At 69.9% G+C, this 54,164-nt stretch carries 54 protein-coding genes, 9 tRNA genes and 1 other RNA gene (2 of these 64 only partly in view); 39 read left to right on the forward strand and 25 right to left on the reverse strand.

Features of this window, described 5'->3' with window-relative positions:
- Positions 1–209, forward strand: the final stretch of a protein-coding gene (locus JHB91_RS00265) for a TraB/GumN family protein (RefSeq protein WP_233398485.1). It extends 757 nt beyond the left edge of the window; 209 of the gene's 966 nt are visible here — the last part of the coding sequence; its start codon lies beyond the left edge, outside the window; it ends in the stop codon at positions 207–209.
- A gap of 15 nt (positions 210–224) precedes the next feature.
- Here the strand turns inward: JHB91_RS00265 and dxs are convergent, their stop codons facing one another.
- From dxs to JHB91_RS00290, 5 genes are all read right to left on the reverse strand, one after another.
- A complete protein-coding gene (dxs, locus tag JHB91_RS00270) occupies positions 225–2,138 on the reverse strand; it encodes a 1-deoxy-D-xylulose-5-phosphate synthase (protein ID WP_199470763.1) in 1,914 nt (637 codons plus the stop codon).
- Positions 2,139–2,207: 69 nt separating this feature from the next.
- The gene (locus tag JHB91_RS00275) at positions 2,208–3,356 is read right to left on the reverse strand and encodes a hypothetical protein (RefSeq protein WP_199470764.1); all 1,149 of its coding nucleotides are present in this window, start codon (positions 3,354–3,356) and stop codon (positions 2,208–2,210) included.
- A gap of 157 nt (positions 3,357–3,513) precedes the next feature.
- Positions 3,514–4,170: an HNH endonuclease gene (locus tag JHB91_RS00280; RefSeq protein ID WP_199373123.1), complete on the reverse strand. Its 657-nt coding sequence runs from the start codon at positions 4,168–4,170 to the stop codon at positions 3,514–3,516.
- An 81-nt stretch (positions 4,171–4,251) separates the two neighbouring features.
- The gene (locus JHB91_RS00285; RefSeq protein ID WP_199373122.1) at positions 4,252–6,042 is read right to left on the reverse strand and encodes an acyl-CoA dehydrogenase C-terminal domain-containing protein; all 1,791 of its coding nucleotides are present in this window, start codon (positions 6,040–6,042) and stop codon (positions 4,252–4,254) included.
- 55 nt (positions 6,043–6,097) lie between these two features.
- A complete protein-coding gene (locus JHB91_RS00290) occupies positions 6,098–6,574 on the reverse strand; it encodes an LEA type 2 family protein (RefSeq protein ID WP_199470765.1) in 477 nt (158 codons plus the stop codon).
- Positions 6,575–6,732: 158 nt separating this feature from the next.
- Here JHB91_RS00290 and JHB91_RS00295 point away from each other — a divergent pair, with 158 nt between their 5' ends.
- Entirely contained in the window at positions 6,733–7,368 is a 636-nt protein-coding gene (locus tag JHB91_RS00295) for a hypothetical protein (protein ID WP_199470766.1), read from the forward strand.
- A gap of 45 nt (positions 7,369–7,413) precedes the next feature.
- On the opposite strand, the gene JHB91_RS00300 is transcribed toward JHB91_RS00295, so the two are convergent.
- The 5 genes from JHB91_RS00300 to JHB91_RS00320 form a co-directional block, all read right to left on the reverse strand.
- Complete coding sequence (locus tag JHB91_RS00300; RefSeq protein WP_199470767.1) at positions 7,414–8,949, reverse strand: Ppx/GppA phosphatase family protein; 1,536 nt, start codon at positions 8,947–8,949, stop codon at positions 7,414–7,416.
- Entirely contained in the window at positions 8,946–11,051 is a 2,106-nt protein-coding gene (gene ppk1, locus JHB91_RS00305; protein WP_199373268.1) for a polyphosphate kinase 1, read from the reverse strand. The genes JHB91_RS00300 and ppk1 overlap by 4 nt, the downstream gene beginning before the upstream one ends.
- Positions 11,052–11,103: 52 nt before the next feature.
- On the reverse strand, positions 11,104–12,453 hold the full coding sequence (gene phoR, locus JHB91_RS00310; protein ID WP_199470768.1) for a phosphate regulon sensor histidine kinase PhoR: 1,350 nt from the start codon (positions 12,451–12,453) through the stop codon (positions 11,104–11,106).
- 9 nt (positions 12,454–12,462) lie between these two features.
- Positions 12,463–13,152: a phosphate regulon transcriptional regulator PhoB gene (phoB, locus tag JHB91_RS00315; RefSeq protein WP_199373117.1), complete on the reverse strand. Its 690-nt coding sequence runs from the start codon at positions 13,150–13,152 to the stop codon at positions 12,463–12,465.
- A 97-nt stretch (positions 13,153–13,249) separates the two neighbouring features.
- A complete protein-coding gene (locus JHB91_RS00320) occupies positions 13,250–14,833 on the reverse strand; it encodes a M48 family metalloprotease (RefSeq protein ID WP_199470769.1) in 1,584 nt (527 codons plus the stop codon).
- Positions 14,834–15,024: 191 nt separating this feature from the next.
- Between JHB91_RS00320 and grxC the strand changes: the two genes are divergently transcribed.
- From grxC to JHB91_RS00340, 4 genes are all read left to right on the forward strand, one after another.
- The gene (gene grxC, locus JHB91_RS00325; protein WP_199373267.1) at positions 15,025–15,318 is read left to right on the forward strand and encodes a glutaredoxin 3; all 294 of its coding nucleotides are present in this window, start codon (positions 15,025–15,027) and stop codon (positions 15,316–15,318) included.
- 56 nt (positions 15,319–15,374) lie between these two features.
- Positions 15,375–15,707: a carboxymuconolactone decarboxylase family protein gene (locus JHB91_RS00330; protein ID WP_233398554.1), complete on the forward strand. Its 333-nt coding sequence runs from the start codon at positions 15,375–15,377 to the stop codon at positions 15,705–15,707.
- A 133-nt stretch (positions 15,708–15,840) separates the two neighbouring features.
- Positions 15,841–16,851, forward strand: coding sequence for an isocitrate dehydrogenase (locus JHB91_RS00335; protein ID WP_199470771.1), 1,011 nt, complete (start codon positions 15,841–15,843; stop codon positions 16,849–16,851).
- A 135-nt stretch (positions 16,852–16,986) separates the two neighbouring features.
- Positions 16,987–18,321: a Na+/H+ antiporter NhaC family protein gene (locus JHB91_RS00340; RefSeq protein WP_199470772.1), complete on the forward strand. Its 1,335-nt coding sequence runs from the start codon at positions 16,987–16,989 to the stop codon at positions 18,319–18,321.
- A 57-nt stretch (positions 18,322–18,378) separates the two neighbouring features.
- Here the strand turns inward: JHB91_RS00340 and JHB91_RS00345 are convergent, their stop codons facing one another.
- On the reverse strand, positions 18,379–19,140 hold the full coding sequence (locus JHB91_RS00345; protein ID WP_199373112.1) for a Bax inhibitor-1/YccA family protein: 762 nt from the start codon (positions 19,138–19,140) through the stop codon (positions 18,379–18,381).
- A gap of 171 nt (positions 19,141–19,311) precedes the next feature.
- Here JHB91_RS00345 and JHB91_RS00350 point away from each other — a divergent pair.
- The 13 genes from JHB91_RS00350 to JHB91_RS00410 all read left to right on the forward strand — a co-directional run bounded on the left by JHB91_RS00350 (position 19,312) and on the right by JHB91_RS00410 (position 28,965).
- Positions 19,312–19,388: transfer RNA gene (locus JHB91_RS00350), tRNA-Pro, on the forward strand.
- Between the two features lie 47 nt (positions 19,389–19,435).
- Positions 19,436–19,512: transfer RNA gene (locus tag JHB91_RS00355), tRNA-Arg, on the forward strand.
- A 123-nt stretch (positions 19,513–19,635) separates the two neighbouring features.
- Positions 19,636–19,712: transfer RNA gene (locus tag JHB91_RS00360), tRNA-His, on the forward strand.
- Between the two features lie 62 nt (positions 19,713–19,774).
- Positions 19,775–19,850: transfer RNA gene (locus tag JHB91_RS00365), tRNA-Lys, on the forward strand.
- Positions 19,851–19,915: 65 nt separating this feature from the next.
- A tRNA-Leu gene (locus JHB91_RS00370) sits at positions 19,916–20,000 on the forward strand.
- 155 nt (positions 20,001–20,155) lie between these two features.
- Positions 20,156–21,451, forward strand: a complete 1,296-nt coding sequence (gene tig / locus JHB91_RS00375) for a trigger factor (protein ID WP_199470773.1) — start codon at positions 20,156–20,158, stop codon at positions 21,449–21,451.
- Positions 21,452–21,476: 25 nt separating this feature from the next.
- Positions 21,477–22,103 carry an ATP-dependent Clp endopeptidase proteolytic subunit ClpP gene (clpP, locus tag JHB91_RS00380; protein ID WP_182820443.1) on the forward strand — a complete coding sequence of 209 codons (627 nt, stop codon included), beginning with the start codon at positions 21,477–21,479 and terminating at the stop codon, positions 22,101–22,103.
- A 125-nt stretch (positions 22,104–22,228) separates the two neighbouring features.
- Positions 22,229–23,518, forward strand: a complete 1,290-nt coding sequence (gene clpX, locus JHB91_RS00385; protein ID WP_199373110.1) for an ATP-dependent Clp protease ATP-binding subunit ClpX — start codon at positions 22,229–22,231, stop codon at positions 23,516–23,518.
- A gap of 245 nt (positions 23,519–23,763) precedes the next feature.
- Positions 23,764–26,190, forward strand: a complete 2,427-nt coding sequence (gene lon, locus JHB91_RS00390) for an endopeptidase La (protein WP_199373109.1) — start codon at positions 23,764–23,766, stop codon at positions 26,188–26,190.
- 151 nt (positions 26,191–26,341) lie between these two features.
- On the forward strand, positions 26,342–26,668 hold the full coding sequence (locus JHB91_RS00395; protein WP_199373108.1) for an HU family DNA-binding protein: 327 nt from the start codon (positions 26,342–26,344) through the stop codon (positions 26,666–26,668).
- Between the two features lie 11 nt (positions 26,669–26,679).
- Positions 26,680–26,754, forward strand: a tRNA-Val gene (locus tag JHB91_RS00400).
- Between the two features lie 32 nt (positions 26,755–26,786).
- Positions 26,787–26,863 (forward strand) — tRNA-Asp (locus JHB91_RS00405).
- Positions 26,864–26,985: 122 nt separating this feature from the next.
- Complete coding sequence (locus JHB91_RS00410) at positions 26,986–28,965, forward strand: peptidyl-prolyl cis-trans isomerase (protein ID WP_199470774.1); 1,980 nt, start codon at positions 26,986–26,988, stop codon at positions 28,963–28,965.
- A gap of 80 nt (positions 28,966–29,045) precedes the next feature.
- Here the strand turns inward: JHB91_RS00410 and JHB91_RS00415 are convergent, their stop codons facing one another.
- The 3 genes from JHB91_RS00415 to gloB are packed head-to-tail and all read right to left on the reverse strand — an operon-like array spanning position 29,046 to position 31,612.
- Positions 29,046–29,852, reverse strand: coding sequence for an enoyl-ACP reductase (locus tag JHB91_RS00415; protein WP_199373106.1), 807 nt, complete (start codon positions 29,850–29,852; stop codon positions 29,046–29,048).
- A 33-nt stretch (positions 29,853–29,885) separates the two neighbouring features.
- On the reverse strand, positions 29,886–30,848 hold the full coding sequence (locus JHB91_RS00420; protein ID WP_199470775.1) for a lytic transglycosylase domain-containing protein: 963 nt from the start codon (positions 30,846–30,848) through the stop codon (positions 29,886–29,888).
- On the reverse strand, positions 30,845–31,612 hold the full coding sequence (gene gloB, locus JHB91_RS00425) for a hydroxyacylglutathione hydrolase (RefSeq protein ID WP_199470776.1): 768 nt from the start codon (positions 31,610–31,612) through the stop codon (positions 30,845–30,847). The genes JHB91_RS00420 and gloB overlap by 4 nt, the downstream gene beginning before the upstream one ends.
- 42 nt (positions 31,613–31,654) lie before the next feature.
- Between gloB and JHB91_RS00430 the strand changes: the two genes are divergently transcribed.
- The 3 genes from JHB91_RS00430 to dnaQ are packed head-to-tail and all read left to right on the forward strand — an operon-like array spanning position 31,655 to position 33,532.
- Entirely contained in the window at positions 31,655–32,308 is a 654-nt protein-coding gene (locus JHB91_RS00430; protein ID WP_199470777.1) for a hypothetical protein, read from the forward strand.
- Positions 32,305–32,763 (forward strand): ribonuclease HI, encoded by a 459-nt coding sequence (rnhA, locus tag JHB91_RS00435; RefSeq protein ID WP_199470778.1) that lies wholly within the window; start codon positions 32,305–32,307, stop codon positions 32,761–32,763. The genes JHB91_RS00430 and rnhA overlap by 4 nt, the downstream gene beginning before the upstream one ends.
- 37 nt (positions 32,764–32,800) lie before the next feature.
- Positions 32,801–33,532 carry a DNA polymerase III subunit epsilon gene (gene dnaQ, locus JHB91_RS00440; protein WP_199470779.1) on the forward strand — a complete coding sequence of 244 codons (732 nt, stop codon included), beginning with the start codon at positions 32,801–32,803 and terminating at the stop codon, positions 33,530–33,532.
- Positions 33,533–33,548: 16 nt separating this feature from the next.
- On the opposite strand, the gene JHB91_RS00445 is transcribed toward dnaQ, so the two are convergent.
- Positions 33,549–34,253, reverse strand: coding sequence for a protein phosphatase 2C domain-containing protein (locus tag JHB91_RS00445; RefSeq protein WP_182820453.1), 705 nt, complete (start codon positions 34,251–34,253; stop codon positions 33,549–33,551).
- A gap of 227 nt (positions 34,254–34,480) precedes the next feature.
- Positions 34,481–34,571, reverse strand: a tRNA-Ser gene (locus tag JHB91_RS00450).
- A 106-nt stretch (positions 34,572–34,677) separates the two neighbouring features.
- On the opposite strand from JHB91_RS00450, the gene JHB91_RS00455 reads away from it, so the two are divergent.
- Positions 34,678–35,085: a DUF6165 family protein gene (locus tag JHB91_RS00455; protein WP_199373100.1), complete on the forward strand. Its 408-nt coding sequence runs from the start codon at positions 34,678–34,680 to the stop codon at positions 35,083–35,085.
- Here the strand turns inward: JHB91_RS00455 and JHB91_RS00460 are convergent.
- A complete protein-coding gene (locus JHB91_RS00460; protein ID WP_233398486.1) occupies positions 35,061–36,137 on the reverse strand; it encodes a glycosyltransferase family 9 protein in 1,077 nt (358 codons plus the stop codon). The two genes, JHB91_RS00455 and JHB91_RS00460, sit on opposite strands and share 25 nt — an antisense overlap.
- 18 nt (positions 36,138–36,155) lie before the next feature.
- On the opposite strand from JHB91_RS00460, the gene JHB91_RS00465 reads away from it, so the two are divergent.
- Genes JHB91_RS00465 through JHB91_RS00490 form a run of 6 tightly spaced genes read left to right on the forward strand, consistent with a single transcriptional unit; the run spans position 36,156 to position 39,881 of the window.
- Positions 36,156–36,917, forward strand: coding sequence for a 3-deoxy-D-manno-octulosonic acid kinase (locus tag JHB91_RS00465; protein ID WP_199470780.1), 762 nt, complete (start codon positions 36,156–36,158; stop codon positions 36,915–36,917).
- Complete coding sequence (locus JHB91_RS00470) at positions 36,917–37,675, forward strand: MBL fold metallo-hydrolase (protein ID WP_199373098.1); 759 nt, start codon at positions 36,917–36,919, stop codon at positions 37,673–37,675. The genes JHB91_RS00465 and JHB91_RS00470 overlap by 1 nt, the downstream gene beginning before the upstream one ends.
- The gene (gene moaA, locus JHB91_RS00475) at positions 37,672–38,706 is read left to right on the forward strand and encodes a GTP 3',8-cyclase MoaA (protein WP_199470781.1); all 1,035 of its coding nucleotides are present in this window, start codon (positions 37,672–37,674) and stop codon (positions 38,704–38,706) included. The genes JHB91_RS00470 and moaA overlap by 4 nt, the downstream gene beginning before the upstream one ends.
- Before the next feature lies 1 nt (position 38,707).
- Positions 38,708–39,214 carry a cyclic pyranopterin monophosphate synthase MoaC gene (gene moaC / locus JHB91_RS00480; RefSeq protein WP_199470782.1) on the forward strand — a complete coding sequence of 169 codons (507 nt, stop codon included), beginning with the start codon at positions 38,708–38,710 and terminating at the stop codon, positions 39,212–39,214.
- Positions 39,211–39,456 carry a MoaD/ThiS family protein gene (locus tag JHB91_RS00485; protein WP_199472598.1) on the forward strand — a complete coding sequence of 82 codons (246 nt, stop codon included), beginning with the start codon at positions 39,211–39,213 and terminating at the stop codon, positions 39,454–39,456. The genes moaC and JHB91_RS00485 overlap by 4 nt, the downstream gene beginning before the upstream one ends.
- Positions 39,453–39,881 carry a molybdenum cofactor biosynthesis protein MoaE gene (locus JHB91_RS00490; protein ID WP_199470783.1) on the forward strand — a complete coding sequence of 143 codons (429 nt, stop codon included), beginning with the start codon at positions 39,453–39,455 and terminating at the stop codon, positions 39,879–39,881. The genes JHB91_RS00485 and JHB91_RS00490 overlap by 4 nt, the downstream gene beginning before the upstream one ends.
- Before the next feature lie 8 nt (positions 39,882–39,889).
- On the opposite strand, the gene ffs is transcribed toward JHB91_RS00490, so the two are convergent.
- Together ffs and JHB91_RS00500 are read right to left on the reverse strand one after the other, a co-directional pair.
- Positions 39,890–39,986, reverse strand: an RNA gene (ffs, locus tag JHB91_RS00495) — signal recognition particle sRNA small type.
- A gap of 52 nt (positions 39,987–40,038) precedes the next feature.
- Positions 40,039–40,131 (reverse strand) — tRNA-Ser (locus JHB91_RS00500).
- A gap of 143 nt (positions 40,132–40,274) precedes the next feature.
- On the opposite strand from JHB91_RS00500, the gene dnaX reads away from it, so the two are divergent.
- From dnaX to JHB91_RS00520, 4 genes are all read left to right on the forward strand, one after another.
- Positions 40,275–42,074, forward strand: coding sequence for a DNA polymerase III subunit gamma/tau (gene dnaX / locus JHB91_RS00505; protein ID WP_199470784.1), 1,800 nt, complete (start codon positions 40,275–40,277; stop codon positions 42,072–42,074).
- A 1-nt stretch (position 42,075) separates the two neighbouring features.
- Positions 42,076–42,396, forward strand: a complete 321-nt coding sequence (locus tag JHB91_RS00510; protein WP_199373093.1) for a YbaB/EbfC family nucleoid-associated protein — start codon at positions 42,076–42,078, stop codon at positions 42,394–42,396.
- A 34-nt stretch (positions 42,397–42,430) separates the two neighbouring features.
- Positions 42,431–43,027, forward strand: coding sequence for a recombination mediator RecR (gene recR / locus JHB91_RS00515; protein ID WP_199470785.1), 597 nt, complete (start codon positions 42,431–42,433; stop codon positions 43,025–43,027).
- Between the two features lie 63 nt (positions 43,028–43,090).
- Positions 43,091–43,438 (forward strand): histidine triad nucleotide-binding protein, encoded by a 348-nt coding sequence (locus tag JHB91_RS00520; RefSeq protein ID WP_199373091.1) that lies wholly within the window; start codon positions 43,091–43,093, stop codon positions 43,436–43,438.
- A gap of 27 nt (positions 43,439–43,465) precedes the next feature.
- On the opposite strand, the gene JHB91_RS00525 is transcribed toward JHB91_RS00520, so the two are convergent.
- The 4 genes from JHB91_RS00525 to JHB91_RS00540 are packed head-to-tail and all read right to left on the reverse strand — an operon-like array spanning position 43,466 to position 47,844.
- Positions 43,466–43,951 carry a Slp family lipoprotein gene (locus JHB91_RS00525; RefSeq protein WP_199373090.1) on the reverse strand — a complete coding sequence of 162 codons (486 nt, stop codon included), beginning with the start codon at positions 43,949–43,951 and terminating at the stop codon, positions 43,466–43,468.
- Between the two features lie 41 nt (positions 43,952–43,992).
- A complete protein-coding gene (locus JHB91_RS00530; RefSeq protein ID WP_233398487.1) occupies positions 43,993–45,939 on the reverse strand; it encodes a DUF3488 and transglutaminase-like domain-containing protein in 1,947 nt (648 codons plus the stop codon).
- Positions 45,932–46,915 carry a DUF58 domain-containing protein gene (locus JHB91_RS00535; protein WP_199470787.1) on the reverse strand — a complete coding sequence of 328 codons (984 nt, stop codon included), beginning with the start codon at positions 46,913–46,915 and terminating at the stop codon, positions 45,932–45,934. The genes JHB91_RS00530 and JHB91_RS00535 overlap by 8 nt, the downstream gene beginning before the upstream one ends.
- A 2-nt stretch (positions 46,916–46,917) precedes the next feature.
- Positions 46,918–47,844 (reverse strand): AAA family ATPase, encoded by a 927-nt coding sequence (locus JHB91_RS00540; protein ID WP_199470788.1) that lies wholly within the window; start codon positions 47,842–47,844, stop codon positions 46,918–46,920.
- Between the two features lie 73 nt (positions 47,845–47,917).
- Between JHB91_RS00540 and JHB91_RS00545 the strand changes: the two genes are divergently transcribed.
- On the forward strand, positions 47,918–49,765 hold the full coding sequence (locus tag JHB91_RS00545; protein ID WP_199470789.1) for a glycosyltransferase family 39 protein: 1,848 nt from the start codon (positions 47,918–47,920) through the stop codon (positions 49,763–49,765).
- Positions 49,766–49,811: 46 nt separating this feature from the next.
- Here the strand turns inward: JHB91_RS00545 and JHB91_RS00550 are convergent, their stop codons facing one another.
- Positions 49,812–50,384, reverse strand: a complete 573-nt coding sequence (locus tag JHB91_RS00550) for a Maf family nucleotide pyrophosphatase (RefSeq protein WP_199470790.1) — start codon at positions 50,382–50,384, stop codon at positions 49,812–49,814.
- Between the two features lie 5 nt (positions 50,385–50,389).
- Complete coding sequence (locus JHB91_RS00555; protein ID WP_199373085.1) at positions 50,390–50,752, reverse strand: hypothetical protein; 363 nt, start codon at positions 50,750–50,752, stop codon at positions 50,390–50,392.
- A gap of 134 nt (positions 50,753–50,886) precedes the next feature.
- On the opposite strand from JHB91_RS00555, the gene JHB91_RS00560 reads away from it, so the two are divergent.
- From JHB91_RS00560 to fabG, 5 genes are all read left to right on the forward strand, one after another.
- Positions 50,887–51,405, forward strand: a complete 519-nt coding sequence (locus JHB91_RS00560; protein ID WP_199373084.1) for a YceD family protein — start codon at positions 50,887–50,889, stop codon at positions 51,403–51,405.
- Between the two features lie 27 nt (positions 51,406–51,432).
- Positions 51,433–51,627, forward strand: coding sequence for a 50S ribosomal protein L32 (gene rpmF, locus JHB91_RS00565; RefSeq protein ID WP_199373083.1), 195 nt, complete (start codon positions 51,433–51,435; stop codon positions 51,625–51,627).
- Between the two features lie 107 nt (positions 51,628–51,734).
- Entirely contained in the window at positions 51,735–52,745 is a 1,011-nt protein-coding gene (locus JHB91_RS00570; RefSeq protein ID WP_199373082.1) for a beta-ketoacyl-ACP synthase III, read from the forward strand.
- Positions 52,746–52,928: 183 nt separating this feature from the next.
- Positions 52,929–53,879 carry an ACP S-malonyltransferase gene (gene fabD, locus JHB91_RS00575; protein WP_199373081.1) on the forward strand — a complete coding sequence of 317 codons (951 nt, stop codon included), beginning with the start codon at positions 52,929–52,931 and terminating at the stop codon, positions 53,877–53,879.
- Positions 53,880–54,007: 128 nt separating this feature from the next.
- Positions 54,008–54,164 carry the start of a 3-oxoacyl-ACP reductase FabG gene (fabG, locus tag JHB91_RS00580; RefSeq protein ID WP_199470791.1) on the forward strand. It continues 587 nt past the right edge of the window, so only the first 157 of its 744 coding nucleotides appear in the window; the start codon lies at positions 54,008–54,010; its stop codon lies beyond the right edge, outside the window.

The raw sequence follows: 54,164 nt of genomic DNA on the forward strand, positions 1-54,164 counted from the left end.
CGGAGGCGTTGACGACCAGCGCGATCGCCCGGCGGCTGGGATTCGACGACCTGCGCGCGCGCGCCGACGCTGCGTGGCTGGCCAACGTCGACAAGGCGCTGGCCGACAACGCGGTGAGCTTCGCCGTGCTGCCGATGTCGCAACTCATGGCGGATGACGGCCTGCTGGCGCAGCTGCGCGCACGCGGCTACGACGTCCAGGCGCCCTGAGTCCCGCCGCGGCGGTCAGCCCGCGGCGGTGCGCGCCGCAGACGCGGGCAGCGCGACCTGCGGCCAGCGCGAAAGGACAGCGGCGCGGATGCCGGCGGCATCGATTCCGGCCTCGGCCAGCAGGTCCTCGCGGCTGGCGTGGTGCTGGAAGGCATCGGGCAGGCCGAGGTGCAGGACCGGCAGCAGCACGTTTTCGGCCGCCAGCAGCTCGGAGACCGCGGAGCCCGCGCCGCCCATGACCACGTTGTCTTCGATGGTGACAAAGCCTTCGTGGCTCGCCGCCAGCTGCAGCATCAGCCCGCGGTCGAGCGGCTTGATGAAGCGCATGTTGACGACGGTGAGATCGAGTTCGGCGGCGATCGCTTCGGCCGCCGGCACCGTGGCGCCGAACGCGAGCAGGGCGACGCGCGTGCCGGTGCGGCGGAGCTCGGCCTTGCCGATCGGCAGCGTGTCGAGATCGCTGCCGGCGGCGACGCCGGTCCCGCTGCCGCGCGGATAGCGCACCGCCGCGGGGCCGCGATGGCGGAAGCCTGTGGACAGCATCTGCCGGCACTCGTGTTCGTCGGCGGGCGCCATCACCACCATGTTGGGCACGCAGCGCAGGTAGCTGAGGTCGAGGTTGCCGGCGTGGGTGGCGCCATCGGGGCCGACCACGCCGCCACGGTCGATCGCGAACAGCACGTCGAGGTCCTGCACGGCGACGTCGTGCACCAGCTGGTCATAGCCGCGCTGCAGGAACGTCGAGTAGATCGCGACGACCGGCTTCGCGCCTTCGCAGGCCATGCCGGCCGCCAACGTGACCGCGTGCTGCTCGGCGATGGCGACATCGAAGTAGCGCGCCGGATACTCCTTGCTGAAACGCACCAGGCCGGAGCCTTCGCGCATGGCGGGGGTGATCGCCATCAACGTGTCGTCGGCTGCCGCCATGTCGCACAGCCAGTCGCCGAAGATGTCGGTATACGTGGGCTTCTTGACCGCGCCGGGCTTGGACACCAGGCCCTGGTCGGGATCGAACGGCGACACCGCGTGATAGCCGATCTGGTCACCCTCGGCACGCTCGTAGCCCTTGCCCTTGGTGGTGATGACGTGCAGCAGCTGCGGGCCCTTCAGGCCGCGCACCACCTTCAGCGCCGAGACCAGCGCCTTGATGTCGTTGCCATCGATCGGGCCGGTGTAATGGAAGCCCATCTCCTCGAACAGCGTGGACGGAACGAACATGCCCTTCCAGTGTTCTTCCCAGCGGCGCACGAACTTCGCCGGCGCGCCGCGCTTGTCGCCGAGCAGCTTCTTGCCGCCCTCGCGCAGCGCGTTGAGCGTCTGGCTGCCGGTGGCGCGGCCGAGCATCTTGGTCAGTCCGCCGACGTTCTCGCTGATCGACATGCGGTTGTCGTTGAGCACCACCAGCAGGTTGGGCTCGGGGTCCATGCCGCCGGCGTGGTTGAGCGCCTCGTAGGCCATGCCCGCGGTCATCGCGCCATCGCCGATCACCGCGACCACCTTGCGCTCGTCGCCGGCGCGCGCGGACGCGATCGCCATGCCCAGCGCGGCCGAGATGCTGGTCGAGGAGTGGCCGACGCCGAAGGTGTCGTACTCGCTTTCCTCGCGCTTGGGGAACGGCGCCACGCCGTCCTTCTGCTTCACGGTGTGGATGCTGTCGCGGCGGCCGGTCAGGATCTTGTGCGGATAGGCCTGGTGGCCGACGTCCCAGACGATGCGGTCGCGCGGCGTGTCGTAGAGGTAGTGCAGGGCGGTGGTCAGTTCGACCACGCCAAGGCCGGCGCCGAAGTGGCCGCCGCTCTTGCCGACTGATTCAATGAGGTAGGCGCGCAGCTCGTCCGCGATCGCGGGCAGCTCGGCCTCGTCGAATTCGCGCAGACGCGCCGGGTTGTCGATGCGCGCGAGGCGCGGATGGCGGGTGGAGTCGATCATCCGCATATTGTAAGACGGCCGGGAGCCGCGGGGCGTGGTGGCCGCCGCAGCCGCATCCCGGCCCCGTGTTCAGCGATTGCGCAGGCGGCCCAGCAGGCCCCCCGAGCGTGCCTTCTCCGGCTCTTCGATGACCGGCGGTGCCTCCGCCACGGCCTCGGCGTAGCCGGTGGCCAGGTTGGCATTGATGAAGTCGGCAACGTCGGCGCCAGGGATGCCGCTGGCTTCCGCGATCTCGGCGACGGTCGCGGGCCCCTTCATCATCGCGGTGGCGATGCGGAAGTGGCGCGGATATTCGCGCTCGGTCTGCGGCCACTTGGTCAGCGCATAACGGCCGGCCGGGTCATGGCCGGGCAGCAGCGCACCGCCGCCCGCGAGCAGGCCACCCAGCCAGCGCAGGCGTGCCAGCGGCTGCTGTGCGCCGGCACCGGCGGTCTCGCGCGCCCAGGTGGCGGCGTCGACCGGGGCGAAGTCCGACGCTTCGAGCGCGCCCTGGAAATAGCCGGCGAGCGGATTCAACGGCGTCGGACCGTGCCAGCTGTCGTTGTCGGCATCGATGAACAGGGTCGGGCCGGAGGCGCTGCGGAAGCACACGCGGCCGGACAGCGCACCGGGACGCAGCCATGCGGCGAAGTCGTCCGGTACAGGTGCAGCGATTTCGACGGCTTCCTCGACTTCCTCGACTTCCTCGACGCTGGTGGCTGCGACGCCGGGCGAGGCGGTGCTTGCGGGACCATCTCGCAGTTCGGCTACTGGATCCGGCTCGGCGACCTCCGCGGCTGCCGCAACGGGAACGGCAGTTTTCACCACGACCGTTGCGGCGGGGGAGTCGCCCTCGGCAGCGCTGGTCGTGGTGGGCGCGTCTTCGACAGTGGTCGCAGCGGTTGCCGCCGGCGCGGCAGCGAGGTCGACACCTACGCTGCGCGCGACATCGGCGAGCAGCTGCGCGACCTGGGCGCCATCGAATGGTCGACCAAGCCGGAACTCGGTCTGGGTGCGCGGCGCGGACGTCAGTCCGATCACGTGGCGTCCGGCGGCATGCAGGCGCAGCCAGCTCATCGGCCCGTACATGCTGTCCATGTCGACCACGACGTGGTCGGCATCTGCTTCAGGGACGAGGCGCCACGCGCCGCCGAGGCGTGCGTTGCCATCATCGAACGCGGCCTTGAGCGCGGTTTCCGTGGCCGGGTCCATGCCGGTCAGGCCGAGGGTCAGCGACATGGGTGAACACTCCGGAAACAATGAGCGGCGAGTGTCCGGGAGCGTGCCAGCTGCGTCAACGCGCGCGCTGCGGCAGTTGCGGCTGCTGTGCGTCACCTGGCGCGGATGTTTGGTGACCGTGGTCGCGCTTGCGCGGCGTTGCGCGCCCGAATGCGGGTCAGTGGCGGGGTTGTTTCGGCAACTGGCTCTTCAGGAACGCCATCTGGTCGGCAAGGATGTTGCGATTCGAGAGGATCAGGTGCTCGATCCAGCTTGGCCGGTACGGCACCGCGAGCAGCGGCATGGACGCCTGCTGCGGCGTGCGCCCGCCCTTGCGCGAATTGCAGTGGAAACAGGCGGTGACCACGTTTTCCCAGGCGTCCTCGCCTCCCTGCGAAAGCGGATGCACGTGGTCGCGGGTCAGGTGGCGGTGCGCGACGTCGCGCCCGCAGTACAGGCACAGGTGCTGGTCGCGCGCGAACAGCGCGGTGTTGGTCAGCGCCGGGGTCGGATTGAGCGCGCGCGAGCGTGCCTGGCTGCGCGCGGCGACGATCGGATGAAGTTGCACCAGGCTGCGCAGGCCGGTGGCGCGGCAGGTGCCGCCGCGCACCGCAAGACAGGGATCACCGAGCGTCCAGGCCACGGCGCCGCGGACGTACAGGCAGGTCGCGTCCTGCCAGCTCATCCAGTCGAGCGCGCGGCCGTGGGCATCGAGGGACAGCAGGCGCACGCGATCAAGCGCATGTCGGCCGGCGCCTTCCGGCGGGCCGACGGCGGCCGGCGGGGCGGGGCCCATGCCGCGGACGAGGCGAAGATTCGCTCTGTCGGGTTCCATGGGAACAACAGCTTATACGCTCCCCGTTACCGCTTGTGTAGCGCCGCCGGAGCAGGCCGGCGGCGGGGCGGCAGACGCCGGTCAGGCGTCGAACGCGTCGGCGTCGAGCGTCATCAGCGATGCGGCGCCGGAGGCCATCGCCTCGGCGTGCGCAAGGGTGCGCGGCAGGATGCGCGCGAAGTAGAAGCGGGCGGTCTCGCGCTTGGCGTCCTTGAACGCCTGGGTACGCGACGAGTCGCGCGCGGCGGCGCTGGCGCGCAGCCACCAGTAGGCCAGCACCACGTAGCCGGAATAGAACAGGTAGTCGTGGCTGGCCGCGCCGAGCTCTTCCGGATTGGCGGCAGCGCGCTGCAGCACGTTCCTCGTCAGCACGCTCCACTCCGCTGCCTTGGCGCGCAGGATGGCGACATCGGCCCCGAGGTCCGCATCGTCGGCATGGGCGGCGCAGAACGCTTCCACTTCCGCCAGGAACAGCTTCAGGCCGGCGCCCTGCGAGGACGCGGTCTTGCGCCCGATCAGGTCCATCGCCTGGATGCCGGTGGTGCCCTCGTACAGGGTGGTGATGCGCGCGTCGCGCGCCAGCTGCTCCATGCCGTGTTCGACGATGTAGCCGTGGCCGCCGAAGCACTGCAGCGCGTTGTAGGTGTTCTCGATGCCCCATTCGGTCTGGCAGGCCTTGGAGATCGGCGTGAGGAAGCCGACCAGGGTCTCGGCGCGCGCGCGCTCGTCTGGATCGCTGGAGTGCGAGGCGATGTCGAGCAGGCTGGCCGCCTGCAGCGCGAGCATCCGGCTGCCTTCCACCAGCGACTTGATTGACAGCAGCATGCGCCGCACGTCGGGGTGGACGATGATCGGGTCGGCGGGCTTGTCGGGGAACTTCGCCCCGGACAGCGAGCGCGACTGCAGGCGTTCGCGGGCGTAGCGCAGTGCGTTCTGGTACGCGCGTTCCGACAGCCCCAGGCCCTGCAGGCCCACGCCGATGCGCGCGGAGTTCATCATCGTGAACATGGCCTTGAGGCCGCCGTGCTTTTCGCCGACCAGATAAGCCTCGGCGCCGTCGAAGTTCATGACGCAGGTGGCCGAACCCTTGATGCCCATCTTGTGCTCGATCGACCCGCAGCGCAGCGCGTTGCGTTCGCCGATGCTGCCGTCGCGGCCGACCTTGAGCTTGGGCGCCACGAACAGCGAGATGCCCTTGGGGCCGGGCGGCGCGTCCGGCAGCCGCGCCAGCACCAGGTGCACGATGTTGTCGGTGAAGTCGTGCTCGCCGGCGGTGATGAAGATCTTCGTGCCGTGGATGGCATAGGCGCCGTCAGCGGTGGGCTCCGCGCGCGTGCGCAGCAGGCCAAGGTCGGTGCCGCAGTGCGGCTCGGTGAGGCACATGGTGCCGGTCCAGCTGCCCTCGACCAGCGGCTTCAGGAACACCTCGCGCTGCCAGTCCTCGCCGTGCCGCTCGAGCGCCATCACCGCGCCGTGCGACAGCAGCGGGAAATTGCCCCAGGCGAGGTTGGCGGCGTTGATCATTTCGTTGACCGACAGCCCCAGCATGTGCGGCATGCCCTGTCCGCCGAAGGCCGGGTCGGCGGTCAGGCCGGGCCAGCCGGCGTCGATGAACTGCGCATACGCGGCCTTGAAGCCGTCCGGCGTGGTGACATCGCCCGTCGTCGGGTCGTGGTGGCAGCCCTGCTGGTCGCCGACCGCGTTGAGCGGCGCGAGCACGCTGCCGGTGAAGCGCGCGGCTTCCTCGAGCACCGCATCCACCACATCGGCGCTGGCGTCGTGGAATCCGAGGCGCGCGAACAGCGCCTGCGCGTTGAACACGTCGTTGAGCACGAAACGGACGTCGTCGATCGGGGCCTGGTAGTTGCTCATGGTGTCGCGCGGTGTCCTGGTTCTGGGTGGAGTGCGTGGTGCGGGGCGCGGATGGTCAGCGCAGCACGCCGGGCAGGCCGGGCATCGGGCTCAGCGCGCTCTTGCGGAGAATCCTGTAGCTGCGGGATGAACCGCGATCGGCCGGGGCGGCATCGATGCTGCCCTCCAACGCGTAGTCGACGCCACGGCGCGAGGCCAGGGCGTCGGCGAGGAACATCCGCGCGCCGGCGTCGGGACGCATCTTGATGGTGACCACATCGGCTGACTCCGGCCCGATGGTGAGCGCCGGTTGGTGGAGCAGTTGGCCAGCGGCCTGATCGCCGATGCGGACGTCGAGGGTGACGGTGTCGAAGCGCATCGGGACGCTGCTGTAATTCTGCAGCCGCAGGTCGAGCGACCAGTTGCCATCGGCTGCCACGGTGAGCTGCTGGATGCTGGCGGCGGGCTCGGACACCCTGCGCACGGGCCCGCCCGAGCAGGCCGACAGCAGGACGCACGCCAGTGCCAGTGTCACGAGGACGCGATGCACCATTCCCTGCTCCTGTGTTGGGTGGCGTGAGCATAGCATCGGGGCGATACGGTCGCGGATGGTGCGCGCGGCACGCCTCGGTTGGCGGGAACCATCGCCGTCTTGCGTTTAAAGTGGGCGGCATGCCACGGCCATGACGGCCCTGGATTACAGGAGCAGCAATGAGCGTCGAGCCGAGCAAGAAGGGTTTCAGGGAGCGCCTGCCGTGGACGATCGCCGCGATCGCGGTGGTCGCGCTGGTGGCCAACCTGGTGTGGGGCCAGAAAGACCGCGGCAGGCCCGACGACGACGCGATCGCCCAGCTCACCGAGCGCATGGCCGCGCTTGAAACCGGTGGTGCGGAACGGGCACCGCGCCGCGCGGCGCAACGCGTGCCGGGCGAGCGGCTGGACGCAGGCGCTGATGGCGACCAGGGCAGCGCATTGGGACGCACGCAATCGCCGGAAGAGGCGGCGGCGGACCGTGAGCGCCAACTGCGCGAACTCGAGGCGCAGTTCGCGCGCGACGTCGCCGATCCGGTGACCGGCCCGAAGACCGAAAGCCTCCTGGTGAAGACCATTTCCGGTGAAACCATGGCCGGGACCGGCCTGACGCCAACCAACGTCGACATCGCCTGCAAGAAGGACAGCTGCCGCATCGTGGGCAGCTTCGACCGCATGGGCGATGCGCAGGACTGGGGTCTGTTCTACATCACCGCCGCCGGCGGCAGCGTGCTGTCGCAGACGCAGATGGTGTTCGTGCCCAAGCCGGACGGCAGGACCGAAGTGCGCATCTATTCGGCCCGCGCGAAGGGTTGACCGGCGCGCCAGACGGCGGCGCGCCAGACGGCGGCGCGCCGGGCGTCAGCCCAGCCGGAACACGATCCCGAGGGCGCCGATCTCGCCCGGCTCGCCGTCCAGGTCCGCCTGCAGCAGCGGACGTTCGCCGAGCCAGCGCGGCGGGAGCTGCAGCGACAGCATGTTGCCTTCTGCCACGACGCGCAGGTCGGGGATGTCGGCTTCCTCGTGGCCGCGGTGCAGCAGGACCGCCACCCGCAGGAGGATCGCCAGGCGGCGCGCCTCCGGCAGCAGCCGGTCGGGCAGCGCTTCGAAGGCGGACTTCGGAACCTTGCGCCGGTGCGTACGCACCAGCGCGGCAAGGAACTGCTGCTCCTGGCGCGAGAAACCGGCGATGTCGGAGTACTCGACCACGTAGGCGCCGTGCACCTGGTACTGGCTGTGCGCGATGGAGAGGCCGAGCTCATGCAGCTGGGCGGCCCAGTTCAACATCAGGCGGTCGTCGGGCGACAGCGACCACGCCGCCGCGACCTGCTCGAACAGCGCCAGCGCGGTGGCCGCGACGCGGGCACCCTGGGCCTGGTCGATGCCGTAGCGCAGCACCAGCGCCGCGATCGACGCCTCGCGCGGATCGGCATCGCCGGCGCGCCCCAGCATGTCGTGCAGCACGCCTTCGCGCAGCGCGGCCTTGCTGACCATCATCCGCTGCAGCCCGAGCGTGTCGAACGCAGCCTCCAGGGCGAGCAGTCCGCCGGCGATGATGGGACGGCGGTCCGCCGACAGTGACGGCAGGTCGATGTCGTCGATGTGCTCCGCGCGCAGCAGCCGCTCGCGCACGGTGGCGAGGGCCTCGGCGGTGATCGCACCCTTGGTGAGCTTCATGGTCGCGCAGATTTCGCCGATCGCCTTGTTGGTGCCCGAGGTGCCGATCGCTTCGTGCCAGCCGAGGCTGCGGTAGGCGCTCGCGAACTGCTGGAACTCGGCGGACACCTCGATCAGCGCATCGCGCCATTTGCGCCGCGACAGCCGGCCGTTGGCGAAAAAGCGGCGGGTGGTCGCGATGGACCCGACCTGCACGCTCTCGCGTTCGATGGTGGCGAAGCCGCGGCCGATGATGCATTCGGTCGAACCACCGCCGACGTCGATCACCAGCCGGCGCTGGTCGTTTTTCGGCGGTTGCGCATGCGCGACGCCGAGGTAAACCAGGCGTGCCTCCTCGCGGCCGGACACGACTTCGATCGCGTGGCCGAGCGCGGTCTCGGCCGGCATCAGGAACGCCTGCGGCGCGGCGAGCCGGCGCACGGTATTGGTGGCGATGGCGCGCACGCGGTGCGGCGGGATGTCGCGGATACGCTGGCCGAAACGCGCCAGGCACTGCAGCGCGCGCTGGCGCACCTCGACCACCAGCCCGCCTTTGGCATCGAGGCCTTCGGCCATGCGCACCGTCTCGCGCAGGCGGTCGACGATGCGCAGCTGGCCCAGCGTGTAGCGCGCAACGACCATGTGGTAGCTGTTGGAGCCGAGGTCGATCGCGGCCAGCATGTCGCCGTCGACCAGCGGCTGCGACTGCGAGGCTGTCGCCTGGAGGCGGGCGTCGTTCATCCGCCGGTCCCGGCCATCAGCGCCGCCTGCGCGGAATGCGGCGGTTCGCCTTCGGCGGGCGCGAGCTGGTGGTAGCTGCCGTCGTCCTGCAGCTCCCAGGCGCTGGTGTTGTCGGCCAGGTAGTTGTCGAGCGTTTCCTGGCGCACGCGTTCGGCGATCACCGGGTCGATGATCGGGAAGCAGGTTTCCACGCGCCGCAGCAGGTTGCGCTCCAGCCAGTCGGCGCTGGCGCAGAAGGTCTCAGGCTGGCCGTCGTTCCCGAACCAGTACACGCGGCTGTGCTCGAGGAAGCGGCCGACAATGGAGCGGACGCGGATGTTGTCGGAGACCCCCGGGATCCCCGGGCGCAGCGTGCAGGCACCGCGCACGATCAGGTCGATCTGCACGCCGGCCTGAGAGGCGGCATACAGGGCACGCACCACCTGCGGTTCGTTCAAGGCGTTCATCTTGGCGATGATGCGGCCCGGGCGCCCGGCTTGTGCGAGCTCCGCTTCCCGCTCGATGCGCGCCATCACGCCGGCATGCAGGGTGAAAGGCGATTGCAGCAGGCGCTTGAGCCGGATCGCCGGCGCCAGGCCGGAGATCTGCTGGAAGATCTGGTGCACGTCGCTGCCGATTCCGGGATCGGCGGTGAGCAGCCCGATGTCGGTGTAGGCACGCGCGGTGCCGCTGTGGTAATTGCCGGTGCCCATGTGCACGTAGCGGCGCATGCGCTTGCCCTCGCGGCGTACCACCAGCAGCATCTTGGCGTGGGTCTTGTAGCCGACCACCCCGTACACCACCTGCACGCCGGCGTCCTGCAGGCGGTCGGCGAGGCCGAGGTTGGCCTCTTCGTCGAAGCGCGCGCGCAGCTCGACCACCACGGTGACGTCCTTGCCGTTGCGCGCCGCCTGCACCAGGTGCTCGACGATCGCCGAGTCCTTGCCGGTGCGGTACAGCGTCTGCTTGATGGCGAGCACGCCGGGGTCACTCGACGCCTGCTTGAGAAGTTCCAGCACGGGCGTGAAGGCGTCGAACGGGTGGTGCAGGAGCACGTCGCCGGCGGCGATGCGCTCGAACATCGTGTCGATGCCCGACAATTGCCGGGGCTGGAAGGCCGGGAACTTCAGTTCAGGGCGGTCCACCTCGTTGTAGACCTGGATCACGCGGTTGAGGTTGACCGGTCCGTTGATCCGGTACACCGCGTTGTCGGGCAGGTCGAAGTTGCGCAGCAGCCCCTCGACGATCGGCTTGGGACAATCGGAGGCGATCTCCAGGCGCATCGCGCGCAGGTAGCCACGGCCGACCAGTTCGTCGCGCAGCGCCAGCGCCAGGTTTTCGATCTCGTCCTCGTCGACGATCAGCTCCGAGTTGCGGGTGACGCGAAACTGGTACGCGCCCTTCACCGTCATGCCCGGGAACAGGTCGTCCACGAACTCCGACAGCATCGCCGACAGGAACACGAAGTCGTGCTCGCCGCCGGACACGCGTTCGGGCAGGCGGATGATCCGCGGCAGCGAGCGCGGCGCGCGGACGATCGCCAGGTGCCCGCTGCGCCCGAATGCATCCTTGCCCTTCAGCACCACCACCAGGTTCAGCGACTTGTTGAGGATCTTGGGGAACGGATGCGACGGGTCGAGCCCGAGCGGCGACAGCACCGGCAGGATCTCTTCGCGGAAATAGGCGCGCAGCCAGCGCTTCTGGCGCGCGTTCCAGGTATCTCGCGACAGCACGCGCACGCCGGCGTCGGACAGCGCCGGGCGGAGGACCTCGTTCCAGCACTGGTATTGCGCCTCGACAAGGTCCGCGGTGCGTTCGTGGATGCGCTTGAGCACGGCGGCCGGGGCCAGGCCATCGACCGGCAAAGGCATGTCGAAGTCCTGCGCATGGCGCACGGTGGCGGCGCGGATCTCGAAGAACTCGTCGAGGTTGGTACAGGAAATGCACAGGAAGCGCAGGCGTTCGAGCAGCGGCATCGAAGCATCCTGGGCCTGGGCGAGCACCCGGAAGTTGAAATCCAGCTGCGACAGCTCGCGGTTGAGGTACAGGGCGGGATCGCGCAGCGGGTCGGACTCGGGCTGCTCGGTCGTGGCGGCGACGGCAGCGGACGCCGGCGCCTGCATCGAGGTTGCCAGCTTGTTCGACCGGGGCGCGCTGGCGCGCCGCTTGGGCGTCTTACGGGGCGTGCTCATGGGCGCGCTGTGCTCCGTGGTGGTCGTCGTCGCGCTCTACGATGCGCGCCGCGACGAAGTGGCAGGTGAACGTGCTGCCACGCCCGACCTCGCTCTCGATCCCGAGGCGGGCCTGGTGCAGCTGCAGCACGTGCTTGGCGATCGCGAGCCCCAGCCCGGTGCCACCGGTCTCGCGGGTGCGGCTGGTGGACACGCGATAGAAGCGTTCGGTGAGGCGCGGGAGGTGGTCGGCAGGGATGCCGTAGCCGCTGTCGCGCACCGCGAGGTCCGCGCCGCCGTCCGGGCTGCGCGTGAATTCGATCGAGATCTCGCCGCCGCTCGGCGTGTAGCGGATCGCGTTGGCCACGAGGTTCGAGAACGCACTGTGCAGCTCGCGGGTGGAGCCCGCCAGGTCGACACCGGCATGGTCGGCGACCGTGACCACGTGCCGGCCCTGGCTGAGCGCCTCGGCCTCGCGCCGCAACGTGGCCAGCATCGACGCCATCGACACCGGTTCGTCCGGCAGCGCCTCCTGCGCTTCCAGCCGCGACAGGGTCAGCAGGTCCTCGACCAGCTGGGTCATGCGCTGCGACTGGCGCTGCATCTCCGCCAGCATCGGTGCCCACTCCGGATTGTCCTCCGGGTCGAACATGTCCAGGTAGCCGTGCACCACGGTCAGCGGCGTGCGCAGCTCGTGCGAGACATTGGCCACGAAATCGCGGCGCATCTGCTCCAGGCGGACCATCTTGCCGACGTCGCGGGCGACCAGCAGCCACAGCGAATCGGAGTAGGGGATCAGGCGCAGGCTCAGGCGCAGGCTGGCATCGACGGGCGAGGCGACGTCGAACATCGGCTCGGCGTGCCGGCCGGCGCTGAGCCAGCGTGCCATCGGCAGCGGCTGCAGCCGCTCGCTGATGCTCGCGCCCTGGTCGCGCGGGTAGTCGAGGCCGAGCAGGGCACCCGCGGCGGTGTTCGACCACAGCAGCCGCTGGCTGTTGCGGTCGACGATCACCAGCGCGTCGGGAAGCACCGAGGCGACGGTGCGGTAGGCGCGCAGCATCTCGACCAGGCGGCGGTCGCGGGCGCGTGCATCCTGCCGCTTGCGGTGCAGCAGGCGCTCGACCTCGCTCCACGCGCCGCGGCCATGGCCCGGAGGCGGCATGCGCTGGCGGGTATCGACGCGCGCCAGCAGTCGGCGCAGGCGCAGCACATGGCCGGCCAGCAGCGCGAGCGCCGCCAGCGCGAGTGCCGGCCACGGCTTGCCGAGCGCCAAGCCCAGGACAAGCGCGCCCGCGAGCACCGTGGCCAGGGTGGCGACGGTACGCAGCCAGGCGGAATTTGCGGTGGGCGGCATGCCGCCAGTCTAGACGGAGGCGGAGAATCGGTAACCCGCGCCGCGCACCGTCTGCACCATCGCATCGAGGCTGACAGGCTCCAGCGTCTTGCGCAGGCGACGGATATGCACGTCGACCGTGCGCTCCTCGACATAGACACTGCCGCCCCAGACGTGGTCGAGCAGCTGCGAGCGCGAGTACACACGGTCTGGATGGGTCATGAAGAAATGCAGCAGCCGGTATTCGGTAGGCCCGATCGAGACCGGTTCGGCGCCGGCGAACACGCGGTGGGCGGCGCCGTCGATGCGCAGCCCGCCGACGTGGACGCTGCCGTCCTCGTCGTCTTCGCGCGAGCGGCGCATGACCGCGCGGATCCGTGCCAGCAGCTCGCGCGAGGAAAACGGCTTGACCACGTAGTCGTCGACGCCGGCTTCCAGGCCGCCGACGCGGTCGTTCTCTTCACCGCGGGCGGTCAGCATGATGATCGGCACGTCGCGCGTCAGCGGCTCGCGCCGCCAGCGCCGCGCGAGCTCGATGCCGCTGGTGCCGGGCAGCATCCAGTCGAGCAGGATCAGGTCGGGCACGCGGTCCGCGATCGCTTCCTGCGCCTGGCGGGCATCACCGGCATGGACCGGGTCGTAGTCGCCCTTGCGGAGCGCAAAGGCGACCATGTCGCGGATGGCCGGCTCGTCGTCGACGATGAGGATGCGCTTTTGCACGCGTTGACGGCTCGCGGAAGGGGGACGCAGGCATTAGACGACGGTTTGGTGACGGTTTGGTTACACAGGCCGGTGCACATCCGTCGCATCCAGCGCCTCAGCGGCGCAGGTCGGGGTCGCGGATGCCCTGGCGCTGCAGCTCGAGCACGGTCGGGGTGATGGCGGCGATGCGCGCGTCGATGCGCGCGCGTGCGTAATAGTCGAGGTCTTCGCGGCGGCGCAGCGTATTGAGCTGCATCAGGGCCGCCTCGGCGCGGCCATTGAGGAAGGACGATTCGGCCCAGGCCTCGCCGGCGCGGACCGGGTCGCCGGCGATCTCGCTGGCGCGCGCGAAGGTGCGCTGGAACACCGGGTCCTCGCTCGAACTGCCGAGCAGCGGCCGCAGGATGTCCTGGGCGCGACGCCCGGCTTCGGCATTGTTGCGTTCGCCCAGTGTCTCCGCATAGGCAAGCACCACCGCGCGGTTGCGGGGCATGCGCTGGACCAGGGTTTCGAAACGCGCATCGGCGGCGGCGTGGCGGCCGCGACGCGCGTCCGCCTGGGCCAGGCCGATGGCAAGCCAGGTGTCGCTGCCGTGGGTCGGCAGCAGTGCTTCGAACTCCTTCGCGGCCGCTGCGCCATTGCCGGCGAGGAGCTGGGCCACGCCGAGCCCGTAGCGCTGTGCGTCGTCCAGGGCTCCCGCGCGGGCCAGCCGCTGGTATTCGGCAATTGCCGCCGGCGGCGTGTCCGCGCTCAGCACGCGCAGCCGCTCGCGTGCCCACGCGAAGCGGCCGTCTCCGGCCGTGGCCGAGGAGGGGCCGATCCGCAGCCCGTGCGGAAGCAGCGGGTTGTCGCCGGCAAGTCCGCGCGTTGCCAGGGCCTGGGTGCCGGGGGAGGCCGCGTACTGTTCGGCGAGCTGGCGCGCTTCGCTGATGCGCGTGGTCGTGACCGGGTGGGTGCGCAGGTAGTCGGGCATGCGCTCGCGTTCACCGCCCTGGTTGGTGCGCGACAGGGCCTGCATGCGCTCGAACATCCTGGCCATCGCGGTCGTGTCGTAGCCGCTGCGCGACAGGGTGCGCATGCCCAGCCGGTCGGCTTCGGACTCGTTGGACCGCGTGTAGTCGATCTGGCGCTGCAAAGCCAAACCCTGCGCGCCTGCGATCGCCGCCATTGCAGCATCCCCCGACGAGTTGCCACTGGACTGGCTGGCCACCGCGATCGCGCCCAGCATGGCCAGCAGCATCGGCACGCTGTCGCGCTGCGCACGTTCGACGCCACGCAATACATGCGACTGGGTGACGTGGGCGACCTCATGGGCAAGGACGCCCGCGACCTCGTCCTCGCTGCCGGCGGTCAGTACCAGGCCGGCGTTGGTGCCGATATAGCCGCCGAGGGTGGCGAAGGCGTTGACCGACCGGTCCTTCATCATGAAAAAGGTGAAGTCCTGCGTCGGCCTGTCGCTGGACGCGGACAGCCGGTTGCCGAGGCCGCGCAGCCAGCTGTCCACCAGCGGGTCGTCGAGGATGTAGCCGTAGTGGCGCAGCTGCGCCAGCAGCATCTTGCCGTACTCCTCCTGTTGCGCCGGGCCGAGCAGGGTGGCGGCGGACGAGCCGATGTCGGGCAGGCGCTGCTCCTGCGCGGGCGCGGAGCCGGCTGCGAATGCGAGGACCAGGACGGCGGTGGTGGCGGGCAGCAGGCGCATCGGTTCGTGGGCTCGGTGTGGTGGGGCGGGGCGACGACGGCAGCGGACAGCATGGTCGGCCGTCGCCTGCGGGGCGTGAATCCGACGTTAATCCATCCTCCCGGCCTGCGCCGGTTTGCGATGCGCCCGGTTTGCACAGGCTGGAAAAGTCGCCGCTTGCCCCCACAATCGACCGCACCACGCCGCACAAGTTGCAGGAGACCACATTGAACGAGCCCATCGCCCCCGAGATCACCCTGTACACCAGTGCCATCTGCGGCTACTGCGTGGCCGCCAAGAATTTCCTGCGCAGCAAGGGCCTGGAGTGGAAGGAGGTGCGCATCGACACCGATCCCGCCGAGCGCGAAAAGATGGTCGCGCTGGCGCGACGCACCTCGGTCCCGCAGATCTTCGTGGGCGATGTCCACGTGGGGGGCTACGACGACCTGATGGCGCTGCATCGCGCCGGCGGCCTCGAGCCGCTGCTGGCGGGGAAGGGCGCGTGAGCGCTGGTCCGGGGGAAGACGATCGTCTGCGCGAGTTCACCGCCTTCCGGCAGCGCATGAACGAACGCATCCTGGCCGAACCCAACCAGGTGGTGCGCCGCTTCTTCGCGCTGGACACCCAGACCTACCAGGCGGGCGCGCTCGATGTGAAGACCAAGGAGCTGCTCGGTCTGGTGGCGTCGCTGGTACTGCGCTGCGACGACTGCATCAGCTACCACGTGGCGCAGTGCCGCGAGGCGAGGGTGGGGCGCGACGAGATGTTCGAGGCGTTCTCCGTCGGCCTGGTGGTGGGCGGCAGCATCGTGATCCCGCACATGCGCCGCGCGGTCGATTTCCTCGATCGCCTGGAGGCGGGCGAGGCCGTCGCCGGGCCGCACGCGCACGACTGAGGCGTTGCCGGACTGCAGCGTCCGGCCCGCGGAGGGGCGCCCGAGGGCGGCTTGCGGCATAATTGGCTGCTGATTCAAGCCTCTCGACGCCACGTGCCCCCCGCCCGGCGTCATTCTGCATGGACCCAATCAAATGACCCACACCATCACGGTGATCCGCGGCGACGGTATCGGCCCGGAAATCATGGACGCCACCCTGCTCGTACTCGAGGCCATGAACCTCGGGCTGGTCTACGAAGAGGCCGATGCCGGCCTGGTCGCGCTGGAAAAGCACGGCGAGCTGCTGCCGCAGGCGACGATCGACTCCATCGGCAAGAACCGCGTGGCGCTCAAGAGCCCGCTGACCACGCCGGTCGGCGGTGGCTTCTCGTCGATCAACGTCGAACTCCGCCGCCGCTTCGACCTGTACGCCAACGTGCGTCCCGCGACGTCGTTCCCGAACACGCGGTCGCGCTTCGCCGAAGGCGTCGACCTGATCACGGTGCGCGAGAACACCGAGGGTGCGTACAGCGCCGAGGGCCAGGAAACGGCCGCCGACGGTTCCAGCGCCACGTCGATCACGCGCACCACCCGCAAGGGTTCGGAGCGCATCGTGCGCTACGCGTTCGAGCTGGCACGCCGCACCGGCCGCAAGAAGGTCACCGTGGTGCACAAGGCGAACATCCTGAAGTCCACCTCGGGCCTGTTCCTGAACGTCGCCCGCGAAGTGGCCGCGCAGTACCCCGACATCGAGTGCAACGAGATGATCGTGGACAACACCTGCATGCAGCTGGTGATGCGCCCCGAGCAGTTCGACGTGATCGTGACCACCAACCTGTTCGGCGACATCATCTCCGACCTCTGTGCCGGCCTGGTCGGCGGTCTCGGCCTGGCGCCGGGCGCCAACATCGGCGCGGACGCCGCGATCTTCGAGGCGGTCCACGGCTCGGCACCGGATATCGCCGGCAAGGGCATCGCCAACCCCTGCGCGCTGCTGCTGGGCGCGGCGCAGATGCTCGACCACCTCGGCATGCCCGACAAGGCGACCCGCCTGCGCGAGGCCATCGTGGCCACGCTCGCGGCCCGTGATTCGCTGACCCCGGACCTGGGCGGCGAGGGCAACACCATGGCGTTCGCCAAGGCGATCGCCAGCCGCGCGGCCTGATCCGGCGCGCGAATGCAGTACCGACGGGCGCTTCGGCGCCCGTTTCGTTTGTGGAACACCGTCAACGCGCCGGCGCGCGTCGACAGTCGGGAGCCGACGCCCCACAATCACGAATCCTTTTATCCGGATAGAGCGATGGAAGTCCGCCCCAGCGCTGTCGCGCTGACCCCGTTGCTGCTGTTCCTGGCGCTGTTCTTCGGCGCGGGCCTGTATTTCACAGCGCAGGGTGAAGCGATGGGCTTCTACCAGCTGCGCGCCCCGGTCGCGATCCTGCCTGCGCTGGCGCTCGGCGCGTGGCTGGCGCATCGCCGGCGCCTGCCCGCGGGCGAGATCCTGCTGCGCGGCATGGGCGATCCCAACATCATGATGATGTGCCTGATCTTCCTGCTTGCGGGCGCGTTCGCGTACGTGTCCAAGGCGATCGGTGCGGTCGATGCCGTGGTCGCGCTCGGCATCGGCGCGCTGCCGCCGGGGCTGATCCTGCCTGGTCTGTTCGTGCTGGCGTCGCTGATTTCGCTGGCGATCGGCACGTCGATGGGCACGATCGCAGCCGTCGTGCCGATCGCGCTGGGCGTGGCCGACGCCTCCGGCCTCGACCGCACGCTGGTGCTGGGCGCGGTGCTGGGCGGGGCGATGTTCGGCGACAACCTCTCGGTCATCTCCGATACCACCATCGCCGCGACGCGCAGCCAGGGCGCCGAGATGCGCGACAAGTTCCGCGAGAACTTCAGGATCGCGCTGCCGGCGGCGCTGGCGACGATGGTGCTGCTGGCATTCCTGGGCGATTCGGCACCGGTCACCTCCGATGTCTCCGCGTCGCCCTGGCTGGCGTTGCCCTACGCGCTGGTGCTGGTGCTGGCGCTGCTGGGCCTGGACGTGCTGGTGGTGCTGGGGATCGGCCTGGTGCTGTCGGCGGGGTTCGGGTTGGCCTTCGGCAACGACTACGACCTGGTGCAGTTCGCCGGCGACGTCTGGATCGGGTTCGAAAGCATGGTCGAGATCCTGCTGCTGTCGCTGCTCATCGGTGGCCTCGGTGCACTGATGAAGGCCACCGGTGGGCTGGAGTGGCTGGCGCAGGTGATCGCGCGTTTCGCGCGGGGCCATCGCGGGCGGCGCACGGGCGAGTTCAGCATCGCGGCGCTGTCGACCACTGCCGACGTCTTCACCGCCAACAACACGGTGGCGATCCTGGTGAGCGGCGGCGTGGCAAAGGACATCGCCGCCCGCCATGGCATCAGCCCGCGGCGCGCGGCCAGCGTGCTCGACATCTTCGCCTGCGTGCCGCAGGGCCTGCTGCCGTATGGCGCGCAGATCCTGCTTGCCGCCTCACTGGCCTCGGTGTCGCCGCTCGCGCTCAGTGGATCGGTGTATTACTGCTGGATCCTCGGCCTGGTCGCGATCGGCTTCATGGCCTGGCCGTCGCGCACCCCTGGCAGGGCGCCTGTCGCCGCGCCCGCCGAAGGCGCCTGAGGCAAAAAAGAAAGGGCGCCCTCGGGCGCCCTTTTTTCTACCGCCCGCAAACGCGGATCAGTTGCGCGACTGCAGCTTCGACAGCAGGCGCAGGAACTCGATGTACAGCCACACCAGGGTGACCATCAGGCCGAACGCGCCGTACCACTCCATGTACTTCGGGGCGCCCTTCTCGACACCGGTCTCGATGAAGTCGAAGTCGAGCACCAGGTTCAGCGCCGCGATCACGATCACGAACAGGCTGAAGCCGATGCCGATCAGCCCGCTGTCATGGATGAACGGCATGTTGATGCCGAACATGCGCAGCACGATGCTGGCCAGGTACACCAGCGCGATGCCGCCGGTGGCCGCGACCACGCCCAGCTTGAAGTTCTCGGTGGCCTTGATCAGCCCCGAGCGGTAGGCGAACAGCAGCGCGAACAGCGTGCCGAAGGTCAGCAGCACCGCCTGCATCACGATGCCTTCGTACATGTGGTTGAACATCGCCGAGATCGCGCCCAGGAAGAAGCCCTCGACCAGCGCGTACAGCGGCGCAGTCACTGGCGACCATTCCTTCTTGAAGGTCGTGACCAGTGCGATCACGAAGCCGCCGATGGCGCCGCCCCACACGTACATCGAGAAACCGGGAGCGAGTTCGCCCGGTGCGCTGAACGCCTGGCTCCAGGCGAAGGCCGCGGTGAGCACGGTCAGCAACAGCAGGAACGCAGTCTTGTTGACCGTGCCGTTCAGGGTCATGGTGCCGCCGTCGCGGGTCACGACGGTGCCGCTGCCCAGGTCGAGGAACGTGGAGTCGGAGAGGACGGGATTTCCGCTGCGCATGTGTTGATCCCCCGGATCAGATGGATTTGGCTGCCGCGAGGATACACGGGGCCTGCGATCACAAGGAACGTGGGGGCCGTCGGACAGGCCGGCAAGGACCTGCGTTGACACTGCATGGGGTGCTCCCGACAATGGACGCCCGTTCCGGCATGCCGGCGGGTCCGCACTCGGCGGGGTATAGCGCAGTCTGGTAGCGCGCCTGCTTTGGGAGCAGGATGTCGGGGGTTCGAATCCCTCTACCCCGACCACCGGTCGGCGCCGGCCCACGGCCCGCCTCCGTACACGTCCTACGCCCGCGCCCGTAGCTCAACCGGATAGAGCACCGGCCTTCTAAGCCGGTGGTTGCAGGTTCGAGTCCTGCCGGGCGCGCCAATTCGACCAGGCGTTTGCGGTGGGCGTGACACATCCCCCGTTGTCCGCGCTACAATGCGCGCCCGCTGGCGGTGCCGGTCCGGTGTCAACGCCCGGGCTCGCATGTGGCAACGGTTTTCAATGGTGGATGTAGCTCAGTTGGTTAGAGCACCGGATTGTGATTCCGGGGGTCGCGGGTTCAAATCCCGTCTTCCACCCCAATGTTCCGGGTACGCGGTCGTGGTTGTCAGGCGGCCGGGCCTTGCGGTAAAATTTCGCGTTCGGGCCGTTAGCTCAGTTGGTAGAGCAGTTGACTCTTAATCAATAGGTCCAAGGTTCGAATCCTTGACGGCCCACCAATCCGAAGGCGCCCGGCACTGCCGGGCGTTTTTTTTGCCCGGTGCAGAGGTGGCGGCGGGTCCAGGCGAAAGTGGCGGAATTGGTAGACGCCCTGGTTTTAGGTACCAGTGCCTCACGGCGTGCGGGTTCGAGTCCCGCCTTTCGCACCACCCGGCCCCGGGCGGGCCTGCAACCGCGGTGCTGGCGGCAGCGGCCGGAATCCGCCAAAATGTTTCGTTCCGCCGCCCGGACAAGGCCTCGTGCCCGCCCGCCGGCTACACCAACAACATAATCCGTGGCGGCGTCCGCGGTGGCAGGAGTGGGTATGCAAGTTTCAGTCGAGTCGGTCGGCAACCTCGAGCGCAAGATGACCTTCAGCCTCCCGGCGGACCGCCTGGAGGGCCAGGTGGGCAGCCGCCTGCGCGAGATCGGGCGCACCGCGCGCATCAAGGGCTTCCGCCCGGGCAAGGTGCCGGCGAAGGTGATCGAGCAGCGCTTCGGCGAGCAGGTCCGCAACGAGGTCGTGGACGGCCTGCTGCGCGAAGGCTTCGACAACGCCGTGCGCGACAACGCGCTGCGCATCGCCGGCCAGCCGCGCATCGAGCGCGGCGACGACAGCCTGGCCTACGTCGCGACCTTCGAGGTGGTACCTGATTTCGGCGAGATCGACGTTGCCAAGCTGGAGGTGGTGCGCCACGTGGCCGAAGTCACCGAGGCCGACATCGACCGCATGATCGAAAACCTCCGCCAGCAGCGCCGCAGCTGGTCCGCGGTCACCCGTGGCGCCCAGACCGGCGACGCGGTGGACATCGAGACCTGGTCGCAGATCGGCGACGAGCGCCTTCCGGCCGAAGGCGTCGAGCGCGGCGTGGCGGTGATCGGGTCGGGCGCGATGTTCGCCGACATCGAGAACGCACTTGTCGGCATGGCCAAGGGCGACGACAAGGCCGTCGACGTCAGCTTCCCGGCCGACTGGCGCGTGCCGCAGCTTGCCGGCAAGACCGCCAAGGTCCACCTGCACGCCGAACAGGTCTCCGAGCCGGTGTTGCCGGAGGTGGATGCCGCGTTCATCAAGAGCTTTGGCGTGAAGAGCGGCGAGATGGAACAGTTCCGCGCCGACATCCGCACCAATCTCGATCGCGAGCTGAAGAACGCGCTGATGAACCGCCTGCGCCGCGCGGTCGGCGAGCAGCTGGTCGACGCGTTTGCACACGTCGAACTGCCCCCGAAGCTGGTAGAGCAGGAGGCGCGCGCGCTGGCCGCGCAGGTCGCCGAACAGGCGCGCCGCCAGGGTCGCCAGGTCAACATCCCGGCCGATGCACACCTCGGGTTCATGGAGCCGGCGCGCAAGCGCGTGCTGGTCGGCCTGCTGGTCGGCGAGGTCGCCCGCGGCCACCAGCTGCTCCTTGATCGCAAGCGCGTGGACGAGAGCCTGCGCCTGATCGCCTCGACCTACGAAGAGCCGCAGCAGGTCATTGACTTGTACCGGAAGGATCCCCAGCTTATGTCGGGACTGCAGAACCGGGTGATGGAGGAGCAGGTGATCGACTGGATCGCCGAGCGCGCCAGGCACACCGACCAGCAGCTGACCTTCCAGGAAGCGATCGCGCCGCAGGCGTGACCGCGTCCGCCGCACAGGAATCCCCATGAGCATGCAGACCAAGGCCCTCAACCTCGTTCCGATGGTGGTCGAACAGACCAGCCGCGGCGAGCGCGCGTACGACATCTACTCGCGCCTGCTGAAGGAGCGGGTGATCTTCCTGGTCGGCGGCATCGACGACCACGTCGCCAACGTGATCGTGGCGCAGATGCTGTTCCTCGAGGCGGAGAACCCCGAGAAGGACATCAACCTGTACATCAACTCGCCGGGCGGCATCGTCACGGCGGGCATGGCGATCTACGACACCATGCAGTTCATCAAGCCCGACGTGAGCACCATCTGCGTTGGCCAGGCGGCCAGCATGGGGGCGCTGCTGCTGGCGTCCGGCGCCGCCGGCAAGCGCTACGCGCTGCCGAACTCGCGGGTGATGATCCATCAGCCGCTGGGCGGCTTCCAGGGCCAGGCCACGGACATCGAGATCCACGCCCGTGAGATCCTGTCGATGAAGCAGCGCCTGAACGAGATCCTGGCCCGCCATACCGGCCAGTCGCTGGAAACGGTCGCCCACGACACCGAGCGCGACAACTTCAAGAGCGCCGCGGCCGCCCGTGACTACGGGCTGGTCGATGAAGTCCTCGAGCGCCGCCCGGAAGACTCCATCCAGCCTGCCTGACCGGGCCCGAAAGCCCAGCCAGCGCCGCGGCCGACCGGTCGCGGACCCCCCGTCCGGTGCGTTTGCGGCCCCGGGCGCGGGTGCTATTCTCGAAACCGACCATCGCAGCACAGATTGACGAGAGCATGACCGAAGACCGACAGGGCCGTTCCGGCGACAGCAGCAAGATCCTCTACTGCTCGTTCTGCGGGAAGAGCCAGCACGAGGTCCGCAAGCTGATCGCGGGCCCGAGCGTGTTCATCTGTGATGAATGCGTCGAGCTGTGCAACGACATCATCCGCGAGGAGCTCGAGGAGAAGGCGCAGTCGGCGCGCAGCTCGCTGCCCAAGCCGAAGGAAATCCTCGAGGTCCTCGACCAGTACGTGATCGGGCAGCTGCGCGCCAAGCGCACGCTCGCGGTCGCGGTGTACAACCATTACAAGCGCATCGAGAGCCGGTCCAAGAACGACGAGGTCGAGCTCGCCAAATCCAACATCCTGCTGGTCGGCCCTACCGGCTCGGGCAAGACGCTGCTCGCCGAGACCCTGGCGCGGCTGTTGAACGTGCCGTTCACGATGGCCGATGCGACGACCCTGACCGAAGCCGGCTACGTCGGCGAGGACGTCGAGAACATCATCCAGAAGCTCCTGCAGAAGTGCGACTACGACGTCGAAAAGGCGCAGCAGGGCATCGTGTACATCGACGAGATCGACAAGATCTCGCGCAAGAGTGAAAACCCGTCGATCACCCGCGATGTTTCCGGCGAGGGCGTGCAGCAGGCCCTGCTGAAGCTCATCGAAGGCACGGTCGCCAGCGTGCCGCCGCAGGGCGGGCGCAAGCATCCGCAGCAGGAATTCCTGCAGGTGGATACGCGCAACATCCTGTTCATCGTCGGCGGCGCGTTCGCCGGCCTGGACAAGATCATCCAGCAGCGCAGCACCGACTCCAGCGGCATCGGCTTCGGCGCCAAGCTCAAGAGTTCCGAGCGCAAGACCGAGATCGGCAAGGTGCTGGCCGACGTCGAGCCCGAAGACCTGATCAAGTTTGGCCTGATCCCGGAGTTCGTCGGCCGCCTGCCGGTGGTGGCGACCCTCGAGGAACTGGACGAGGCCGCGCTGGTCAAGATCCTGTCCGAGCCGCGCAACGCGATCACCAAGCAGTTCCGCAAGCTGTTCGAGATGGAAGGCGTGGAGCTCGAGTTCCGCCCCGACGCGCTTGCCGCCATTGCCCGCAAGGCGCTCAAGCGCAAGACCGGCGCGCGCGGTCTGCGCACCATCGTGGAGTCGGTGTTGCTCGACACCATGTACGACCTGCCGTCGCTGGAAAACGTGAGCAAGGTGGTGGTGGACGAATCGGTGATCGAGCACAAATCCGAACCGTACCTGATCTACGAAACCCCGGCCGTGCCAGCGCCCAAGGCCGCCTCGGGCGACTGAGGCCGGCCGCAGGCCCGGCCGGCCGGCCGATCCGCCTGCCTGTCCGTTCAGTTGAGAGGTCAGGGCCAGCCGCCCGGGATTGGCGTGCGCCAGAAGTCCTGCCCCGTTTTCCCGGCCCCCCGGGTCGGCGGGTGCCCCCGGCCGTGCCCTCGCGCCACGCCCTCCGCGGCGCTTGCATCCGTTCGCGCCGAACCCCATAAACAGGGCCATGCGGCCACCAGGCCGCGCGTCCTCCAGGAGTAGCGATGAGCCCCCCCGATCAGCCCACCCTCGACCTGCCGGTCCTGCCGCTGCGTGACGTCGTGGTGTTCCCGCACATGGTCATCCCGCTGTTCGTGGGCCGCGACAAGTCGATCCGCGCGCTCGACCTGGCGATGGAAGGCGACAAGCAGATCCTGCTGGTGGCGCAGAAGTCCGCCGAGACCGACGATCCTGGCGTTGACGACCTGTATGCGGTCGGCACGCTGGCGCAGGTCCTGCAGCTCCTGAAGCTGCCGGACGGCACCATCAAGGTGCTCGTGGAAGGCGTCTCGCGGGTGACGGTGTCCAACGTCCGCGAGACCGACGGCACGCTGAGTGGCAGTGGCACGGTGGTCGAGTCTGACGCCGACCGCGAGCCGCGCGAGGTCGAGGCCATCGCACGCTCGCTCATGTCCCTGTTCGAACAGTACGTGAAGACCAACCGCAAGCTGCCGCCCGAGCTGTTGCAGACGCTTGCCGGCATCGACGAGCCGTCGCGCCTGGCCGACACCATCGCCGCGCACCTTGGCGTGCGCCTTGCCGACAAGCAGCGCCTGCTCGAGGCGGTCGGAATTGCCGCGCGTCTCGAGATGCTGGTCGGCTTCGTCGATGGCGAGATCGACGTGCAGCAGATGGAGAAGCGCATCCGCGGCCGCGTGAAGTCGCAGATGGAAAAGTCGCAGCGCGAGTACTACCTCAACGAGCAGATGAAGGCGATCCAGAAGGAGCTCGGCGAGATCGACGATGCGCCGAACGACATCGAGGAGATCGCGCGCAAGATCGCCGAGGCGGGCATGCCCAAGGCGGTGGAAGCCAAGGCCCGGAACGAGTTCAGCAAGCTCAAGCAGATGTCGCCGATGTCGGCGGAAGCCGCGGTCGTGCGCAACTATCTCGACTGGTTGCTCGGCGTGCCGTGGAAGAAGCGCAGCAAGGTGCGCAAGGACCTGAAGGTCGCGCAGGACGTGCTCGACGCGGACCATTACGGGCTGGAAAAGGTCAAGGAACGCATCCTCGAATACCTCGCCGTGCAGACCCGGGTGAAGCAGATGAAGGGCGCGATCCTGTGCCTGGTCGGCCCGCCCGGCGTGGGCAAGACGTCGCTCGGCCAGTCGATCGCCAAGGCGACCAACCGCAAGTTCGTGCGCATGTCGCTCGGCGGCGTGCGCGACGAGGCCGAGATCCGCGGCCATCGCCGCACCTATGTCGGATCGATGCCGGGCCGCATCGTGCAGAACCTCAACAAGGTCGGCACCAGGAACCCGCTGTTCATGCTCGACGAGATCGACAAGATGTCGATGGACTTCCGCGGCGACCCGTCATCGGCGCTGCTCGAGGTGCTCGACCCGGAGCAGAACAACGCGTTTAACGACCACTACCTCGAGGTCGACCTGGACCTGTCCGAGGTGATGTTCGTGGCGACGTCCAACTCGCTCAACATCCCGGGGCCGCTGCTCGACCGCATGGAAGTGATCCGCCTGCCCGGGTACACCGAGGAGGAGAAGATCAGCATCGCCATGCGCTACCTGCTGCCCAAGCAGATGAAGGCCAACGGCCTGCGCGAGGGCGAGCTGAAGATCGCCGAGGACGCCGTGCGCGACATCGTGCGCTACTACACGCGCGAGTCGGGCGTGCGCAACCTGGAGCGCGAGATCGCCAAGATCTGCCGCAAGGTGGTCAAGGAGATCGCTCTCGCGGGGCCGCAGAAGAAGAAGGCGCGCGTGCTGACAGTCAACGCGAAGAACCTCGACAAGTACCTGGGCGTTCAGCGCTTCGATTTCGGCCGCGCCGAGCAGGACAACGAGGTCGGCCTGGTGACCGGGCTGGCCTGGACCGAGGTCGGCGGCGACCTGCTGCAGATCGAATCCACCCTGGTGCCGGGCAAGGGCCAACTCATCCTTACCGGCCAGCTCGGCGACGTGATGAAGGAGTCGGCTTCGGCGGCACTTTCGGTGGTGCGCGCGCGCGCGGAGGGCATGGGGATTCCGCTGGATTTCCTGCAGAAGCAGGACGTCCACGTGCACGTGCCCGATGGCGCCACGCCCAAGGACGGCCCCAGTGCCGGTATCGCGATGGCGACATCGCTGGTGTCCACGTTGACCCGGGTGCCGGTGCGCGCGGACGTGGCGATGACCGGGGAGATCACGCTCCGCGGCAAGGTCACCGCGATCGGCGGCCTCAAGGAGAAGCTGCTCGCCGCGCTGCGTGGCGGCGTTACGACGGTGATCATCCCGGAGGAGAACCGCAAGGATCTCGTCGACATTCCGAAGTCGGTTACCGACACCATCCGCATCGTTCCGGTGAAGTGGATCGACGAAGTGCTGGACCTCGCGCTTGAACGCCCGCTGTCGCCTCCGGCGGTCGCGGTCGATGCGGTGCCGGCGGCTCCGCGCCGCACCCGCAAGCCGGCGCAGCGTGCCGCGGTCAAGCATTGAGCGGGACGCCGATCGGCCCTTGAAGAAGCAGAAACGGTGCAGGGAAGCGGGTTTTTCTTGCGCACCTAAAATCGCGCTGGTATAAAGTCGCGCTGCGCATCGCGACCACCATCGCACGCGACCACGGACATGCGAGCGGCTCGCCGCCAACATGCCCGCCACCTCATTCGAGCGGCTTCCGGGCCGCGCAGGGAGCAACGAACACATGAACAAGAACGATCTGGTCCAGGCTGTCGCCGACGAGGCCAACCTGTCCAAGGCCGATGCCGCACGCGCCGTCGACGCCGTGCTGTCGTCGGTGGGCAAGGCGCTGTCGAAGGGCGACACTGTTGCCCTGATCGGCTTCGGCACCTTCCAGGTCCGCGAGCGCGCCGCCCGCACCGGTCGCAATCCGCGCACCGGTGAGGAGATCGCGATCGCCGCCGCAAAAAATCCGGTCTTCAAGGCTGGCAAGGCGCTGAAGGATGCCGTAAACTAAGCGACCCGCTTGGGTGCTTAGCTCAGCGGTAGAGCGTCTCCTTTACACGGAGAGGGTCGGGGGTTCGATCCCCTCAGCACCCACCAAGGTCTGATGCTCGTACAAGGTTCAAAAAAGCGGAGTGGTAGTTCAGTTGGTTAGAATGCTGGCCTGTCACGCCGGAGGTCGCGGGTTCGAGTCCCGTCCACTCCGCCAGTTACACCCGAAGGCGCCCGAAAGGGCGCCTTCTTCTTTTGCGGTCCGTGGCCGCGGATACGGAGCGCATCGGCCGGCCATGCGCTAGACTGCGCGGCTACGTCATTCCCGCGTGCCGACACATGCTGCAAGCCCTTCGAGACAAGACCTCCGGCTGGATCGCCGTCGCCATCGTCATCCTGCTGGCGGTGCCGTTCGCGTTCTTCGGCATGGAGCAGTACCTGTTCCAGAATTCCGCGAACTACGCCGCCAAGGTGCAGGCGCCACCCTCGTGGTGGCCGTCGGCGCCCGACGCATGGCCGGTCCGCAAGCTGTTCTGGTCGTCCGAGGAGGTCTCGCCGGAGTCCTTCCGGAGCGAGTTCGAGCGCAGCCGCCAGCAGGCGCGCGAGCAGCAGGGCGATGCGTTCGACGGCCGTGCCTTCGAGGCGATGGACAACAAGCTGCGCGTACTCGACGGCCTCGTCGACCAGGCCGTGCTGCGCCTTGCGGCGCGCAATGCCGGCATCGAGGTCGGCAACGCGCAGGTCGCCGAGGTGATCCAGTCGATCCCGGAATTCCAGGTCGACGGCCGCTTCGACCTGCAGCGCTACCAGCTGGTGCTGCAGTCGCGGGTGCCGGCACGCACGCCGCGCCAGTACGACGACCAGATCCGCGCCGACCTGCAGATGCTGCTGCTGCCGCGCCAGGTCGCGGGGTCGGCGTTCGTCACCAAGGCGCAGCTCGACCGCACCATGGTGCTGCTGGGCGAGCAGCGCGACGTGAGCTTCGCCGTGGTGCCCGCGCCGCAGCCCGATGCCGGTGCCATCAGCGCGGCCGACATCCAGGGCTGGTACGACAGCCATCGCGGTGATTTCCGTGCGGCCGAGTCGGTGTCCATCGAATATGTCGAAGTCGACGGCAGCGCGCTGCCGCCGCCTGCCGCGCCCGATGACGCGACGCTGCGCGCGCGCTATGAGCAGGAGAAGGGGCGCTTCGTGGAGGCCGAACAACGCCTGGCCTCGCACATCCTGGTGCGCGTGCCCGAGGGCGCCGATGCCGCCGCGCAGGCTGCCGCCAAGGCGCGTGCCGAAGCCATTGCCGCCAAGGTCCAGGCGGCAGGTGCGGATTTCGCCGCCGTCGCGCGCGCGGAGTCCGACGACGAAGGCTCCAAGGCGCAGGGTGGCGATCTCGGCTGGATCGAGCGCAACACCATGGGCGAGGCGTTCGATACCGCGCTGTACGCGCTGCAGCCCGGCCAGGTGAGCGCACCGGTGCAGACCGACTTCGGCTGGCACGTGCTGCAGCTGCGCGAAATCAGTGCCGGCAAGTCGGTGCCGTTCGAAGCCGTGCGCGATGAGCTTGCCGCCGCCCAGTCGGCAACCGACGGCGAGCGCGCGTTCAACGACCTGATCGGCCGCCTTGTGGACCAGGTCTATCGCAACCCGGGCTCACTGGCGCCGACCGCGCGCGAGGCGAACCTGCCGGTGCAGAAGCTCGGTCCGTTCACCCGCGGTAACGCCCAGGGCATCGCCGCCAATCCCGCCGTGCAGCGCGCCGCGTTCTCCGATGCGCTGGTGCAGGACGGCACGGTCAGCGACCCGATCGAAATCGGTCCATCGCACAGCGTGCTCATCCGCGTGACCGCGCACCAGCCCGATCGCGAGCTGCCGCTCGCCGACGTCCGCGATCAGGTCGTGGCGGCGATCCGCGCCGATCGCGGCCGCGCCGCGGCGATCGCCAAGGCCGACGCCGATGTCGCGCGCATCGCGGGCGGCGAGTCGCTCGCGGCCATCGCCGAGGCCGCCGGCTGGCAGTACGCCAGCGTGCCCGGCGCGCGGCGCGGCATGCCGATTCCGTCTCCTGAGGCCAACGACGCATATTTCGCGGCCGCCGAGCCTGCCGAAGGCAAGATCTCGGCCGGCAAGCTCGTGCAGGACGACGGCAGCATCGTGCTGTTCACCGTCGACAAGGTCACGCCTGGCAATCCGCAGGACGCGAGTGCGCAGGAACGCGCGATGCTGGCCAGCCAGTTCGCGCAGATGGCCGGCCAGGAAGATGCCGAGGCCATGCTGCGTGCGCTGCGCCGGCGGATGAATGTCAGCATCGTCGAGGCACGCCTGTAGCACGCGCCTGGCACTCCGGCCAGACATGAAAAAGCCCGGCTCAAGGCCGGGCTTTTTCGTGGGCGACGTCGTTGCCGCGATCAGTCGGCGGACGGCGTCTCGTTGCCAAGCCCGGTCATGCCGACGATGTTGTAGCCCGCGTCGACATAGGTCACCTCACCGGTCACGCCCGCGGCCAGGTCCGAGCACATGAACGCGGCGACGTTGCCGACGTCTTCGATGGTCACGCTGCGGCGCAGCGGGGTGTACTCCTCGACATGGCCGAGGATCTTGCGGAACCCGCCGATGCCCGCCGCCGCCAGGGTCTTGATCGGCCCGGCCGAGATCGCGTTGACGCGGGTGCCTTCCGGCCCGAGGTTCAGCGCGAGGTAGCGCACCGTGGCCTCCAGGCTGGCCTTGGCCACGCCCATGACGTTGTAGCTCGGCAGGGTGCGCACCGCGCCCAGGTAGCTCAGCGTCAGCACCGCGCCCTTGCGGCCCTGCATCATCGGACGCGCGGCCTTGGCCAGCGCGGCCAGCGAATACGCCGAAATGTCGTGGGCCGACGCGAAGTTCTCGCGGGTCAAGCCGTCGAGGAACTGGCCGGTGATCGCCTCGCGCGGCGCGAACGCGATCGCGTGGACCAGGATGTCCAGGCCGTCCCAATGCTGGCCAAGAGCGGTGAACAACGCTTCGATCTGGGCATCGTCGGCCACGTCGAGCGGATACACGGGGCCGCCACCCAGCCGGCCGGCGACGTCTTCGACGCGCGACTTGAGCTTTTCATTCTGGTAGGTGAAGGCGAGCTCGGCGCCCTCGCGGTGCATGGCCTCGGCGATGCCGTTGGCGATGGAGCGCTGGCTGGCGATGCCGGTGATGAGTGCGCGCTTGCCCTGCAGGAATCCCATGGTGTGGTTGGACCCGATGTTGTGCGGAAGCGCCTAGTTTGCCACGGCCCCCCGGGCTGCGGTCGCGGCCGCGGCTGGGACCAGTACGTGCACGCCGCCGGCACGCGCCGTGCCCTGCGGTGCAACGGCCGGATTCAGGCGCTTGAGGCGCGCGGCGTCCAGGCCCTCACGTGCGGCGAACGCATCCAGGCTGGCGGCGTCGGCAGGCAATTCGATCGCGACCAGCCGCGCCACCGGTCGGTCCAGCGCTTCGCGGAAGTCACGCTCGCGGCCGGCCTCCACCATCAGGCAGGACAGTGCGTGCAGCTTCACCACGTAGGCGCGGGTGATGCCGGACAGGCTTGCCAGTGCTTCGGGCCGGGCGTCGGCGGCGCGCATGTCGTGGCGCTTCAGCGCGCCCAGCACGCGGTACTCGCCGGCGTTGAACGCCATGACCGCAAGCCGCCAGTCGCCAGCGAACATGCCGTGCAGGGTCTTCAGGTAACGCACCGCGGCGCGGGTCGCCTCGATCGGCGACAGGCGGCCGTCGAAGCCGGGACGCATCGGGATCTTGTGGTTGCGCGCGGTGAGCGCGATGAACTGCCACAGGCCCGCGGGGCCGCTGGCGCTGCGCGCGCCGGGCCGGTAGCCGCTCTCGACGAACGGGATGAGCGCGTATTCGGTAGGCAGGTGCGCCTGGCGCAGCGCATCCACGACGTACGCGAACAGTGGCAGCACCTCGCTGTCGGCGGCCGCCAGCTGCGCCGGCACGTGCGCGAAGTGCGACTCCCAGCGCGGGCTGGCGTCTTCGCAGGCCGGCTGCGCCAGGCCGCCGACAAACTCCTCGTAGATGTCCACGCCGGTGCGCGCGTCGGGCGTTCCGGTTGCCGGCACCGCCAGCTGCACGGTGGGCGCCGCAGGCGTTCCCGCGGGTGGCGATTGCGCCGCGGCGGGCAGCGCGGCTGCCAGCAGTACGGCGACCAGCAGCGTCGCCGCACGTCCTGGTGGGCGCGTCATGCGCGAAAACCGTCCTTCCAGCGCCGCAGCGCGGCGAAGGTCGCGACCCGGTCGAGATCCTCCCGACCCTCGCGGGCCGCGACGGCGGCGCGGATGGCGGGCGCATCGATGCGCAGGAACGGGTTGCAGGCGCGCTCGCTGGCGAGCGTGACGGGAAGGGTGGGCTGGCCGGCGTGGCGCATGGCGGTCACCTCATCGCTGCGGCGCGCGAGCGCCGGATTGTCGGGGTCGACCGCCAGCGCGAAGGCGGCATTCGACTGCGTGTATTCGTGGCCGCAGCACATCAGGCTGTCGCCGGGCAGCGCGGACAGCCGATCGAGCGACCCGAGCATCTGCTCCGGCGACCCCTCGAACATGCGGCCGCAGCCGAGACTGAAGAGGGTGTCGCCGCAAAACAAGAGGCCCTGGCCGTGGAATGCGATGTGGCTCACGGTATGGCCGGGGACGGCGATCACGTCGAAGCCGAACCCGCCGGCCTCGACCCGGTTGCCGCCACCAACCCGCGAACAGGCGAAAGGGATGCGCTCGTCGGCCGGCGCATACACGGCCAGGCCCGGCCAGCGCCGCAACAGCTCCGGCATGCCGCCGACGTGGTCGTCGTGGTGGTGGGTCAGCAACACCACGGAAGGCTGCAGTCCGGCATCGGCCGCGGCGAAGACCGGGCCGGCCTCGCCAGGGTCGACCACCAGCGCGCCCGCACCGGCGTCGCCCGGCAGCAGCCAGATGTAGTTGTCGGAGAAGGCGGGCAGGGCAATGGGCTGCATCGGTCGGGGACCTGGTCGGGCGGGGCGTCTAGAATGGCGACCATGCCCCTGCCTCTCCGGACCGGTCAACCCGCTCCCGCCCTCCAGTGGTTCGCCAGCACGCCGGGCCGCGCCCTGCTGAACAGCGAACAATCCGCCGTCGAACGCGCGCTCGCCGAGCGCCCGGCGCAGCCTTGGCTGTGGCTTGCGCCGCTGCCGCCGCTGCGCCCGACAGGCCGGCGCGGGCTGGCGCTGGCGCCGTGCGGCGACGGGTGGCACGGCGAGGTCAGCTGCCGGCTGCCCCTGCCGCTACCCAGTGAAGCCTTCGGTACGGTGGTGGTGCAGCACGTGGCGACCTCCGACGCGGGCGGTCGCGCCCTGCTCGAGGAGGCTGCCCGCATCCTGGTACCTGGTGGCCGGCTCTTGCTGTTCCTGCTCAACCCGTTGTCGCCATACCGCTGGCATTGGCACGGCCATGGACTGCGCGCATCGGAGCCGCTGGTCTGGCGCCGCCGGCTGCGAGCCGCCGGCCTGCAGCCGGACACCGTGTCCGAGGGGATCGGGCCGCGATGGCGGGCCACGGATGACCTGCGCCAGCAGAGCGGCGCTGGGTTTCGTGCCGCTTATCTCGTGCGCGCCGAAAAGCGCGCCATGCCGCTGACGCCGGTCCGCCAGTCGCGCGCGCTGGCGATGCCGCAGGGAGCCACGGCGGCATGAAGTCGATTGAAGTGCATACCGACGGGGCCTGCCTCGGCAATCCCGGGCCGGGTGGCTGGGCGGCCCTGCTGCGCTACGGCGCACGCGAGCGCGTCGTGGCCGGCGGCGAGGCCTTGACCACCAACAACCGCATGGAGCTGATGGCGGCGATCGTGGCGCTGGAAACACTGACCGAGGCCTGCAACGTCACCCTGCATACCGACTCGCAATACGTGCGCCAGGGCATCACCGAATGGATGAAGAACTGGGTGCGCCGCGGCTGGAAGACCTCCGGCGGCGATCCGGTGAAGAACCGCGACCTGTGGGAGCGCCTGCATGCGGCTACCCATCGCCACAGCATCGACTGGCGTTGGGTGAAGGGACATTCCGGCGATCCCGACAACGAGCGCGTCGACGTGCTGGCCCGCGATGAAGCGGTGAAGTTCAAGGCCGCCGCCGCCGCCGCGCTGCGCTGAGCCGCGCGCACGCCCGCCCCCAAGCCCCAAGGAACCCATGCGCCAGATCGTCCTCGATACCGAAACCACCGGCCTGGAATGGCGCAAGGGCAACCGCGTAGTCGAGATCGGCTGCGTCGAGCTCATCGAGCGCCGGCCCACCGGCCGCACCTGGCAGCAGTACATCCACCCCGAGCGCGAGTTCGAGCCTGGAGCGCAGGAAGTCACCGGGCTGACCCTCGACTTCCTGGCCGACAAGCCGAAGTTCGCCGCGATCGCCGACGAGTTCCTGGCGTTCATCGATGGCGCCGAACTGGTGATCCACAACGCCGCGTTCGACCTTGGCTTCCTCGACCACGAGCTGTCGCTGCTCGGCGACGGCTATGGCCGCATCCGCGACCGTGCGTCGGTGCTGGATTCGCTGGAGATGGCGCGCCAGCGCTTCCCGGGCCAGCGCAACTCACTCGATGCGCTGTGCAAGCGCCTCGGCGTCGACAATTCGCATCGCCAGGTGCACGGCGCGCTCCTCGACGCGCAACTGCTGGCCGACGCCTATCTGGCGATGACCGCAGGCCAGACTGAGCTCGGCCTGGCTGGGCCGGACTCCGGCCAGGAGCAGGCGACGATCGTGCGCAGGCCGCCGGCGGCAAGCGATGCGCCGCGGCCGCGGGTGCTCGTCGACATGTCGGACACCGCCGCGCACGAGGCGCGGCTGGCGACCATCCGCAAGCGTGCCGGGCACAGCGTGTGGGATGTCGTGGATGCGGTGGCGGAGCACGAGCCGGCCTGACGGCCGAGCCATCGGATCAGTGGCGGCGCACCAGCACCACGGTGACGTTGTCCGAGCCGCCGCCGTCGAGCGCCGCGGCCACCAGGCCGTCGACACATTCCTGGGCGCTGCATTCGGTATGCGCGAGCACCCGGGCGATGCCGTTGTCGTCGACCTCCTCGGTGAGGCCGTCGCTGCATAGCAGCAGCTGCATCCCCGGCGAGAGTTCGCCCGACATGGTCTCGACGTTGAGCGCCTGAGGGTCGGTCACGCCCAGCGCCTGGGTCACCACATTGCGGTGCGGATGGCTGCGCGCCTGGTCGATGCTGATCGCGCCCTGGCTGATCAGCTCCTGCACATAGCTGTGGTCCTGCGAGAGCTGCGCCAGCTTGCCTTCGTGCCAGACGTAGACGCGGCTGTCCCCGACCCACGCGACTTCGAAGCGATTGCCGGTGATGCGCGCCGCGACCACCGTGGTGCCCATGGGCAGTGCGTCCTGGCGCTTGCGCGAGGCGCTGATGATCTCCTCATCGGCGATGCGGATTGCCTGCGGCAGCGGCGTGCCCTGGCGGGTCTCGCGCACGATCGCCTCGCGGGCGAGCGCGCTGGCGACCTCGCCGTACTCATGGCCACCCATGCCGTCGGCGACCAGCCAGAGCCCGAGCTCGCTGTCACCGTAGTACGTGTCTTCATTCAGCTCGCGCCGCAAGCCGACATGGGTGAGGTGGCCGAATTCAATCATGCGCGGGCCGATTCGGCTCCCGGGGTTGCTGTCAGGAAGAACGGCGTCGGCGCGCGCAACAGGTCAGCGGGCATGCGGTCGGGATGGGATGAGGGATGGAAGGATGATGGCATAGGGTGGTGAGCGGAACTTCATGCGCGAGCAGCCACTTGCGGAACGAGGCTTGACTCGAGTACTCCGCCTGCGCCAGATACGCAAAAACCCCCTTGCGGGGGCCTTTGCGTATCTGGCGGAGAGGGGGGGATTCGAACCCCCGAGGCGCTATAAACGCCTGCCTGATTTCGAGTCAGGTACATTCAACCGCTCTGCCACCTCTCCGGGTGCCCGACCGCGAGGGCCGGGGGCGCAATGATACGGGTCGCCGGCGGGGGCCACAAGACGAACGCGTACACTGGCCGCCCCTGACGTCCGTAGCCAGAGACCCATGTCCGAAATTTCCGTCCCCGTGTCGTTCGGCGAGCTGCTCGACAAGATCGCCATCCTGCAGATCAAGTCCGAACGCATGACCGATCCGGCCAAGCTGGCCAACGTGCGCAACGAGCTGTCGGCGCTGGAGAAGACCTGGATGGCGCATCCCGCCGCCGGTGGCGACATCGTCCGCCTGCGCGCCGAACTCAAGGCGGTCAACGAGCGCCTTTGGGTGATCGAGGACGACATCCGGCTCAAGGAGAAGGCCCAGGCCTTCGACGAGGAGTTCATCGGCCTGGCGCGCAGCGTCTACGTCCAGAACGACGTGCGCGCGCGGATCAAGAAGGACATCAACCTCGCGCTCGGTTCGAGCTATGTCGAGGAAAAGTCGTACGAGGATTACGGCCCGGGCGTAGCCGGCTGACCCATGGTGGCGCGGCAGCGCTCGAATGCGTCGATGGCGTCGTCCACCGTGACCAGGTCCATGACGCCGTCGGCCTCGATCTTGGTCCCCCAGGCCAGTTCCGCGGCGGGCTTGCCCAGGTATCTCCGCGCCGCGTCGTCGTAGCGGTCGACGCAATAACGGATGTCGGAGTAGGGACCGCTCCGCCGCGGATCGGTGGCGGCGTGCAGGCCGAGCACCTTCGCGCCCATGGCGTTGGCGATGTGCATGGGGCCGGAGTCCGGCGTCATGACCAGGTCGGCGCGGGCCAGCAGTGCGGGCAGCTGCTTCAGCGTGTCCTTGCCGATCAGGTCCAGCGCGGGCGCACGCATCGCGGCGAGGACGGCGTCGCCGGTGTCGCGTTCGAGGGTGCTGCGACCACCACAGAGCACGATCCGCCAGCCGCGTTCCGCGGCATGGTCGGCGACGGCGGCGTAGCGGTCGGCGCGCCAGTTGCGGCGCGCGTGGCTGGAACAGGGCGAAATGACCAGCGTCGGCACCCCGTCACGCGGCCACTGCGCCTGCGCCCAGGCGTGTGCGTCGTCCGGCACCGGCAGCTGCCATTCCACCTTGTCGCGGGCCACGCCCAGCGGCTCGCAGAAGCTGCCGAGCACGTCGAGCACGTGCGGGCCGGCGTCGCCCCGGATGCGTTCGTTGACGAACAGGCCGTGTAGCTCCTTCGAGCGGGCGCGGTCGTAGCCGACCCGGCGACGCGCCCGCACGCAGGTGGACAACAGGTTGGCGCGCAATGCGAGCTGCATCAGCAGCAGCGCGTCGAAGCGGCGCCCGGCAAGCTCGTGGCGCAGCGCGCGCATTCCGCCGACGCCGGTCTTCTTGTCGTAGACGATGAACTCGACGCCCGGCAGGCCCTCGAGCAGGCGCTGCTCGCCCTTGCCGATGATCCAGGTAATGGCGACCTCCGGATCCGCAGCCTGCAGGGTGTGGACCAGCGGCAGCACGTGGGTCACGTCGCCCAGCGCGGACAGGCGCAGCAGGCAGATCGAGCGGGGCGATGCAGGCGTGGGGGCTGACAAGCTTGTTAGACTCGGTTGATGGCCATTTTCGATGCCACCGAGAGCCTGACGCCGTTCCGCGCCGGACCCCGGGAACGTGGCGTCGGGTCGATTCTGTTCGACCAGACGCAGCTGCGGCAAGCCGACCCGCGCTGGTTCGACCCTGACGCCTGGGGCGCGCGCGCCACGCCGGTGTCTGGCAGCGGTCGCGGCGGCGCGTGGTTCATCGAAGGCGCCAGCCACGGTCCCTGCGTATTGCGCCACTACCTGCGTGGAGGCCTGGCGGCGGCAGTCAGCCGTGATCGCCACCTCTGGCGCGGCGTCGACCGCGTGCGCAGCTTCGCCGAGTTCCGGCTGTTGCGGGAGCTGCGGCGGCGCGGCTTGCCGGTGCCGGAGCCGATTGCGGCGTCGTACCTGCGCGAAGGCATCTGGTACCGCGCGTCCATCCTGATGGCGCGCCTGGTGGGCGTGCGTTCGCTGGCGGCGCTGGCGGCGCAGGAGCAGGGCGAAGCGCCCTGGGAGGCGACCGGCGAGCTGATCGCGCGTTTCCATCGCGAAGGACTCGACCATGCCGACCTCAACGCGCACAACATCCTGTTCGACGAGGCGGGGCGGGGCTGGCTGATCGACCTCGACCGTTCGCGCATGACCATCCCGGCGACCGCCTGGCGCACGCGCAACCTGGCGCGGCTGGAGCGCTCGCTGCTCAAGCTGCGCGGCGAGCGCAGCGAAGAGGCGGTGCGCGCCGATTTCGCCCGACTGCGCGCCGTCTACGACAAGCGCTGGGCACGGGGCATCTGATGGCCTGGTCGCTGCGCTTCCAGGGCGTCGGCAACGCGTCGGCGGTGGCGCTCGGTTCGCCGATGGCCACGCTGGAGCGCGACGGCGCGCCGTGGCTCGCGATCGACTGCGGCGCTGAAGGGCTGACCGCCTACCTGGCGCACTACGGCGCGCCGCCGCCGGCGCTGTTCGTGACCCATGTGCACCTGGATCACGTGGCGGGCTTCGAGCGGCTGTTCGTGGCCAACTATTTCGATCCCGCGCGGCGCGGGCGCACGCCGGTGTATGTGCCGGTCGACGTGCTGCCGCTGCTGCACCGGCGCATCGCCGAATACCCCAACGCGCTGGCCGAAGGTGGCGCGAACTTCTGGGATGCGTTCCGCGTGGTGCCGGTCGGCGATGCGTTCTGGCATGACGGCGTGCGCCTGGAGACGTTCGAGGTGCGCCACCACTGGCCGCGCAGCGCCTACGGGCTGCGCCTGCGCGGCAGCCTGGCGTGGAGCGGCGACACGCGGCCGATCCCGGAAGTGCTCGCTGCCATGGCCGGCGAGGGCGAACTGGTCGCCCATGACTGCGGCCTGCATGGCAACCCTTCGCACAGCGGCATCGCCGACCTCGAGCGCGAGTATCCGCGTGAGCTGCTCGCGCGCTGCGTGCTCTACCACTACGCCAGCGAGGCCGATGGCGACGCCATGCGCGCCCGCGGCCATCGCGTCGCACGCCCGGGTGAATTGCTGGCATTGGCTGATCCGCGGCCGCATCCGGCACTGTCGCCATGAGCGCCCTGCTGCAGCCGCACGCCCTGTCTCCGGCGATGCCGGCCGATCGCCTTGGCCGGCCGCTGCGCGAACTGCGCCTGTCGGTGATCGAGGCCTGCAACTTCCGCTGCGGCTACTGCATGCCGGCCGACCGCATTGCCGACGACCACGGGCTCGACGCCGCATCGCGGATGTCGTTCGACGAGATCGAAACGCTGGTGCGCGGCTTCGCGCGGCTCGGCGTGCACAAACTGCGCATCACCGGCGGCGAGCCGCTGCTGCGCCGGGACCTGCCTTCGCTGGTGGCGCGCCTGGCGCAGGTGCCCGGCATCGACGACCTGGCGTTGACCACCAACGGCTCCCTGCTGGCGCGGCACGCGCACGCGCTGCGCGCCGCCGGGCTGCAGCGGATCACGGTAAGCCTGGACGCGCTCGCCCCGGCGCTGTTCCGCGCGCTGAGCGGCGGCCGCGGTGAGGTCGCCGATGTGCTTGACGGCATCGCCGCGGCGGAGGCGGCCGGCTTCGGCAGCCTGAAGCTCAACTGCGTCATGCAGCGCGGGGTCAACGATGGCGAAGTGGAGGCGCTGGCCGCGCGCTTCCGCGGCACGCCGCACGTGTTGCGCTTCATCGAGTACATGGATGTCGGCACCTGCAACGACTGGCAGCCCGCGCGCGTGGTGCCTTCCGCCGAGCTGCATGCGCGGCTGCACGCGCGCTGGCCGCTGCGGGCGCTGGATGCGCAGTACCGCGGCGAAGTCGCGGTGCGCCATGCCTGGGCGGATGGCGCCGGCGAGATCGGCTTCGTCAGCGCGATCAGTGCGCCGTTCTGCGGTGACTGCCACCGCGCGCGGGTGTCCGCCGATGGCCGTCTCTACACCTGCCTGTTCGCCGCGGACGGGCACGCGCTGCGCCCGCTGCTTGCCGGTGGCGAGACCGCGCTTGCCGGACATGTTGGCGGCCTCTGGGCACGGCGCGCGGACCGCTACAGCGAGCTGCGTGGCAGTCCGGCCGCGACGCGGCGTCACGTTGAAATGTTCCTCATCGGGGGCTGAGATGACGCGCAGCGCCAAGGGCCTCACCCACATCGACGCCGAAGGCCGCCCGGGCATGGTGGATGTCTCGGCCAAGGTAGCCACGGCGCGCGAAGCGATCGCCAGCTGCCGCGTGCGCTTTCCGGTGGCGGTGGCGGCACAGCTGCGCGCCGACGGGCTGCGCAGCGCCAAGGGCGGCATCGTCGACACCGCGATCATCGCCGGCACCATGGCGGTCAAGCGCACCCACGAACTGATCCCGTTCTGCCACCCGCTGCCGATCGATGGCATCCGCATCACCATCGATTGGCACGGCGAGCGCGAGCTTGCGATCGAATGCGCGGTGAAGACGGTCCACCGCACCGGCGTGGAGATGGAGGCGCTGACCGGCGCCACCATCGCCGCGCTGACCGTCTACGACATGTGCAAGGCGCTGTCGCACGCGATCGTGATCGGTCCCGCGCGCCTGCTCGGCAAGCGCGGCGGGCGCCGTGACGTCGGCCGAGGCGCGGCTCCGGACGCGCGCTGATGGCCCGCGTGACGCTGCTCTATTTCGCCGGCCTGCGCGATGCCGCGGGCGTCGGTCGCGAAGACGTGGAGAGCCCAGCCGCGGACCTGCGCGCGCTCTACGTCGAGACACAGGCGCGGCACGGCTTCGCGCTGCCGGTCGATCGCCTGCGGGTGGCCGTGGACGGCGAGTTCGCGCGCTGGGACGACGCCCCGGTCGCCGGCAGCGAGATCGCCTTCATCCCGCCGGTGTCCGGCGGATGAGCGGCGGCGCGCGGTTCGCGATCGCCGACGCGCCGTTCGCGGTCGCGCCGCTGCGCGACGCACTGCTGGACGCACAGGCCGGCGCATTCGCCAGCTTCGAAGGTTGGGTACGCAACCACCACGACGGCCGCGCGGTTGCCGGCCTGCGCTACGAGTGCTATCGCGCCCTCGCCGAAACCGAAGGTCAGCGCATTCTTGACGAGGCGCAAGCGCGCTTTGCCATCACCGGCGTGTGCTGCGTGCACCGTGTCGGCGAACTGGCGATCGGCGAGCTGGCGGTGTGGGTGGGCGTGGCTGCGGCGCACCGCGACGCGGCATTCGACGCCTGCCGCTTCGTCATCGACGAGGTCAAGGCACGGGTGCCGCTCTGGAAGCATGAACGCTACGCCGACGGCGATGCCGGCTGGCTGCATCCGGGGTCCTGAAGGAGGCAACCCCGCCGGCTGACCTCGGCGCCCGCGTCGATCGATACCGTTGCTGCCTTCCGGCCCTGGCGGGGTTTTCGACCTAGCGTCGCGAGGGGCCGACGGGGCCACCACGGAAACCTGCGACCGCGTGCGATGCCTGGCGCGCGGGTAGAACTGGCGGAGAGAGGGGGATTCGAACCCCCGAAGCGCGGTTTAGACGCTTACACACTTTCCAGGCGTGCTCCTTCAACCACTCGGACACCTCTCCGCACCTGGCCCGCGCTTCACGCCTGTCCATGGAATGGGGGCTCGGGGGCGGCAAGTCTAGCCGCCAGCCCGCGCGCGGACAAGGAAAACCGCTCGCACGCCCGGCTCCGCGGCCGCGCCGGATGCGCGTGGCAGAATGGCGGCATGTCCTACCTTGTCCTCGCCCGCAAGTGGCGCCCGAAGCGGTTCGCCGAGCTCGTCGGCCAGGAGCACGTGGTCCGTGCGCTCACCAACGCGCTCGATTCCGGCCGCGTCCACCACGCGTTCCTGTTCACCGGCACGCGCGGGGTGGGGAAGACCACCATCGCGCGGATCTTCGCCAAGAGCCTGAACTGCGAACACGGCGCGTCCAGCGATCCCTGCGGGCAGTGCGAGACCTGCCAGGCGATCGACGCCGGCCGCTATATCGACCTGCTGGAGATCGACGCCGCTTCCAACACCGGCGTCGACAACGTCCGCGACCTGATCGAGAACGCGCAGTACATGCCGTCGCGCGGGCGCTACAAGGTGTACCTGATCGACGAGGTGCACATGCTCACCAAGCAGGCGTTCAACGCCCTGCTGAAGACGCTCGAGGAGCCGCCGGAACACGTCAAGTTCCTGTTCGCCACCACCGATCCGCAGAAGCTGCTGGTGACGGTGCTGTCGCGCTGCCTGCAGTTCAACCTGAAGCGCCTGGACGAAGCGCAGATCGGTGGCCAGATCGACAAGATCCTGGGCGCCGAGGGCATCGCCGCCGAGCCCGGCGCGGTGCGCCAGCTGGCGCGCGCGGCCGACGGCAGCCTGCGCGACGGCCTGTCGCTGCTCGACCAGGCGATCGCCTACACCGGCGCCGGCGAAGGCCGCGGCAGCCTCACCGACGACGCGGTGGCGACGATGCTCGGCACGGTCGACCGCACCCGCGTGGCGACGCTGCTCGCGGCGCTGGCCGCGAGCGATGGCGCCGCGCTGATGGCGGAAATCGAAGTGCTGGCAGGTTATTCGCCGGACTGGGCCAGCGTGCTCGAGGCGCTCGCCGCGGCGCTGCACCGCATCCAGGTGCGGCAGCTGGTGCCGGGCAGCGAGGTCGACGGCGAAGGCATCGACGTTGAAGCGCTGGCGGCCGCGCTGCGCCCGGAGCTGGTGCAGCTCTGGTACCAGATGGCGGTTTCGGGCCGGCGCGACATCGGCATGGCGCCGAGTACCCGCGCGGGCTTCGAGATGAGCCTGCTGCGCATGCTGGCGTTCCGGCCCGGCGAGGGCGGGGCAGCGACATCGGGGAGCGAGGCCGCCGGTGGGCGTGCCAGCGGCGTCTCGGCCGCGGCAGCTGCGCGCGCCGCGCTCGGGGCTGCAGCACCGGCGTCGCCCGGCACATCGCCCCCGATGACTGCGTCCGCACGCGAACTGCCGCCGCCGGTCGCGCGTAGCGGATCGCCTGCCGCATCTGCGGCGCCGGCGGCTCCGGCGGCGCACGCCGCGCCGGTTCCGATCGCGACGGCTGCCGTCACAGCCGCACCCGCACCCGCACCTGCACCCGCACCCGCCCGTTCAGCGCCGGCGCCCGCCATCGACCACGACCAGTGGCCGGATCTTGTCGCCAGCCTCGGGTTGCGCGGGCCGGTGCGCGAGCTCGCAGCCAGCTCGGCCTTCGTCGGCCATGAGCAGGGCGTGCTGCGCCTGTCGCTGCCCGCGGCCGACGAACACCTGCGCGCGCCGTTCCTGGTGCAGCAGCTCGCCGACGCCCTTGGCGCACGCTGGGGCAGCGCCCCGGAGATCCGTTTCGAAGCGGCCACCAGTGCGGCCGGCGAAACCCTGCACGCGCGCAACGAGCGCGTGCGCGACGAGCGCCAGGGCGTCGCCGAGAGCACGTTCCTCAACGATCCGGACGTGCAGCGGCTGATGTCGCAACACGGCGCGCGGCTCGTCCCCGATTCGATCCGCCCCCTAGAAGACCAGGAGCACTGACATGCGTGGAAACATCGCCCAGCTGATGCAGCAGGCGCAGAAGATGCAGGAGAACCTGCAGAAGGCGCAGGAAGAACTCGCCAATGTCGAAGTCACCGGCAGCGCCGGCGGCGGCATGGTGGAAGTCACCCTGACCGGCCGCAAGGAATGCCGCAAGGTGCGCATCGATCCCAGCGTGCTGTCGGATCCGGAGATGGCCGAAGACCTGATCGCCGCGGCGTTCAACGATGCCAGCAACAAGGTCGACGCCGAATCGCAGTCGCGCATGGGCGCGGCCACCGCGGGCATGGCGCTGCCGCCCGGCATGAAGATGCCGTTCTGACCACGCGCGACCTCCTGATACGCGCCTGCCGCCGATGAGCGCACCACTTCTCGAACAGCTGGTCGAGGCGTTCCGCGTGCTGCCCGGCGTGGGGCCGAAGACCGCCCAGCGCATGGCCTACCACGTGCTCGAGCGCGGGCGCGACGGCGGCCGCCGTCTGGCCGCGGTGCTCGCCGATGCGGTGGAACGCATCGGCCACTGCACGCGCTGCCGCGACTTCAGCGAACAGCCGCTGTGCACGACCTGCGCCAGCGCCGCGCGCGACGTGCAGCTGCTGTGCGCGGTGGAGTCGCCGGCCGACCGGCTGGCGATCGAACAGGCCACCGGCTACCGCGGCCTGTATTTCGTGCTGCAGGGCCGGCTGAGCCCGCTCGACGGGATCGGCCCGCGCGAGCTCGGCCTGGAGCAGCTCGCCGCGCGTCTCGCCGAAGGCGAGGTGCAGGAACTGATCATCGCCACCAACCCGACGGTGGAGGGCGAGGCCACCGCGCACTACCTGGCGCAGCTGGCGCGCCAGCACGGCGTGCGCCCGAGCCGGCTTGCGCACGGGCTGCCCCTGGGCGGCGAGCTGGAATACGTGGACCGCGGCACGCTGTCGCACGCGTTCGGATCGCGCAGCGAAGCCGGCTGAGCGGAGCGTCCGCGGGCTTCGGGCTACGATGCCCGCATCCATCCGGCATCCGGGGCCCGCGCCATGTCCACCATCTTCCACAAGATCATCAACCGCGAAATTCCCGCGGACATCGTCTACGAGGACGAGCACCTGCTCGCGTTCCGCGACATCGCGCCGCAGGCGCCGGTGCACGTGCTGTTCGTGCCCAAGGTCGACGTGGCCACGCTCAACGACCTGCCGCGCGAACAGCCGGAACTCGTGGGCCGGCTGGCGCTGGCCGCGGCGGACTACGCGCGCCGCGAGGGCTTTGCCGAAGACGGCTACCGGATCGTGATCAACTGCAACGGCGACGGCGGGCAGACGGTCTTCCAGCTTCACCTGCACCTGCTGGCCGGTGCGCCGCTCGGGCGCTTCGGCACGACGCTCTGAGCGCGCCCGCCCGCCCGCGCCGGGCGCTTACCAGTAGCCCCACCACGGCCACGGCGCCGGGCGGGTGATCACGTTGATGTGGTCGCGCTTGGGCCACAGGTAGACGACGTCCGCCGCGACCTGCGGGAAGCGGTAGTCGTAGCCGCCGATCTTGCGGGTTTCGTATCCGCTGATGCGCCCGGTGAAGGTGACGTCGCGGTTGCGCTCGAACACCGCCGGGTCGTAGAAGCCCGCACGGCAGGCGATGAACCGTCCGCCGGTGTCGTCGCCAGCCCAGTACGGCCGGCCATAGTGGTCGAGGCGCGCGGACACCATTTCAAAGCAGGTGCTGTCCGGGCGCGGTTCCACCTGGACGATGCGCCCGCCCCAGCGTACGACGGCGCCGGTGGCTTCCCCGGCGGCGGCGTCGCGCGGCGAGAGCGGGTTGAACTCGCCCTGCAGCGGGTGTGGCTGCGACGCGCAGGCCGCAAGCAGCAGCGCGGCGGCCATGGCGATGAAGGGACGGATGGTCATGCGGATCTCCGGCATTGCTTGGGGTTGCACGAGGGCGCCTGTCAGGGGCGATGGGCGCGCAGGTCGCGGACCAGCGCGCGGGGGTCGCCACCGCGACCGCGAGCGTAACGCCATTCCGCGAAACGCGCGCTGAGGGCGACCAGCGCAGTGGACTGCGGACGCAGCGCAAGCACCCGCGCGCTCCAGGCGTCTGCGGTCTCGTGCGGGCGGCGACCGAGGCCGAGGCGGGCATAGCGCGCGCCCAGCCGGCGCCAGGCGCGCAGCACGGGGTCGCGCTCGCGTTCGCCACGCGCGACCAGCCACAGCATGGCCGCCAGCGCGGCGCCGCCGATGAGCGCGAACAGCGCCACCAGCTGGCTGCTGCCGAGGTCGCCGCCACCCAGCGGACGCAGCAGGCGTTGCTGGCGGGCGGCGTCGAAGCCAAGCACGAGGTCATTCCAGCCGCGGCGCATCCAGTCGCCGACGTCGTACATCGGTGCCAGCGCCCGCAGCCCGGCGGGGCCTCCCGAGGCGCGGTCGGCGAGGGTGTCGTAGATGCGCTCCGGCGCGACCGCGGCGGTCGGGTCGACGCGCACCCAGCCGCGCCCGGGCAGCCAGACTTCGGCCCAGGCATGGGCGTCGGAGCGGCGCACGATCCAGTAGCCACCAAAGGGGTTGCGGTAGCCGCCGGCGTAGCCGGTGACGACACGGGCGGGCACGCCGGCGGCGCGCATCAGCACCACGAACGCCGAGCTGAAGTGTTCGCAGAAGCCCTGTTTCTGGTCGAACAGGAACTCGTCCACCGCGTGCCGTCCCGGCAGCGGCGTGCTCAGCGTGTAGCCGAATTCGGCACCGATCCAGGCGAGGGCGCGCTCCACGATCGCCGCGTCGTTGCCGCTGCCGGCCTGTGCGCGCCAGTCCCGCGCCAGTGCGATGGTGCGCGGATTGAAACCATCCGGCAGGCGCAACGCGGCGGCGCGCAGGGTGCCGCGCAGGTCGGGCTCGAAGGCCACCGGTGCGGCCGAGGTCATCCGCCAGCGCGTGGTGGCCGACAGTGGCCGCTCCGTGCGCAGCATGTGGTCGATCGACGCCTGGGCGCCGTCCGGCACTTCGGTTGGCAGCTCGAGCGCGACCAGTTGGCGGCGGTCCGTCGCCTCGACTTCCAGGTCGTAGCGGTAGCGCCGTGGCCCATGGGTGACGGGTGCCGCCGGCAGGCCGCGGAACCACGGCGAGGTGGTCCATTCGCGGCCGTCGTAGTTCCACAGCACCGGTCCGCGCCAGTACATCTCCGAGGTCGGCGGTGCCGGGCCATCGAAGGCGACGCGCAGCGCCACGCTGTCGTCGTTCATGAGGTCGAGCCACTCGCCCGGCGCCATGGTGTCCGACAGGCCGGGGCGTGCGATGACGCGCTCGGGCACGCCCCAAAGCGGCGTGGCCATGCGCGGAAACAGCCAGAATGCCGCCAGCGCGAGCGGCAGGCCGATCGCCACCAGGCGCAGCACCCGCGCCAGGCGCGGTGCCGGGGCCAGCACCTCGGGTTCGCCACTTTCCATTTCCGACAGGCGCAGCAGTGCGGCCAGCACCAGCACCGCGGCCCCGAGGCCAAGCACCAGCGACAGCGGTCCCTGGTCGAGCAGGAAGGTCGCGAACGGGGCGAACAGCGCGAACCCGAGCAGGCTGCGTGCATCGCGCAGCGTGGCGAGTTCCATCGGTTTCAGCGCCAGCATCGCGGCGAGCAGTGCGCAGCCGGTGTCGCGGCCGAATGCGAAGCGCGCATTGGCCAGCACCACCGCCACCAGCGCCAGCGACAGCACCAGGCGCAGCGCGGCCGGCAGCGGACGACGCCGCGAAGCGGCGGTGGCGACGCTGCCGGCCAGCGCAAGCCCGAGCGCGAGCGTGCCCGGCAGCTGCAGCAGGAGCGGCAACAGGCATGCGCCCGCGGCCGCAAGCGACCAGCCGCGCGCCTGCGCGTCGAGCGGCGCGCTGCGGGACGGTCGACGCCTAGCCAAGGTCGTTGTGCTCCGCGCCGGTTGCCGGCGGCAGCAGCGCGAGTGCGCGCAGGCAGGCATGGCGATGCGCCGCGCCGCGGCCTGGGCCGATCGCCGGCTGCTGCGCCAACTGCAGGCGCCAGCGTCGGCCTTCGCGTTCGGCCTGGTCGACCCAACGCGCCAGGCGGGCGATGCGGTCCTCGTAGGCCAGAGGGGCCAGCGCCAGCCAGTCCAGCACCACGTCGGCGCCCTGCGGCTGTTCGTATTCGCGCACCAGCAGCGTGTCGCGGCGCGCCGACGGCTTCCACGCGATGGCACGGCGCGCATCACCGCGGCGGTACGCGCGCAGGTGGTGGACATCGTCGCCGGTGGGCTGCAGGCGCGCCCGGGCGTTGTCGCCGTGGCCATGCGGCAGCGGCGGGCCATCGGCTTCGGGCCGCGGATAGACCAGCACATCGTCGGCGGGCCATGCGTACGCCCACGCGCGCGCCAGCCCCAGTGGGCGCGTGGTCGAGATCCGCAGGCGGCCGGGCTGCAGCCATCCGCGGCGCTGCGTCGGGAGCGCCAGGCGCGCCTCGCCGGCGCCGCCGCGCAGGGACAGCACGGCTTGCGCGTCACCGACCTCGACGCGCAGGCCGCGTCGCGTGCGCCCCGGTTCGGCGCGCGCGTGCACGCGCAACAGCAGCGGCGTGCCCGCGGGTACCGGCTCGGCTTCCACGGCGACGATGCGCAGGCCCGACAGCTGCAGGTGCGCGACCAGCAGGCTGGTATTGCCGGCGCCGGCCAGCAGCAGGGCGAGCAGCAGCGCCGGGTTGTTGTTGTAATTGAGAGCGCCGAGCAGCATCACCACCAGCAGGGCGACAAAGAACGCACCGAATGCCGTGGGCAGCACGTAGATGCGGCTGCGGTCGAACGTGACCGGAAACGATTCGGGGCGACGCGGCCGCGCCAGCGCCTCGAGGCGTGCGCGCAGCCCGGCAAGGCGCCGCCTCGCCACCCTCAGTCGACCGCGACGGCGTGCAGGATCGCCTGCGCCAGCGTGGTGTCGTCGCCGGCATCGGCATCGCCCACCAGGCGATGCGCCGCCACCGCGCCGAACAGCCGCTGCACGTCGTCGGGCAGGACATGGTCGCGGCCAAGCAGCAGTGCATGCGCGCGCGCCGCGCGCAGCAGCGCGATGCCTGCACGCGGCGACAGGCCGACGCGCACGCCGGCATGGTGGCGGCTGCGCGCCAGCAGCGCCTGCACGTAGCGCACCAGGGCGTCGCTGGCGTGCACGGCGGCCGCGGCCTGGCGCAGCCGCAGCACGTCGTGTTCGCCGAGCATCGGCATGGCCTGCGCGATCAGCGCGCGGCGGTCGGCACCGGCAAGCAGCGCGCGCTCGGCGGCTTCGTCGGGATAGCCGAGGTCGAGGCGCAGCAGGAAGCGATCGAGCTGCGAGTCGGGCAGGGGATAGGTGCCGGCAAGGTCCACCGGGTTCTGCGTGGCGATCACGAAGAACGGCTGCGGCAACGCATGCGTGGTGCCATCCACGGTGACCTGGTGCTCCGCCATCGCCTCGAGCAGCGCGCTCTGCGTGCGCGGCGGCGCGCGGTTGATCTCGTCGGCCAGCAATACCTGGGTGAACACCGGGCCCGGGTGGAAGCTGAAGCTGCGCGCCTGCGCGTCATACACCGACACGCCGACGATGTCCGAAGGCAGCAGGTCGGAGGTGAACTGCACGCGCTGGAAGCCGAGGCCCAGCGTGGCCGCCAGCGCGTGTGCCAGCGTGGTCTTGCCCAGGCCTGGCAGGTCCTCGATCAGGAGGTGGCCATCGGCGAGCAGGGCGGTGAACGCAAGGCGCACCGCCTGCTCCTTGCCCAGCACCAGGGAATTCACCTGCGCCTGTGCGTCTTGCAGGGCCTGCCGCAGGGCGTCGGTTAGCATGTCGTGGCTCACATGGTGTGCAGGCGTGCCCGGGTCCCGGGCGGATCATCGAGTCTAACGAGGTCGCTGGCGGATGCGGAAATCGATCGATGCGCGCGTGATCTTCATCGCGTTGTGGTGCGCGCTGCTGCTCCTCAAGGCGGCGATCGCCGTGCGCCTGCCGCTGTTCGTCGACGAGGCCTTCTACTGGCAGGAGAGCCGCCACCTCGCATGGGCGTACTCGGACCTGCCGGGGCTCACGGCGTGGATGATCCGGGTGGGCAGCATGGTCTTCGGCGACGGCGTGCTGGCGCTGCGCATGCCGTTCCTGCTGGTTGCCGCCGCGTTGCCGTGGTTGGTGGTCCGTATCGCGGCACGCGAATTCGGCGAGCCGCAGGCCTGGGTCGCGGGCATTGCCGCGCTGCTGCTGCCGCTGGCCGGCAGCCTGGGGCTGATGGCATTGCCCGACACGGCGATGGCGCTGGCGACGCTGCTGTGCCTGGATGCGGGCACGCGCATGCTGCGCGGCGTCGGCTACGGCGTGGTGCTGCAGTTCGCGCTGGGACTGGCAATCGGCGCGCTCAGCCACTACCGCTTCGCGGCGGTGGTAGGGGTGGGTTTCGTTGCGCTTCTGCTGCTGCCACAGGGCAGGCAGGTGCTGCGCGACCCGCGCGTGTGGATCGCGATCGCGTTCGGCGCCGCGGCATGGACCCCGTTGCTGGCCTGGAACTTCGAGAACGCCGAGGCGGGCCTGCGCTTCCAGCTGGTCGATCGCCACCCGTGGTCGTGGCATCCGGATGGCTTGTGGTTCATCGCGATCCAGGCGCTGCTGGCCACGCCGCTGCTGTTCGTCGCGCTGCTGCTGGCCGGCGTGCGCGGCGTGCGCGAAGCCAGCGAGCCGGTGCGGTTCCTGGCGCTGTGCGGGCTGCTGCTGGTGCTCGGATTCTTCGTGCTCGGGTTCTTTGCCGATACTGAGCGCGTCAGCTTCCATTGGCCGCTGCCGGGCCTGCTCGCGCTGCTGCCGCTGCTGCCTGCGGCACTGGCGCACTGGCGGCCATGGCTGCGTGCGGCGACCTGGGTGATGGCCGCGTGCGGCCTGGTCGTGGTGCTGGGCTACTACCTGGTGGTGTCGATGCCAGCGCTGCGCGCGCAGACCGCCACGCTGAAGTGGTACCCGTCGAACTTCGCAGGCTGGAATGAACTTGCCCACGCCGTCCGCGAGGAGCGCGCCGCCATGCCGGAGGGCACGCGCCTGGTCGCCGACAACTTCAAGGTCGGTGCCGAGCTTGGGTTCGCGCTCGGCAATCCGCGCATCGAAGTGCTGGAGCATCCGGTCAACCGCGACCACGGGCGTGCGCCCCAGCTCAGGCTGTGGGGGCTCGAGGCGAGCGGGGCGGTCGACCGTGGCGGCGATCCGGTGCTGCTGGTCGTGGCCGCCAACGAAGTCGAATACAAGCACCTGCTGCTGCGCTACCACGCGCTGTGCCGGCGGTTCGGACCGCTGCCGCCGCCGCGCGTGGTCAGCGTCGACCACGGCCGCACCCGCTTCCTGCTGTTCGCGCTCGGCCCACGCGCCCCGGACATGCCCGAAGGCGGCTGCACGCTGCCGGCGATGGCCTGGTTCGACAGTCCCGCGGCCGGTGCCCGTGTCGACGACCATGTCGCCGTGGCCGGCTGGGCGTTCAAGGACGGCGTGGGCATCGACCGCGTCGAGGTCACGCTCGACGGCCAGGTGGTGGCGACCGCGCAATACGGGCTCGAGCGGCCCCATGTCGCCGGCTACTGGGCGATCTCGACCGATCCCGCGCACCCGGCGGTCGGTTTCCAGGCCGATGTCATCCTGCCGGCTGGCCTGCAGGGCGTGCGTTGGCTTGGCCTGCGCCTGCACGGCAAGGACGGCAGCGTCGAGGACTGGCCGGAGCAGCGCATCGTGGTGGAATGACCGGCCGTGTGCCGTGTGCGTCGCCGCGCAGCGGCGACGGCCGCGGTCAGGGCAGCATGTAGCCGGCCGCGCGCAGCAGGCGCGCGGTCGCGATCAGCGGCAGGCCGACCAGCGCCGTCGGGTCGCTGCTGTCGATGGCCTCGAACAGCGCGATCCCGTAGCCCTCGCACTTGAAACTCCCGGCGCAGTCCCAGGGCTGCTCGGCGTCGACGTAGCGCGTGATCGCGTCGACGTCGAGGGCGCGCAGGCGCACGCGCGTGGTATCGATTCCGGCGTGTACTGCGTCGCCGCCCGCCACGGCCACGGCGGTGTGGAAGACGACCTCGCGCGCCGACATCGCGAGCAACTGGGCGATCGCGGCGTCGCGTCCTCCGGCCTTGCCGATCGGCCGGCCGTCGAGTTCAGCCACCTGGTCGGAGCCGATCACCCATGCGTCGGGATGCGACGTGGCGACCGCTGCGGCCTTGGACCGCGCCAGGCGCATGGCCAGCGCCGCGGGAGCTTCGCCGGGGCGCGGGGTCTCGTCGACGTCGGGGCGGGCACATTCGAACGGCAGGCGCAGGCGCGCCAGCAAGTCGCGGCGGTAAGGCGAGGTGGAGGCCAGGACCAGGGCAGGCATGCGCATCAGCGCAGCGGCGCGCGCGCGCGCTCGATCCGCGACAGCTCCTGCTCGATGCGGGTGCGTGCGGCATCGATGGATTCACGCACCGTCGCCAGCTGGGCGAGCGAAGCGCTTTCGCCGTGCTGCTGCAGCCACAGGCGCTGGCGCAGCATCTCCTGCAGGGCGGCGCGCACCGGATCGACGGCATCGCCGGCGACCGCCTCGAACTCCGCGCGCGCGGTGCGCAGGCGCGATTCCAGGGCATCGGCGGCGTCGAGGACCCCGGCCAGGGCGCGGCGCCGCCGGCCGCTGCCGGCCCGGCGCAGCAGCAGCCACAGGGCCGCGGCCAGTGACGCGAGTACAATCAGCAGCGGCGTCGGAGACACGCGGGAGCCCTCGGTTGCGGGCCAGCAGTCTGCCCGTTGCGGCCCGGCCCGGGCAAATTGCCCCCGTGTACAAGGGGTTGGCCGGGATCCGCGGTTTGACAGGTGTCGGGGCGAGGCCTAACATTCTCCGGCTTATGTCTGCAGACGTGCCCGAGGTATTGGACGCTTGGCGCATGGTCGCGGCCCGGCGCGAGTTCGCTGGCCGCCTGCCGCTGTCCGCGTTTGCGCGGCTGGGCGACACGCTGGTCGATGCGGAAGGGGATGTCTCCTTCAGCCTCGGCTTCGATCGTGACGAGCTGCAGGTGCCTTTCGTGGAGCTGAGGATCGACGCGGAGTTGCCGCTGCTTTGCCAGCGCACCCTGCAACGGTTCCTGTTCCCGGTCTCGGTGGTGCAGCGTCTTGGCCTGCTGCGGGACGGGGATGACGAGGAGGCCGCCGAAGCCGCGCTGCCGGAGGGCTACGAAGCCCTGCTGGTGGCCGACGACGGCATCGTGCGGCCCGCGGAGCTGGTCGAGGACGAGCTGATCCTGGCCGTGCCGGTGGTGCCCGTGGCACCCGGTTCGGAAAGCGTCGAGCGCGACTGGCCGGTTTCGGAAGATGAAGAAAAACGCGCCAACCCGTTCGCGGCGTTGGCTGACCTGAAAAAGAACTGACAACCCGGTTTCGTTTGGAGCACACCCATGGCCGTACAGAAGTCCCGCGTTTCCCCCTCCCGCCGTGGCATGCGCCGTGCGCATGACGCGCTGAGCGCCAAGCAGCTGTCCACCGACCCGACGTCGGGTGAGACCCACCTGCGCCACCACGTCACCCCGGATGGTTTCTACCGCGGTCGCCAGGTCGTGCAGCCGAAGGTCAAGATCGCCGAGGAAGATTGACCTCCCGGCCCGCCGCGTGGCGGCGGGCATGGCCATCGCGCGTGCGCTGAGCGCCGCGCGATCCGCCGGCATTGCCGGCGCCGGAACCAGTGAGGTCGATCCACCAGATGAGTGAGTCCGCAATCCCCGCGACGGCCCCAGCGCCGCGCATCTACGCGCGCATCGCGGGTACCGGCAGCTATCTGCCGGCCAAGGTGCTGACCAACGACGACCTTGCCAAGTTCGTCGACACCAGTGACGAATGGATCGCCAGCCGCACCGGCATCCGCCAGCGCCACGTCGCCGCCGAGGGCGAGACCACCGGCGACCTGGCCTACCACGCGGCCGTGCGTGCGCTCGAAGCCGCTGGCGTCGACGCCTCCGAACTCGACCTGATCATCCTCGGTACCACCACGCCGGACATCATTTTTCCGTCGACCGCCTGCCTGGTGCAGCACCGCCTCGGTGCCGACGGCTGCCCGGCGTTCGACGTCAACGCGGCCTGTTCGGGCTTCGTCTACGCCCTCAGCGTGGCCGAGAAGTTCATCACCTCGGGCGCCGCGAAGACGGCGCTGGTGATCGGCTCCGAGACGCTCACCCGCATGGTCGACTGGAGCGAGCGCACCACCTGCGTGCTGTTCGGCGATGGTGCCGGCGCGGTCGTGCTCAAGGCCGACACCGAGACCGGCATCCTCAGCACCCACCTGCACGCCGACGGCGGCAAGAAGGAGCTGCTGTGGAACCCGGTCGGCGTGTCGGTGGGATTCAAGGAAAACGAGAAGAACGCCGGCGTGCGCATCCAGATGGCCGGCAGCGAGGTGTTCAAGGCCGCGGTCAAGGCGCTGGACGCGATCGTCGAGGAGACGCTCGAGGCCAATGGCGTCGACCGCCATGACATCGACTGGCTGATCCCGCACCAGGCCAACCTGCGCATCATCGAAGCCACGGCCAAGCGCCTGGACATGCCGATGGAGCGCGTGATCGTCACCGTCGACAGGCACGGCAACACGTCGTCGGGTTCGGTGCCGCTGGCGCTGGACGAGGCGGTGCGCTCGGGCAAGGTGCAGCGCGGCCAGCTGGTGCTGCTGGAAGCGTTCGGTGGCGGGTTCACCTGGGGCTCGGCGCTGCTGCGTTATTGAGCGCGCCGGTCGCGGTGCCGCGACCACACGTAAACCGCAGGGGCCGCGAGCGATCGCGGCCCTTTGCGTTGGTGCTCCTGCACGCCGCCGGCCACGCGCATCCGGCCCCGACAGTACGCACGGGTACAGACGGGGGAGGCGGTTCGCCCGTATCATCGCCCCGTTTTTGAACAGGACTCCCGCTTGACCGCTTCCACGCTCGCATTCGTCTTCCCCGGCCAGGGTTCGCAGTCGCTCGGCATGCTGTCGGGGCTCGGTGCACGCCATCCCGAGGTGCGTGACGCCTTCGCCGAAGCTTCCGAGGGCGCCGGCGTGGACCTGTGGGCGTTGTCGCAGGACGGCCCGGAAGACCAGCTCAACCGCACCGAGTTCACCCAGCCCGCGCTGCTGGCCGCCGGCGTCGCCGCCTGGCGCGCCTGGCAGGCGCAGGGTGGCGAGGCGCCGTCGCTGCTGGCCGGCCACAGCCTGGGCGAATACGCCGCCCTGGTCGCCGCCGGCGCGCTGTCGCTGGCCGACGGCGCGAAGCTCGTGCGCCTGCGTGGCCAGCTGATGCAGGACGCGGCGCCGGCCGGCACCGGCGCGATGGCGGCCGTGATCGGCGCCGAGGACGCACTGGTGCAGGACACCTGCGTCGAGGCCTCCGGCGATGCCGGCGTGGTCGTGCCGGCCAACTTCAATTCGCCCGGGCAGATCGTCATCGGCGGGCATGTGGCCGCGGTCGACCGCGCGCTCGAGCTGCTTGCGGCCAAAGGCGTGCGCAAAGTGGTGAAGCTCGCCGTCAGCGTGCCTTCGCACACGCCGTTGATGCGCGAAGCCGCCAACCGCCTGTCCGAAGCCATGTCCGGGCTCGCCTGGAATACCCCGGCGTTGCCAGTCGTGCAGAACGTCGACGCCGAGGTGCACGACGGCGTGCAGGCGATCCGCGACGCGCTTGTGCGCCAGCTGTACCTGCCGGTGCAATGGACCTCCTGCGTCCAGGCGCTGGCCGGCCGCGGCATCACGCGCATCGGCGAATGCGGGCCCGGCAAGGTCCTTACCGGGCTGGCCAGGCGCATCGAGAAGTCGCTGGACGCCCGTGCGCTCGGTGCGCCGGACGACTTCGACGCCGCCTTGGCGGAATGGAACAACAGCTGATTCTTTTGCCACGGATCCACGCGGATCACGCGGATCAAGCCGGACTGGTGTGCAGTGCCGCGATCCGATCCGAGTCATCCGCGTCAATCCGTCGCAAGAAACGCTCTGACTGATACAGGCAAGGACATATGACACAGGAATTGAAAGGCGAGATCGCGCTGGTGACCGGCGCGAGCCGCGGCATCGGCGCCGCGATCGCCGACCAACTGGCTGCGATGGGCGCCACCGTGATCGGCACCGCGACCAGTGAGGCCGGCGCGCAGGCGATCGGCGCGCGCCTGGCGG

Origin of the sequence: Luteimonas sp. MC1828 (assembly GCF_016461615.1) — a bacterium.
GTDB lineage: Bacteria > Pseudomonadota > Gammaproteobacteria > Xanthomonadales > Xanthomonadaceae > Luteimonas.

Bases quoted from the DNA above. Each gene is read 5' to 3' on its own strand.
- dxs (WP_199470763.1), bottom strand. From the start codon at position 2,138: ATGATCGACTCCACCCGCCATCCGCGCCTCGCGCGCATCGACAACCCG.
- JHB91_RS00275 (WP_199470764.1), bottom strand. From the start codon at position 3,356: ATGTCGCTGACCCTCGGCCTGACCGGCATGGACCCGGCCACGGAAACC.
- JHB91_RS00280 (WP_199373123.1), bottom strand. From the start codon at position 4,170: ATGGAACCCGACAGAGCGAATCTTCGCCTCGTCCGCGGCATGGGCCCC.
- JHB91_RS00285 (WP_199373122.1), bottom strand. From the start codon at position 6,042: ATGAGCAACTACCAGGCCCCGATCGACGACGTCCGTTTCGTGCTCAAC.
- JHB91_RS00290 (WP_199470765.1), bottom strand. From the start codon at position 6,574: ATGGTGCATCGCGTCCTCGTGACACTGGCACTGGCGTGCGTCCTGCTG.
- JHB91_RS00295 (WP_199470766.1), top strand. From the start codon at position 6,733: ATGAGCGTCGAGCCGAGCAAGAAGGGTTTCAGGGAGCGCCTGCCGTGG.
- JHB91_RS00300 (WP_199470767.1), bottom strand. From the start codon at position 8,949: ATGAACGACGCCCGCCTCCAGGCGACAGCCTCGCAGTCGCAGCCGCTG.
- ppk1 (WP_199373268.1), bottom strand. From the start codon at position 11,051: ATGCAGGCGCCGGCGTCCGCTGCCGTCGCCGCCACGACCGAGCAGCCC.
- phoR (WP_199470768.1), bottom strand. From the start codon at position 12,453: ATGCCGCCCACCGCAAATTCCGCCTGGCTGCGTACCGTCGCCACCCTG.
- JHB91_RS00320 (WP_199470769.1), bottom strand. From the start codon at position 14,833: ATGCGCCTGCTGCCCGCCACCACCGCCGTCCTGGTCCTCGCATTCGCA.
- JHB91_RS00330 (WP_233398554.1), top strand. From the start codon at position 15,375: ATGAACGAACGCATCCTGGCCGAACCCAACCAGGTGGTGCGCCGCTTC.
- JHB91_RS00335 (WP_199470771.1), top strand. From the start codon at position 15,841: ATGACCCACACCATCACGGTGATCCGCGGCGACGGTATCGGCCCGGAA.
- JHB91_RS00340 (WP_199470772.1), top strand. From the start codon at position 16,987: ATGGAAGTCCGCCCCAGCGCTGTCGCGCTGACCCCGTTGCTGCTGTTC.
- JHB91_RS00345 (WP_199373112.1), bottom strand. From the start codon at position 19,140: ATGCGCAGCGGAAATCCCGTCCTCTCCGACTCCACGTTCCTCGACCTG.
- tig (WP_199470773.1), top strand. From the start codon at position 20,156: ATGCAAGTTTCAGTCGAGTCGGTCGGCAACCTCGAGCGCAAGATGACC.
- clpP (WP_182820443.1), top strand. From the start codon at position 21,477: ATGAGCATGCAGACCAAGGCCCTCAACCTCGTTCCGATGGTGGTCGAA.
- clpX (WP_199373110.1), top strand. From the start codon at position 22,229: ATGACCGAAGACCGACAGGGCCGTTCCGGCGACAGCAGCAAGATCCTC.
- lon (WP_199373109.1), top strand. From the start codon at position 23,764: ATGAGCCCCCCCGATCAGCCCACCCTCGACCTGCCGGTCCTGCCGCTG.
- JHB91_RS00395 (WP_199373108.1), top strand. From the start codon at position 26,342: ATGCCCGCCACCTCATTCGAGCGGCTTCCGGGCCGCGCAGGGAGCAAC.
- JHB91_RS00410 (WP_199470774.1), top strand. From the start codon at position 26,986: ATGCTGCAAGCCCTTCGAGACAAGACCTCCGGCTGGATCGCCGTCGCC.
- JHB91_RS00415 (WP_199373106.1), bottom strand. From the start codon at position 29,852: ATGGGATTCCTGCAGGGCAAGCGCGCACTCATCACCGGCATCGCCAGC.
- JHB91_RS00420 (WP_199470775.1), bottom strand. From the start codon at position 30,848: ATGACGCGCCCACCAGGACGTGCGGCGACGCTGCTGGTCGCCGTACTG.
- gloB (WP_199470776.1), bottom strand. From the start codon at position 31,612: ATGCAGCCCATTGCCCTGCCCGCCTTCTCCGACAACTACATCTGGCTG.
- JHB91_RS00430 (WP_199470777.1), top strand. From the start codon at position 31,655: ATGCCCCTGCCTCTCCGGACCGGTCAACCCGCTCCCGCCCTCCAGTGG.
- rnhA (WP_199470778.1), top strand. From the start codon at position 32,305: ATGAAGTCGATTGAAGTGCATACCGACGGGGCCTGCCTCGGCAATCCC.
- dnaQ (WP_199470779.1), top strand. From the start codon at position 32,801: ATGCGCCAGATCGTCCTCGATACCGAAACCACCGGCCTGGAATGGCGC.
- JHB91_RS00445 (WP_182820453.1), bottom strand. From the start codon at position 34,253: ATGATTGAATTCGGCCACCTCACCCATGTCGGCTTGCGGCGCGAGCTG.
- JHB91_RS00455 (WP_199373100.1), top strand. From the start codon at position 34,678: ATGTCCGAAATTTCCGTCCCCGTGTCGTTCGGCGAGCTGCTCGACAAG.
- JHB91_RS00465 (WP_199470780.1), top strand. From the start codon at position 36,156: ATGGCCATTTTCGATGCCACCGAGAGCCTGACGCCGTTCCGCGCCGGA.
- JHB91_RS00470 (WP_199373098.1), top strand. From the start codon at position 36,917: ATGGCCTGGTCGCTGCGCTTCCAGGGCGTCGGCAACGCGTCGGCGGTG.
- moaA (WP_199470781.1), top strand. From the start codon at position 37,672: ATGAGCGCCCTGCTGCAGCCGCACGCCCTGTCTCCGGCGATGCCGGCC.
- moaC (WP_199470782.1), top strand. From the start codon at position 38,708: ATGACGCGCAGCGCCAAGGGCCTCACCCACATCGACGCCGAAGGCCGC.
- JHB91_RS00490 (WP_199470783.1), top strand. From the start codon at position 39,453: ATGAGCGGCGGCGCGCGGTTCGCGATCGCCGACGCGCCGTTCGCGGTC.
- dnaX (WP_199470784.1), top strand. From the start codon at position 40,275: ATGTCCTACCTTGTCCTCGCCCGCAAGTGGCGCCCGAAGCGGTTCGCC.
- JHB91_RS00510 (WP_199373093.1), top strand. From the start codon at position 42,076: ATGCGTGGAAACATCGCCCAGCTGATGCAGCAGGCGCAGAAGATGCAG.
- recR (WP_199470785.1), top strand. From the start codon at position 42,431: ATGAGCGCACCACTTCTCGAACAGCTGGTCGAGGCGTTCCGCGTGCTG.
- JHB91_RS00520 (WP_199373091.1), top strand. From the start codon at position 43,091: ATGTCCACCATCTTCCACAAGATCATCAACCGCGAAATTCCCGCGGAC.
- JHB91_RS00525 (WP_199373090.1), bottom strand. From the start codon at position 43,951: ATGACCATCCGTCCCTTCATCGCCATGGCCGCCGCGCTGCTGCTTGCG.
- JHB91_RS00540 (WP_199470788.1), bottom strand. From the start codon at position 47,844: ATGCTAACCGACGCCCTGCGGCAGGCCCTGCAAGACGCACAGGCGCAG.
- JHB91_RS00545 (WP_199470789.1), top strand. From the start codon at position 47,918: ATGCGGAAATCGATCGATGCGCGCGTGATCTTCATCGCGTTGTGGTGC.
- JHB91_RS00550 (WP_199470790.1), bottom strand. From the start codon at position 50,384: ATGCCTGCCCTGGTCCTGGCCTCCACCTCGCCTTACCGCCGCGACTTG.
- JHB91_RS00560 (WP_199373084.1), top strand. From the start codon at position 50,887: ATGTCTGCAGACGTGCCCGAGGTATTGGACGCTTGGCGCATGGTCGCG.
- rpmF (WP_199373083.1), top strand. From the start codon at position 51,433: ATGGCCGTACAGAAGTCCCGCGTTTCCCCCTCCCGCCGTGGCATGCGC.
- JHB91_RS00570 (WP_199373082.1), top strand. From the start codon at position 51,735: ATGAGTGAGTCCGCAATCCCCGCGACGGCCCCAGCGCCGCGCATCTAC.